Source organism: Halococcus hamelinensis 100A6 (assembly GCF_000336675.1).
GTDB lineage: Archaea > Halobacteriota > Halobacteria > Halobacteriales > Halococcaceae > Halococcus > Halococcus hamelinensis.
Genome location: NZ_AOMB01000010.1, coordinates 1 through 53654, shown reverse-complemented (window position 1 = coordinate 53654; position 53654 = coordinate 1). Strand labels below are relative to the sequence as shown.

Sequence of the window (53654 nt, the reverse complement as noted above, 5' to 3'; positions counted from 1 at the left end):
TCCCAACGCGACGGTGTTGACCCACGAGATCGGCGTCCCGCACCTCGTCGACCCGAGCCGACTGGTCGCGGGGACGAAGGCCGCCGTCGAGAGTCAGTGGCAGTTCTACGCCGAGCCGAAGCCCGTCCCCGAGGACCGCATCGAGGGGCTCGAAGACGGCGACGAGGTCGACCTCGGCGACCACACCCTCGACGTCCACCACGCGCCGGGTCACGCACCCCACCAGGTGATGTTCCACGACCGGACGGACGACGTCCTCTTCACCGCCGACGCGGCGGGGATCTGGATCCCCTCGGTCGAACGGATCCGCCAGACCTCGCCGCCGGCGAACTTCGACCTCGAGACCTGCCTCGACGACGTCGAGACCGTCCAGGATATCGAGCCCGAGACGCTCTGTTTCGGCCACTTCGGTCCTCGCAGATACGAGGAGCCGCTGATGGACGGGTACGCGCGGGTTCTGGAGGAGTGGGTCGCGGCCGTCCGCGAGAAACGCGCCGAACTCGACGACGACGAGGCGGTCATCGACTACTTCGTGGCGGAGACGGGGATGGCGACGGTGTGGTCCGAGCGGAAGGCCCGCGCCGAGGAACGGCTCAACGTCCGCGGCGTCCTCGCCTTTCTCGACGAACAGTGAGGGCTTTAGTGCGCCGGACGTGAGGATTCGGTATGGATTGGCAGGAGGCCGAAGCCGATTTCGAGAGCGAGGTGCTCGGCGAGGGCACGCTCCCGGTCATGTTCGAGGAGAGTGCCGCTCGAAACGCCGAGCGGGTCGCCCAGCGGTACAAGGGCGGGATCTACGACCGTTCGCTCGCCGGAGGGGTGGTCCCGGCCGCCCCCGACGGCGAGTTCGCCGACCTGACGTATGACGAGATGCGGGGGATCGTCCGGAACCTCGCGACGGGCTTTCGCGAACTCGGGGTCGAAGCGGGCGACCGGGTCGGGCTCTTCTCGAACACCCGGATGGAGTGGGCGCAGGCGGACTTCGGGCTGCTCGCGGCCGGCGGGGTCGTGACCACAGTGTACACGAGTTCGTCGCCCCGCCAGGTCGAGTACCTCCTCTCCGACCCGGGCGCGACGGGCGTCGTGGTCGAGAACGGGGAGCTCCTCGACCGAGTGCTGGAAGTCGAAGCGGCGCTCGATCTCGAGTTCATCGTCTCCATCGACGATTTCGAGGGCTACGACGACCGCGACGACGTCCTCACGCTCGCCGAGGTCCACGACCGTGGCGCGGCGGCCTTCGACGCCGAGGCGTACGAGTCGTGGTTCGTCGGACGCGACCCGGAGGCGCTCGCGAGCCTCGTCTACACCTCCGGCACCACCGGCCGGCCGAAGGGGGTCAAGCTCAGCCACCGCAACTTCCGGGCGAACGTCGACCAGGTCTACCGCCGGTTCGGCCCCCGGCCCGACAAGGGCGACACGCCGACGATCGGTCCCGGTTCGACCAGCCTCTCCTTCCTCCCGCTCGCGCACGTCTTCGAGCGCCTCGCGGGCCACTTCATGCAGTTCGCCGCCGGCTCCACGGTCGCCTACGCCGAGAGCCCCGACACCCTCCGCGAGGACTTCTCGCTCGTCACCCCCAGTTCGGCCACCAGCGTGCCGCGGGTCTACGAGAAGCTCTACGACACCATCCGCGAGCAGGCCTCGGGGTCCGCAGTGAGCTCCCGGATCTTCGGGTGGGCTACCGAGGTGGGGCGAGCCTACCACGGGAGCGAGTCGCCGGGCGCGGGGCTGCGAGCGAAACACGCGCTCGCCGACCGGCTGGTGTTCTCCCAGGTCCGTGAGGGCGTCGGCGGCAACATCGACTTCTTCATCAGCGGCGGCGGGAGCCTCTCGCCCGACCTCGCCCGGCTGTTCCACGCCATGGGCCTCCCGATCCTGGAGGGCTACGGCCTCACCGAGACCGCACCCGTGGTCGCGGTCAACCCGCCCGAAGCCCCGGAGATCGGCACCATCGGCTATCCCGTCCACGACGAGGAAGTCCGCGTGGACTCGACGGTGGTCCCGAACGACTTCGACGCCGAGGGCGAGGTCGGCGAACTCCTCGTGAAGGGACCGAACGTCACCGAAGGCTACTGGAACCGCCCCGAGGAGACCGACGACGCGTTCGACGGGAAGTGGTTCCGGACGGGCGACGTCGTCGAGCAGCGCCCCGACGGCTACCTCGCCTTCCGCGAGCGCTCGAAACAGCTCCTCGTGCTCTCCACAGGGAAGAACGTCGCGCCACGGCCGATCGAGGACGCCTTCGCGAGCAACCCGCTCGTCGAGCAGTGTATGGTGGTCGGCGACGGCGAGAAGTTCGTGAGCGCGATCGTCGTGCCGAACCTCGGGCGCGTCCGCGAGTGGGCCACGAAGGAGGGGATCGACCTCCCCGGGGACCCCGAGGACCTCTGTCACGACGACCGGGTACAGGACCGCATCACCGAGGAGATCGAGGTGGTGAACGAACGGTTCGAACCCGACGAGCGGATCAAACGGTTCGTGCTCGCGCCCGAGGAGTTCACCGAGGAGAACGACCTCGTGACGCCGACGATGAAGAAGAAACGCCGCAACATCCTCGACCGGTACGAGGACGACATCGACCGGCTCTACGGCCGGTGATCAGGGTGGTCGTGCGTCGGGCCCGCAGGGCAGTCCCGCCGGTCGGCGACGGCGAGCGCTTATCACGGTCGCGGTGAAAAGTAGGGGGAGCAGTTGCGGGTTGCCGATGAAGGTCTTATATACTGTGATGGTTTACGGATGACCAATGGAGGTTCGTGAGTGGCTACTGGCAGCGCAGGGCTGATCGCACTCATCGCGGGGATCATCGCACTGGGGGTCATCTCCCAGGTCCTCGGCGACCGATTTCAGCTCCCGAGTATCATTTTCCTGTTGAGCGTGGGCCTGGTCCTCGGGCCGTTGTCGGGGCTCGTGCTCTCACATCGCATCATCACCGCGAGCACCTTCGGCGGTGCGCTCCCGATCATCGTGGGGCTCGCGGTGGCGATCATCGTCTTCGAGGGGGCCTTCCACCTCCGGGTCGAGGACCTCAGACGGACCTCGACAACGATGGTGCGGCTTACCACGCTCGGCGCGGTGATATCGCTGGTCGGGACGGCGGTCGTCGTCCACTACGCGATCCCCGCGCCGTGGGACGTCTCCTTCCTCATCGGCGCGCTCCTCGTGGCGACCGGCCCCACCGTTATCTCGCCGATCCTCGACGTGGTGCCGGTTCGCGACAGCGTCGCGACCACGCTCGAAACCGAGGGTATCGTCAACGACGTCACCGCCGCGATCCTCGCGGTGGTGGTGTTCGAGGTGGTCTTCCAAGCTTCGGAGGGCGTCGGCGCGATCCTCGTCGTCTTCGCGCTCAAACTCGGCGTCGGACTCCTCGTCGGGGCCGTCGTCGCCGGGCTGCTGTGGGCGTTCCTCCGCTACGTCCACCTCACGCCGGGCAACGCCCCTCGGAACGCCCGTCTGCTCGTGCTCGCCGGTGCGCTCGTGGCCTACGGCGTGGCGAACGTCGTGACCTCGGAGGCCGGGATCGCTGCCGCCGCAGCCGCCGGGATCATCGTCGGCAACCTCGATATCCCCTACGAATCCGAGATCACCGACTTCAAGGGCGACATCACGCTGATCGTGCTTTCGTTCGTGTTCATCGCGCTCGCCGCGCTCCTCGACTTCGAGGCGCTCCCGCTCGGCCTCGGCGGCCTCGCGGTGGTGCTCGTCGTGATAGTCGTGCTCCGCCCGCTGCTCGTCTTCCTCTCCGCGGTCGGGGGTCGATTCACCCGCGAGGAGAAGGTGTTCATGAGCGCGGTCGGGCCGCGGGGGATCATCCCGGCCTCGGTCGCGACGCTGTTCGCGGTCGAACTCCAGTCGATGGGGCTCGACGCGGCGGCCCAGACCCTCGTCGGCACCGTCTTCCTCGTGATCTTCGCCACCGTCGTGATCGAGGGCGGGTTAGCCAGATACTTCGCGGAGTATCTCGACGTGATCCCCATGCGCGCACTCATCGTCGGCAGCGGCAAGGTCGGTCGCGACCTCGCGGCACGCCTCGAAGCCCGCGGCGAGAACGTCGTGATCATCGAAAGCGACGAGTCGATCGCCGAGACCGCCCGCAACGACGGCTACGCCGTCCGGATCGGCGACGCCACCGACAGCGACGTGCTCCGGACCGCCGGGGCCGAGAACGCCTCGACGGTGGTCGCCACCACCGGCGACGACGACGTCAACCTCCTCGTGGCCCAGCTCGCCGCCACCACGTTCGACACCGAACAGGTGATATCGCGGGTGAACCAGCCCGGGAACGAGGACGCGTTCGCGGAGCTCGACGTCGAGACCATCTCCTCGACCAACGCCACCTCGTGGGCGATCGACAACCGGATCGAACGCCCCGCGCTCTGGAACTGGATGACCGAGCTTGGCCGGTCGGGCGACGTCCAGGAGTTCGAGGTCACCGCCGAGGACGTCGCGGGCAAGACCATCTCCGAACTCGGCTCGGCCATCCCCGACGGCTGTCTGATCGCCCTCGTCGGTCGGGACGGCGAGAACAAGGTCCCCGACGGCGACTTCGAGCTCCAACACGGCGATCGCATCACGCTCGTCGGCCAGAACCAAGCCGTCAAGGACGCGCTCTCGCGGTTCCACCCCGCCGACTGACCGTTCGTGTTCGCCTCCGCCCTCGGCGGGACTACATGTAGCCGAGGTCGCGCAGGCGCTCCATCAACCCCTCCTTGTCCTGGGCGCGGCCCTCGCGCTCGGTGGAGCCCTCCAGGTCCTGGAGCCACGCGGGGCGTTCACTGGACCTCCCCGACCCGGATTCGGTCCCGAGCGAGCGAAAGCCCTCGAAGTACTTCGGGCTGACAGGGATGTCCTCGGCGGTGAGGCCGTCGGGGAGGTCGTCGGTGCTCTCGGGAACGTGTCCCGCCGGGTAGCCCTCGACGGTGTCCGGGACGACGGCGTTCCAGAAGGCGTCCCAGACGTCCACCTCCTCGAACTGGAGGATCGGGTGGACGCGGTCGTGGGGCGGGTACTTCGCCGACTCGTGGCGCGGGCTGAAGAACGTCTCGCCGGCGCGGGCCTCCTGTTCGTCCCAGCGGACGCCCGAGAAGATCCCGTCGAAGCCGGTCGTTTCGAGGACCTCGTTCAGCGCCACGGTCTTGAGGAGGTGGTTGCCCTCGAACGAATCCGCGTCCAAGGTGAGGCTATCGCCCTCGTAGTCGATGCGGTCGAGTTCGCGTCGGTTCGTCTCGCCGAGGTCCGAGAGGGGGATCTCGTCGCCCGGCTCGGCACCGAGCCCGGCGATGGCCTCGTTGCGCGCGAATCGGAGGTCGAGGTCCCACTGCTCGGCCCAGCGCTCGGCGAACGCCATCACCTCGGGGAAGTGCTCGAAGTGGTCGATGAAGACGACCGGCGGGACGTCGATCCCGCGCTCGCGGGCGACCTCCCGGACCACGTAGAGCACGAGCGTCGAGTCCTTCCCGCCGGTCCACATCACCGCGGGGTTCTCGTACTGTTCGAGCGCGGTCGCGGTCACCGTCGCTGCCTTTTCGAGTTTGTCCGAGAGGGTCGGGTACGCGCCCGCGTCGTGGTCGTCGCCGTCGGTGTAGTCCACGTCGAGGTACTCGGGGAACTGGTCGGTCATCGAGGGCTCAAACGGGCACCGGGGTAATGTAGGTTTTCGCCGACGTGTGGCCGATGGGTGTGGGCTGGATCGACGGGGAAACCGAGATTACGGTCTTCGGGCGAGCGGAACAGCTTTTTCGGCAGGTGCCCTCTCGGGTGCATCGTGAGTACCACGACAGGCGGACGGCGTGTGAGCGGCGAAGCGGGCTACGAGTACAAAGTCGTCAAAGCGCCGACCAGTTTCTGGTGGTTCCGCATCAAGCGCGACGAGACCGAACGGCTGTTGAACGACCTCGCGGCGGACGGGTGGGAACTCGACGAGGCCGTCGTCAACTGGTGGGGCGGTGCCGAACTGTTCCTGCGACGGTCACACTGAACGACGGCCGTCGTTTCCCGGTTCGACTCCGTCCCTCAGCGATTCGGCGCGAGCGAAGCGGGACAGTTCCCGGACTTCACATGTAACCGAGGTCGCGCAGGCGCTCCATCAGGTCCTCCTTGTCCTGGGCGCGGCCGGCGCGTTCGGTGGTGTTGTCGAGGTCCTGGAGCCACGCGGGCGTGGACTCGGTCTTGTCGGTCGAGACCTCGCTGCCGAGCGAGCGAAAGCCCTCGAAGTACTTCGGACTCACAGGGATGTCCTCGTGGGTCAGGCCGTTCGGCAGGTCGTCGTAGTCCTGGGGGACGTAGCCCTCGTCGGGGTACTCCTCGACGGTCTCGGGCACGACGAAGTGCCAGAAGGTCTCCCAGACGTCGGCCTCGTCGAACTGGAGGATCGGCTGGACGCGGTCGTGGGGCGGGTAGATCTCGGGGTCGTGACGCGGGCTGAAGAAGGTCTCGTCCGCGCGGGCCTCCTGTTCGTCCCAGCGGATGCCCGAGAGGATCCCGTCGATGTCGTACTCCTCCAGAGCGTCGTTGAGCGCCACGGTCTTGAGGAGGTGGTTGCCCACGTAGGTGTCGAGCAGGAACGGGAAGGTGTCCTCCTCGTATTCGAGGATGTCCCGGATGTGGTGCTGGTTGTGCTCGGAGAGCTCCGAGACCGGGATGTCGTCACCGGGTTCGAGGTCGTTCTCCTCGACGTAGCGACCCGCGTCGTCGTTGCGGGCGTAGACGACTTCGAGGTCCCACTCGTCGGCCCAGTGCTCGACGAAGTCGAACAGCTCGTCGAAGTGCTGGTAGTGGTCGATGAAGATCACGGGGGGGACTTCGAGGTCGAACCGGTCGGCGACCTCCTTCACGAAGTAGAGGGTGAGCGTCGAGTCCTTCCCGCCGGTCCACATCACGGAGGGGTTCTCGTACTGTTCGAGGCCGCGCCGGGTGACCTCGATCGCCTTCTCGAGCTTGTCCTCTATCGTCGGGTAGTCCTCGGGGTCTTCACCTTCACCGTCGGTGTAGTCCACGTCGAGGTAGTCGGGGAACTCGGTTGCCATAGCGTAATGAGATATAATTACGGCCATGAAAGGCGTTGCGGCTTCGCTTCCGAGTGTGGCGTGATACCGTACACGATAGCCCCTCGCGGGCGATCGCGACCGGGTCGACGCTGTTTTCGGGTGGTACTCAACCGTTAAGAGCGGTTGCGTCCGAAGGACGGTATGCGCGAGTACGTCTTCGACCTCGAATACGATCACGGCGTCCACCCGGTTCGGGACGTGTTCATCGATCATCCGGCGGTGGTGGCGACGGCGCTCGACGTCTCGATCACGCTCGAAAGCGGGTGGCGAGTCGAGCGCCTCACCGGACCCGAGGACGCACTCGACGCCGTCGAGACCGTCTACGTCGACGAGCACTGCAACGACTGTACGTACCCCACGTCGGCGTGCGACACCGAACTCGACTATCAGGTCATCGAACGGGAGCCGACGGCACGAACGGTGTATCGGCACGTAACCGACATGAGCTACTGTAGTTCGCTCGGCTATCTCGCGCTCGAAACCCTCGGCAATGGACTCGTCTTCGACGCAACCCAGCGCGGGTCGTCCTACGAATGGCGCGTGCTCGTCCCCGCGGAGCGAACCGTCGACGGGTTCCATCGGGCGCTTCGTGAGGACCTTCCGGCGGGTGTCTCGCTCGCCGTCCAGCGGATCGGGACGCCCGAACGCTGGCCCCACGCGGAGCGCTCACCGCCCGGGACCGACCTCTCCTTCGCACAACGCGAAGCGCTCGAAACGGCGCGGCAACTGGGGTACTACGACCATCCACGCGTGGCGACCATGGAGGATATCGCTGCCGAACTCGACCTCCCGCTGACGACGCTTCGCTATCGCCTGCGCCGTGCCGAGGCGTGGGCGACCGCGACCGCTCTCGGAACGGTACCGACCAGCGAGCCCGACACGCCCGAACGGAGCGGGATGGTTTCGGAACCCGTTTCGACCGTGGACGACGACCGATAGGCCGGTTCGATTTCGACCCTCGCTTTCGCTTCGGAGCCCCCTCACGGTCGCCGGAGTTGGCAATAATACGAACTCGATGCTATCGATGCCGCTCCCCCGTGTTCTCCTATGGTACTGCGACCGAGCTCAGAGGTGGGTGGCCCCGAGGAATGACTGCGTCCGTGACCACACTGGGGCTGTCCGAACCGGAATCGATGAGCCTGTTCGTCCTGCTGTGCATCGTCGTGTACGTCTCCTACCGCTATCCACACCTGCTGCCGGGTGGACGGGGCGTTCCGCCGACCGGGACGACGCGTGAATCAACCCCATCCGGGGAGAGCCGTGGCTCCGACCGCAGTGCGTGTCCGCACTGTGGTGTCGAGAACGACTCCGTCTTCACGTACTGTCGTAACTGTGTGAGGAACGTGTGTACGTGACGGCACGTCGCCCGCACTCGGCCGTTCGGTCGCCGAGTTGGCCTCTCAGCGCCGTGTGGCGCGGTACTCGCCGTGCTGGACGCCGACGAACAGGGTGACGATACCGAAGACCAGCAGGCCGCCGAGCACCATTCCGACCGTCGAGGCCGCCATCGGGCTCATGAACGTGCCGATGGCGATGATCGCGAACAACACCACGAATATCCCGGCCGTCTTCGGGAGGTCGAACTCCATGTCGGGTCTACGGGCCCAGCGAGAATACGTTTTCGTTACTCGGCAACCGGTGGAGCCCTACCAGGGGGAGTCGTCGGGGTCGACCTGGCGCTCGACGGTGTCGATGCCGTCGATGGTCTCGACGTCCTCGTCGTCGAGGTCGAGCGTGAGCGACTCCCAGTTGTCGCGGATGTGTTCTTCGCTCGTAGCCTTCGGGATCACGGTGACGCCCTTCTCGCGGAGCCACGCGAGGCTGACCTGGGCCTCGCTCGCGTCGTGCTTCTCGGCGACCTCGGAGAGTTCGTCGACCTCGAAGACCTTCCCACGGGCGAGCGGGGAGTAGGCCACGAGTTCGATGCCGTGCTCGTCGCAGTACTCCCGGAGTTCCTCCTGGGGGAGGAGGGGGCTCATCTCGACCTGGTTCGCGAACGGCGCTTCACCGAGGACCTCGCGGGCCTCGTCGAGGTGTTCGGGTTCGAAGTTCGAGACGCCGATGTGGTCGATCGCGCCCTCGTCGACGAGTTCCTCGAAGGCGGAGAGGGTCTCCTCGGGCTCGTAGGTGTTCTGCGGCCAGTGGATGTAGAGCAGGTCGACCGAGTCGACGCCGAGCTTTTCGAGGCTCTCGTGGGTCGAGTCGATCACGTCGTCGTGTGCGAGGTTCTTCGTCCAGACCTTCGTGGCGAGGAACATCTCCTCGCGGTCGATCTCGGCCTGTGCGATGCCGTCGCCGACGCTGTCCTCGTTCTCGTAGGCCTGGGCGGTGTCGATGTGGCGATAGCCCATGTCGAGGGCGGTCCGGACGCTCTCGGCGCACGCCTCGGGGTCCTCGTTCTCCCAGGTACCGAGGCCGAAGGTCGGCATTCCGTTGGCTCGTTCGACGCTCTCCGATGTGAGTTCCTCTTGAGACATACACGCAGGACGACGGGCGACAGTTGAAAAGCGGTTGTGAAACCGGCGAATGGAACTGGTTCGTGTGCGTGTCATGCCCTCTCTCGAGCGATCTCGGGCGGCGAGGGGCCACCACGAACGAGCGGACGGTGACGGGGGCGGCGGGCGGGGGCGGTTGCGGTGCGGATGCGGTCGCGGTTGCTGACCTGGCGTCTCGGCGAACGAATGTGAGTCGAGGCCCAGGAGCGCTGTGCGCTCCTGGTGGATGAAGGGCGAGGCCGCGGAGCGAGGCGCGAGCAATGCGAGCGCCTCGATGCGAACGGCGAACGGGGCGTGGCCGACCACCGGGAGGTGGTTCGAAAATCTCCGATTTTCGTCACTGAGCGGAGCGAAGCTCCGCGAGGTCCAAAAGAGTCGGAGACTCTTTTGACGATCACGAGAGAGCTTTGCTCTCTCGAACGACCACGAGGCGACCGGCGACCGTAGGAAGCCGTGAGCGGAGCGGCCGAGGGCTTCGGCGGAGGCGGTGCTGTGCGGTTGCGGGACTGGTAGTGTTTGCACCGCGAACGAACGAGGTGAGTGAGCGGGCGCAAGCGCGACCAGCGGGAGCGCGCAGCGCTTTTGATCCACATTTTGCCAGCGAGCGAACGCAGTGAGCGAGCGCAGCAAAAGGTGGTTGTTAGTCGTCGTCGGCGTTCGGCGACGGCGTGCGGCCGGCGGTGGGCACCCCGACGTCGTCGGCCTCGCCGAATCCCGCGCTCAGTACGCGCGTGAGGGCGTCCTCGACGCGTTCGTCGGTCTCCTCGTACCGGTCGGGGGTGACCTCGATGACGAAACCGGTGGTGATGTTGGGGGCGGTGGGTAAAAAGAGGATATCGCGACCGTCGTCGGTCCGGGTGCCGGTTTTGAACGCCGTCATCCGGAGGCCCTCCCAGGTTTCGAGTTTAACCGGCGCTTGGAGGTCGCCGGTCCCGGTGACGGCGGTTTCGACCCCCATCTTCGAGGCGTTGTAGACCACCCGGAGGCCCGGCACCCGGTTTATCACGCCGTCGATGGCCTCCTCGACGAGGGGGCCGCTCGCGGTGCGCATCAGATAGCCGATGGCGAGCACGAGCGCCGCGAACACCACGAGCGTGAGGGGGACCCGGACCACGGCGGGTTCGATGGTCTCGATCAGCGGGAGCTGCGCGATGGTGCGGTAGATGAACGCGAGAACGTAGAGGGAGACGATGATCGGGACGAGCACGACCAGGCCGCTCGTGGCGTCACGTCGCAGGGAAGTCATTCGGTCGAAGATACGCGGGAGGCGTTATCAGCGCTTCCCCTATCGACCGACCAGCGCGCGGAGGGCGAACGTGAGGTTCTCGCGGCGCTCCATCACCCGGCGCGAGAAGTACGAGAACCACTTGCCGCCGTAGGGAACGTACTGCCAGACGTCGTAGCGGTCGGCGAGGTCGTACTGAACCTCGTTTCTGACCCCCATCAGCATCTGGATCTCGAAGTCGGTTCCCCACTCCTCCCGCAGGTCGACGGCGTGTTTCACCATCGCGGCGTCGTGGCTCGCGACCGCGATGCCGCCGTCGAAGCGCTCGAACATGACGTCGAGACACCCGCGGTAGGCGTCGTTGACCTGCGCCCGTCCCCGGTGAGCGAGGTGCCCGGGTTCGTCGTAGGCCCCCTTCACCAGCCGGACCTTGCCGGGATAGTCGGCGAGCCGGCGGAGGTCCTCGGGGGTGCGCTTGAGGTTGGCCTGGACGCAGACCCCGACCCGCTCGTACTCGTTCGCGTGGTGGGTGTAGGCGTCGAGCGTGGGGTCGGTCGTCGAGTGGTCCTCCATATCGAGCCAGACGAACGTCCCGCTTTCCTCGGCGTGGTCGACGATCTGCTCGAAGTTGTCGCGAAAGCAGTCCTCGGAGACGTCGAGGCCGATCTGTGAGGGCTTGACCGAGATACACGCGCCGACGTCGGCGGCGGCGATCGCATCGAGGAGCGAGCGGTAGGCGTCGCGGTCGGCGGCCGCGGGTTCGGGCGCGGTGTAGTGTTCGCCGAGGCGGTTGCAGATGCTCCGCACCCCACGGGTTTCGAGTTCGCGGGCGTGGTCGACGACCGCTCCGTGGGTCTCGCCGGCGACGAACCGGTTCGCGATCGGTGGTATCATGCCTGCAAATTTTGCCAAAGCGCCAAAGGCGTATCGTTCCCCGGACCGCGGGAATTAAAGTCCCGCGCGGCGACTCGAAGCCGTGAGCCTCGTCGAGACCGTCGTCGTCGCCATCTGGGCCATGGGGCCGGCCTACGTCCCGAACAACGCCGCGGTCCTCGCCGGCGGGGGCCGACCGATCGACGGCGGCCGAACCCGCGGTGGGGCGCGACTCCTCGGCGACGGCAAGACGTGGCGGGGCACCGCCGTCGGCACCCTCGCCGGCGCGGCGGTCGCACTCGTCCTCAACGCCCTCGTACCGACGTTCACGGCCGCGACCGGTCTCCCCGTACCGACGTTTCCACCGGTCGTGGTGGTCGCGCTCCCGTTCGGCGCGATGGTCGGCGACATCGCGGCCTCGGGGCTCAAACGTCGAACGGGCCGCGAGCGCGGGGCGGCGTTTCCCGGCCTCGACCAGTACGACTTCGTCGTCGGCAGCCTCGTGTTCGCCGCGCTCGCCGCGCTCGACTGGTTCGCGGCGACGTTCACCCCGCCGGTGCTCGTGGTCGTGCTCGTTCTCACCCCGCTGCTCCACCTCGGCACCAACTTCATCGCCTACCGTTCCGGGCTGAAGAGCGAACCCTGGTGACGGCGCGCCTCGCGGGGTCACGGAACGCCCTACCGGTGCTATGTACGTTTTTCACACTGTGAAAGAACTATACTATCGTTGAGACGAGTTTAGAAAAATATATGTTTAGTGTATCCGTTCGTACTACTAGCCAGTTAAACCACGTGAGGTTTCTACTGGATCAACATGGCTGTACGAATGAAGCAGCCACTATAGAAGGAAAAAATGAGCGAAGAAGCAGCATTTCAGTTCGATGGCACCGGATCCGACGACGAATCGACCGAACCGACGACGTTCTTCACCCGCCGACGCCTGATGAGGGGGACGGCCGGTGCAGTCGGTGTGGCCGCACTCGGCGGGCTCGGGCTCTGGTACGGGACCCAGCCCTCGCTCGCGGCGAGCACCTTTCAGGAGAACGGCGACGGGACGGTTCCCGTGACGACCAACGCCGGCGAGGTGACGGACGTCACCGTCGCCCCGGTGTTCACCCTCGACTGGGCGAACTTCGGTGGCGGTGTCTCCGGCTTCGACTTCGACCTCGCGGCCGACGTCGACGGCGCGACCCACACCGTCTACTCCGAGACGGGCGTCGCGGACGCGAGCGCAAGCGCCATCGGCGCGTTCGACGCCGACGACATGAGCAGCTACGACGGGCTGGCGACCGTCACGTGTGCGCCGCTCTCGATCATCGACGGCACGAACATCACGACCAGCAGTTTCCCGACGAACGTCGCGCAGGGCGCTTCTCAGAGCCAGGACGTCACGCTGCGGCTCACCTCGTCCGGGACGACGAGCATCGGCGGGACGTCCGTCGACGCGGCCGAGGCCACCATCTCGTTCACCGTCGAGGTCACGAACCCCGACGGCACCGTCACCGCCGAGATCACCTCCTCGAACGCCGAGGCGAGCGCCGCCGGCGACGAGGGAACCACCGCAGCCTAACTTCCTCGACTTCGTCCCGTCTCTATGAGTCGATTTTCGTTCGTTCTCCGTCTGTCCGGATTCACGGGGGTAGCCGTCGGGTTCGTCGTCGAGTCCTACATCGCACTCCTGCGCGACCCGATCCTCTACGGTGGCGCGCAGTCGGTCCCCGGCTGGCTCGGCTCGATCCCGACCGCGCTGTTGGTCGGGTCGCTCGCGGTGCTGTTCTACGGGACGATACTCGACGACGTGTTCGAGGGCTGGGTCGACCTCCTGACGATCTGTGCGGTCGGCGGCCAGTGGGCGGTGCCGTTCGGAACCTATCTGGTCACGACGACCGGCCCGGGGAGTCCCGCCGGGCTGCTCGTCGTGGTGGGGTACGTGTTCCAGGCGCTCGCCGCGCTCGCCGTCGCCATCACCTACCTTCGGCGCGGCCGAACGCGGTCGTCTTGAGCCGAACCGAACAGCACGCGCTCGTCGACGGGTCGTAACGAACGGCAACCGAAGAAGTACTTCGTCGATTCAGGCGTAGCGTTCGAGTTCCGGGCGGTCGAGGTCTTCGAGCACGTCGCCCGCGGTCTCGTCGAGGAGGCTTCGGCCCTCGGCGGTGACGCGTCGACCCTCGCCCTCGGCGGTCTCGACGTAGCCGACCTCTTCGAGCTGCTGGAGGATGGTTCGGACGATCTTGCCGCTCCCCTCGGTCGCCCGGGCGGGCGCGACCTGATACCGATTCGAACCGCCCTTCGAGCCGCCGTAGGCGGTGGTGAGTCGGTCGACGCCGACCTCCCCGTCGACCGCGACCCGCCGGAGGAGGCTCCCCGCGCGGGTCACCCAGAAGTCGTCCTGTTCGGGCGGGAGTTCGCGGCCCGTGCCGGTCTTCGTAAAGCGCGCCCAGTCGGGCTGTTCGACCTCGTCCGCGAGCCGGTCGGCGAGCGCCTCGATCAGCGCGTCCGCCGGAACGTCGTAGAGAGTTGCCATACATACGAAACGCTCGTCCGGCGGTTTAAACGCGTCGTTACCCGCTCGCGAGCGCCTGCGGTCCCGACGCGGCTCACTCGCGCACGCCGTCGGCGGCCGGGTCGTCGCCGTTCGTGGGTCGCGTGTCGCGCCCGTGGACCAGTCGGTCGGTCTCGGGGTCGGCCTTCCACTCGCCGAGCTCCTTCGGGTCGACGTGGACGAAGACGTCGTCGACCGCGTCGAGCGTCCGGATCGACGCCACGACCGCGCTCTCGATGTCGTGGGCCTCCGAGAGGGTGCGGTCGCCCTCGACCTCGATGTGGAGGCTGACGTCGATCTCCGGGCCGACGTAGTGGGCGATGACGTCGTGGGCCCCCTCGACGTCGGGGTGGGCGAGCGCGCGTCGGATGATCGTACTCTGGAGTTCGTCCGAAGGCGCGCCGCCGATGAGGTACGGGACGTTGTCCCGGACGACTTCGACTCCGGTAAAGAGGATCCCGACCGAGACCACGGCGGCGGCGAGCGGGTCGAGGATCGGGAAGCCGAAGCGAGCCCCGAGCACGCCGACGAACGCCGCGCTCGCGGTGAGGATGTCGTTGCGGTTGTCGAGCGCGGTCGCGGTCAGCGCGGGCGAGTCGTGGGTTCGGCCCGCCGCGAGACAGTACCGGTAGAGCCCGAACTTGACGGCGGCGGCGGCGGCGAGCACCACGAGCGCGGCGGGGCTCTCGGTGGCCGTGGCCGCACCCGAGACGATGGCGGTCACCGAATCCCAGAGGATCGTCCCCCCGGTCAGAAAGATCGCGAGCGCGATCGCGAGCGCGACGAACGGCTCGATCCGCTCGTGGCCGTGGGGATGCTGGCTGTCGGGGGGCTGGGTGGTGAGGTAGAGCCCGGCGAGCACGACGGTCGCGTAGGCGGCGTCGATCAGGCTGTTGACGGCCTCGGAGCCGACCGCGAGGCTGCCGGTGTCGAGCCAGACCCAGCCCTTCGCGGCGGCGAGGACGACGTTCGCCCCCAGCACCACCAGCCCGATACGTCTGACCGCCGCCGCGCGCTCCATGCCCGAAACTCGGCGAGCGCGAACCAAAGCCGCTTCGACTGTCCTACGAACGCGTCAGGGCGCGTCGGTGTCCACGACGACCGCCTCGTCGGTTCCCCGACCCGTCGTGCCGTCCTGGTCCGCGAACGCCGTCCGGAGGTGGTCGTAGGTGTCGTCGATCGCCTCGACGATGACCTTCGTGTCGCTCACCACCGGCATGAAGTTGGTGTCGCCCGCCCACCGCGGGACGACGTGGGTGTGACAGTGGTCGCCGATCGAACCCCCGGCGGCGTCCCCGAGGTTCATCCCGGTGTTCAGCCCGTCGGGGTCGAGCCCCGCCTCGACCGCGCGGATCGTGCGCTGGACGAGTCGCGAGTGGTCGTGGAGTTCGGCCTCGTCGAGCGCCGCGTAGTCGCCGGTGTGCCGGTAAGGGATCACCATCGCGTGACCCGGGTTGTAGGGCGCGTTGTTGAGGAGGCAGAACGCGTGCTCGCTCCGGGCGACGACCCGCGCCTCGCGGTCGGCGTCGCGCTCCGGGAGCTCACAGAACGCACAGCCCTCGGACTCCTCGTCGCGTTCGACCCACTCGATACGCCACGGCGCGAACACCTGGTCCATGCGTGCCGTACTCCCCCGCCCCGTTTAGTCGCTCGTGTCCCGCCGGATCGTTTCGTGCATAAATACTTTTTGGCCGTTCACAACCGTTTCATCGTTCTTCCGTGAAACGATACACGACGAAGACCGTTTCAGACGACCGATATCGACCGTCTTCGGCGGTGGAGTCGGATGAACGGTCCGAACGGCGCATAACGGTATCGGGTTTTTATAGCCTTGACTCACCCAGAGGGCATTGATGTCGATCACGAATCAGTCTGCAGACGCCCTCACCGAATCCTGCGACGACTGCGAACGCGACACCCCACATTCAGTCTCGATAGAGCTCCGGACCGAGAGCAAGAAGCGCGAGAACCGGGAGTTCTCCCGCGAGCCCTATCGGATAACCGAGTGTATGGTCTGCGGCGCGGAGACCGCCCTCCGGATGAACAACGCCTGAGTTCGCTTTCTGCGAAACCCCGCCCGCGTCGGCAGCTCGTCATCCCCGTTCCAACTACGACGCTATCCGATAACCCGACCCTCAGAGCCGTTTCGAGACGTACGGGCCGTCCTGTCGGTAGCCCCGGTCGTGGTAGTACTCGCGCGCGCCGATGCCGCTGATCACGGCGAGCTCGTCGTAGCCGGCGTCGGCGGCCATCGCCTCGGCGTGCCGGAGGAGTTTCCCGCCGTAGCCCTTGTGCTGCCAATCCGCACTTTGCTGACCGACCTCCACCATCGGCCCGTAGACGTGGAGTTCACGCACGATGGCCGCGTTCCGAAGCTCCGTTCTGACCGGGTCGTTCGGGAAGCGGAGCCGACAGAACCCCACGAGGAGGTCTCGATCGGGATCCTCGTAGCTGATGAACTGCTCGGTGCCGCCGCCCGACTCGTAGGTCAGCACGTCGCGCTCGACGTTCTCGGGTGGGTCGTCGTTCATCCCGACCTCCCGACACCGGATGCAGTCACAGCTCCAGCCGTGATTTTCCATCCGCTGGCGGGCGAGCTGGCGGAGGTTCGACTTCCAGACGCCCGCGTCGATGAAGTCCGCCGGTATGTCGCGCTGGACGCGTTGCAGGCGGACGTACTTCGGGATCATCGACTTGACCTCGGCGACGAGCTCGGCGGCCGACTCGTTGTCGAGCGGTTCGTACTCGCCCTGTCGCCACATGTCGTAGGTCCGCGTGCCGCGCACCACGAGCATCGGGTAGATCTTGAGGTAGTCGGGCCGCCACTCCGACTCCTCGAACAGCCGTCTGAAGTCCTCGATGCACATCTCCCGGCTCATGCCGGGCTGGCCGGGCATCATGTGGAAGCCGACCTTGAAGCCCGCATCCCGGAGCCGTCGGTTCGCGTCGACGGAGGCCTGGGTGCCGTGGCCCCGGTGCATCGCCCGGTTGATCTCGTCGTACGTCGTCTGGACCCCGACTTCGACCTTCGTGCCGCCCAGCGAGAGCATCCGGTCGATCTGTTCGGGGTCACACCAGTCGGGTTTGGTCTCGAAGGTCGTCCCGATGTTCCGGATCCGGCCGTGTTCGTTCTCGGCGATCACGTCCTCCAGATACTCGAACTCGTACTCGTCCGGATCCTGTGCGAAGCTCTCCGTCTCGGAGGGGGTCGGTTCGGCCGCGGGGTCGAAGTCGTTCATGGCTTCGAGCGCGCGCTTGACGAACCACTCCTGGTAGTCGTGGCTCCGGGCGGTCATCGTCCCGCCCATCAGGATGAGTTCGACTTTATCCACTGGGTGGCCGATCTCGCGGAGCTGGTTCAGCCGGAGAGTGACCTGTCCGTAGGGGTCGTAGTCGTTCTGCACCCCGCGTGCGGCGGCGGGTTCGTGGCCCGTGTAGGACTGGGAACTCGAGAACTCGGAGGCCGGCCCGCCGGGACAGTAGAGACACTTCCCGTGGGGACACATCTGCGGCGAGGTCATGATCGCCACCGGCGAGACGCCCGAGGCGGTTCTGACGGGCTTTCGCTGGAGGACTTTCTCGAGCTCCTCGCGGCGGCCCTCGGGCGCACGGTCGAGGATCTCCGAGTTCTTCGGGACCTTCGGGGCCGAGAACTCCGAACACGCGTCGAGTTTGGCCGACTCGACATCGTCGCGCTCGATCTCTCCGTCCAGAATTCGTTCGACCAGCGTCTCACAGACCCGCTCGAACGCCTCCGTCTCGGTCGCCGGGGTCTCGGTGCTCATCGGTAGTGGTGGGAGAATCGCCGTGGCGTTCGAATAAGCCTGTTGCTCGTCGTAGCGAGCCGTGTACGGTGGCCCCGAGTGGTCGCTACCCTTTTGGGGGGAGGCGCGCAACGCAGGCCATGCTCACCGTCCGGGCTCCCGCGACCAGCGCCAACCTCGGCAGCGGGTTCGACGTCTTCGGCGTCGCGCTGTCGCGCCCGGCGGACATCGTTCGAGTCTCGAAGGCCGACGAGACCACCATCGAGGTCACGGGTACCGGGAGCGAGTACATCCCGGAGGACCCGGAGAAGAACACCGTCGGCGCGGTCGCCGAGGCGCTCGACGCACCCGCCCACATCGAGATCGACAAGGGGATCCGGCCGGCCTCGGGGCTCGGCTCGTCGGCCGCGAGCGCCGCCGCCGCCGCGGTCGGCCTCCGCGACCTCTACGACCGTGACTACACCAGGGAAGAACTCGTGCCGATCGCCGCCGAGGGCGAAGCCGTGGTGTCGGGCGAGGCCCACGCCGACAACGTCGCACCCTCCATCCTGGGCGGGTTCACGGTCGCCACCCCCGACGGTATCACCCAGGTCGACACCTCGATCCCGCTGGTCGCCTGCCTCCCCGAGACCGTAGTCTCGACCCGCGACGCCCGGCGGGTGGTGCCCGACCGGGTGGACATGAACGACGTGGTCGAGACGGTGGGGAACGCCGCGAGCCTCACCGTGGGGATGTGCCGGGGCGACCCCGAACTCGTCGGGCGGGGGATGGCGGACCCGATGGTGACACCCGCGCGGGCCGAGCTGATCGACGGCTACGATGCGGTCTGTCTGGCGGCGCGCGAGGCGGGCGCGACGGGCGTCACGGTGAGCGGCGCGGGACCCACGGTGATAGCGGCGTGTCGGGCGGGCGACCGGCGGGCGATCGGGAGCGCGATGCTCGATGCGTTCGCCGAGGCCGACATCACCGCCCGCGCCTTCCGAACTCGCGTCGGTGAGGGCGCGACGGTGTACTGAGTTCGCTCTATCGAGACCTCACGGACCGGCGCGCGCCCCCGAGGTGGAGGCGGCGTCGAGCGCCTCCGTCAGACGGCGGTTCACCTGCTGGGGGTTCGGCACGTCGCTGAGTGTGATGTCCATGGTGTCGGAGCCGGCGGTGTAGATCGTGATGTCGCCGTAGGAGAACAGCCGTTCGGTCAGCGACTGGCTACAGGTCGTGTTCTGGACCCGGTCGAGCCGGATCTGGGCGACGTTTCGGTTCAGGAGCCCGGTCTTCCGGTAGACCTCCTCCGAGGTCAGCACGTACCGGGTGCTCACGACCGAGATGTACGACCACGCGGCGACCGCGATGCCGGCCGGAACGCCGACGAGGAACAGCCATCGGAGGGTCGGGTCGGTCACGACGATCGCGAGCGCGACCCCGCCGAGCACGAGCACCAGCCCCGCGAGGACCGCGGGTGCGATCAGTCGGAGGCTTGGATGCCCGTCCCAGAGCACCGACTCCCCCTCGGTGAGGGTGACCCACTCGGGAACGTCGCGTTCTGCCATCGGTCGGTATAGCGGGCCGAGCCTGATAGATTTATCCACCTCGCGCCCGAGTCTCGAATCGATACGACGGGCTTCGGCGGTCGGAACAGATAAGTTGTCCCGTACTAAAATATCTGTTAGACATGGCTAATTCACGTTCTGGTCCCCTCCGGAGGCGGGTTCGTCGGTGAGCCGCGGGGGCACGTCCCTGCGACGGCTCCCGTTTCGGGAGCTACTGACGTATCTCGGGCCGGGATTCCTGATCAGCGTCGCGTACATGGACCCGGGGAACTGGGCCACCAACATCTCGGGTGGCGCGCAGTACGGCACCGCGTTGCTGTGGGTGATCGTGCTCGCGAGCTTCATGGCGATGGGGATCCAGATCGTCGCGGCGAAGCTCGGGATCGCGACCGGGAAGGGGATCGCCCAGCTCTGTCGCGAGCGGTTGCCGCGGCCCCTCGTGTACTTCCTGTGGGCCGCCGCGGAGCTCGCGATGATCGCGACCGACATGGCGGAGATCATCGGCGCGGCGATCGGGTTCAGCCTCGTGTTCAACGTCCCCCTGCCAGCGGGAGCGGTGCTCGCGGGCGCGGCGTCGTTCGCCCTTCTTGGGGTCAGAACCGCCCGTAAGCAGGGCTACCGCTGGGTCGAGTTCGTGATCATGGCGCTCGTCGGCGTGATCGCGCTCGGCTTCCTCTTCGAAGTGGCCCTCGCCCGACCCACGGGTGGGGAGATCGCGCGCGGGCTCCTGCCGACGATCCCCGGTCCGGACGCGCTCTACGTCGCGATCGGGATCCTCGGCGCGACCGTGATGCCCCACTCGGTCTACCTCCACCCCTACATCGTCCAGGACCGCCGGAATCGGTTGATGGAGACCGACGGGGACACCGAGGCCGTCCACCGCCGGCACTTCCGGTTCGAGTCGGTGGACACGATACTCGCGCTGTTCGGCGCGATGTTCGTCAACGCCGCGATGCTCGTGGTCGCCGCGGCGGCGCTCCAGGGCACAGGAATAAGCACGCTCAACGAGGCGTACGTCACCCTCCAGAACGTCTTCGGCTCGAACTCGAGCCTCGTGTTCGGGCTCGCGCTGATAGCCGCTGGCCTGTCGTCCTCGCTGGTGGCGACGATGGCCGGACAGACCGTCATGGACGGCTTCCTCGACCTCCAGATCAACGTCTGGCTCCGGCGGTCGGTGACCCTCGTCCCGAGCCTCGCGGTCGTGATCGCGGGCTTCGACCCGACGAGCGTGCTGGTAGCCTCCCAGGTCGCGCTGAGTTTCGAACTCCCGTTCGTGTTGATCCCGTTGCTCTGGTTCACGCGCGAGGAGGGGTTGATGCAGTCGTTCACGAACCGGAAGACCACGACGACGGTGCTCGGGGCGATGATCGCGTTGATCGTGGTGCTCAACGTCTGGCTGATCTACACCGAAGTGTTCGTCTGAGACGTCGGCGGTGCGGCCGCGGTGCGGTTGCGGTGCGGGGCGGCCGCAGTGCGGTTGCGGTGCGGGGCGGCCGCAGTGCGGTTGCGGTGCGGGGCGGCCGCAGTGCGGTGACAGTGCGGGACGGTTGCGGTTCCTGGTGGATGAAGGGCGAGCCGCGCGAGCGACCGCAGGGAGCGAGTAGCGACTGAAAGGAGCGTGCGGCGAGGGCTTCGGCGGTACTGTGCGGAGTGGATTGTGATTGTACCGCGAGCGAGGCGAAGCCGAGCGAGCGGGCGCGAGGGTGACTGAAAGGAACCCGACGCGCTTTTGATCCACCTTTTGCCAGCGAGTGAGGCGCTTCGCGCCGAACGAGCGCAGCAAAAGGTGGGTCGTAAGCATTTAGCTACCTGGGTAGTAACTATCCGTATGGCGGACTGTCCACTCGCCGACGAATGCCCGAGTTTCTCCGAGCGGATCAACGGCATGGGGTGTCAACACTACGGGAATCGCGGCGGTGCGGAGTGGTGTAATCACTACAGCCAGCCCATCAGGGAGCTGAAATCCCAGCCGGTGACGATCGGCGAGGAGCTGGTCGTCACGGTCGAGGATATGCACGAGAGCGGCGCGGGCGTGGGCCGGACCGAGGACGGCTTCATCGTCTTCGTCGACGGCGTGTTGCCCGAGGCGCGCTCGCGGGTGAAGATCACGAAGGTCCGATCGAACCACGCGCGGGCGGACGAACTCGAACGCCTCCCAATGGAAGAGGAGGGCGAGGCGGGCGATGAAGACGAAACCGAGACCGACGAGAGTGAGGGCGAAGACGACGATGACGACGGGCCGAAACGGCCGGGGCGTCGTCAGCGCCTCGGCAGCCGCGAGAACTTCTGGGGCGGGTAGGCCGGCTGGACAGTCCGGCGACGAACCACGGGGAGCTATGAGTTCGGCGCTCGAACGGCGCGTATGGACCTCGAACTCGACGGCAACGCGGCGCTGGTGACGGCGAGCACGAGCGGGCTCGGGCTGGCGAGCGCCGAAGCGCTCGCCGCCGAAGGTGCGAACGTGACTATCTGTGGCCGCGACGCCGACCGGCTGGACTCGGCGCGCGAGACGGTCGACGCGGCGGGGCCGGGTGACGTGCTCGGCGTGCAGGCGGACATCACCGACCCGGCGGATTGTGAGGCGCTGGTCGAGGGGACCGTCGAGGCGTTCGGCGGCCTCGATCACCTCGTGACGTCGGCGGGCGGGCCGCCGAGCGGGCAATTCCTCGACCTCCCCGAGGAGGAGTGGTACACGGCCTACGACCTACTGGTGATGAGCGTCGTCCGGGTGCTCACGGCCGCCCACCCGCACCTCGACGACAGCGACGCCGGGACCTGGGTCGCGATCACCTCGACGAGCGTGGCCGAACCGATCGAGGGGCTGGTGCTCTCGAACGCGGTCCGGCGCGGGGTGCCGGGATTGGTCGAGACCGTCGCACGGGAGTTCGGCCCATCGATCCGGGCGAACTCGGTGTTGCCGGGGAGCTACGAGACGCCACGGATCGAGGAACTCATCGAAGCGGGCGTCGAGCGCGGCGACTACGAGGACTACGAGGCCGGGCTGGCGGACTGGTCCGACGACGTGCCGCTCGACCGCGTGGGCGACCCGCGCGAGCTCGGCGAAGCGGTCGCGTTCCTGTCGAGCGCACGCGCGAGCTACCTCACCGGGGCCGCCGTGCCGGTCGACGGTGGCTCGCTCAAGAGCTGACCTCGACGGTTCGAACCCGAAGTTCCACACCCTCGATTCGGGGAACACGGTCGTGGTAGGAGAACGACTCTCTATCGGAGCTCGATGGAATCGCCGGGACTCGGATGACCGAAGGTCTCCGCCGCCGAACCGCCGCGGTGGACGACTTCGAGGTACGGGTCCTCGCCACCCGACGAGCCCGGTGCCAGCACCAGCGAGCCCTCGTCGGCCTCGAATATCGCCTCCCGCGCGACGACCTCCTCAGTGTGTGAGCCGATCTCGACGGTGACTTCGCCGCTCGCGTCGAGCGCGGAGGCCCGGATCGAGGTCTTGACGTTGCCGTACCCGTCGACGTGGCAGACGGCGGACTCCGGTTTCGCCGGGATGTCCTCGACCGGGAGCTCCTCGCCGACCGACTCGACGTTCCCGTTCGCGACCTCGGCGACCCGCCTCGGGAAGTAATCCCGGGAACGGAACTGCGACCCGCTCTCGGGGGCGTCTACCTCGCGGAACGTCGTGATCCGGTCCTTCACGAACGAGAGGTTGTAGCCGCCGTCGACCGCCAGCACGGGGACGTCGTTCTCGAGTTCGAGATAACAGAGCTGCTCGCCCTCGTTCGACTGCCGCGGGCCGGTCTCGTCCGACCTGGGAGCGGTGTTCGAGTAGATCGCGAGGCCCTCGAAGCCGGGGTTGTGCACCCCCAACTGTTCGATCCAGAAACCCGTGGCGACCGTCGAGAACGGAGCCACAGGGGTTTTGTTCACGGTGATGGACGGGTCCTCGTGTTTCAGTCGCTGGACGACCTCCGAGAACGATGGGTCGCCCGCGCCGTAGTCGGCGATCAGGTGAATGAAGGGATTCATGTCGAAAACGGGTGTGGGTTCGGGAGTCGGTCGCTTCAGGTCTTCGGTGGGACCGTTACTCGTCGATCTGGCCGTAGTCGAACTCCTCGCCGAACGCCGAGAGTTCGTCGAGCGCGTCCTGCTCCTCGCGGAGGGTGGCTTCGAGGGTGTCGGCGACGTCGATCCCGAGCTGGTCGGCCAGCGGGATCAGGTTGCCGTAGGCGGCGATCTCGTAGTGTTCGGACTTCTGGCCGGCGGCGATGTTGAACCGGTCGAGGACGTGGTCGTCGGGGTCCTGGTTCACGAAGTCCTCGTGGTTCTCGATCAGGCCGTCGACCGCGTGGTCCGGTTCGGCCTCCGGGGTGGCGTCGATCTCCTCGAACACCGATTCGAGGCGTTCGACCTGCTCCTTGGTCTCCTCGTGGTGTTCGGCGAACGCCTCGGCGAGCTCGTCGTCGGTGGTGGACTCGGCGAGCTCCTCGGTCGCGTCAACGAGCTGCTGTTCGGCGTAGTAGACGTGTTTCAGTCCGTCCTCGAACAGCTCGTCGAGATTGTTGGCACACATAACGATCGTCCTCACCAACTCGCGGGAGCTCGATAAGGAGCGAGCTTGCTGTTTACAGCCGACCCGGCGATTCGACTGCCGACGAGAGCCGGTGCTTCGGAGTACGAGCACGTCATCGGTCCGAGAGCGCGTCGAAGAACCCATCGACGGCGGCGACGCCGCCGGCGACGACGACCCAGAGCCCGAGCACGCCGACGATCAACACTGCCCAGTGCGGGACCGGCGTTGGACGGCCCGCAGCGTGGGCGACCACGACGGAGAGGGTCAGCAGGTCCGTGGTCGGCGGGATCACGGTCGAGGGGCCTCGGTGGCGTCCTCGGTTTCGCCGATCCCCGTCCGGTAGACGTACGCGCCCGCGCCGATGATGAGGACGCTGACGACGATCCAGTGGGGGTTGTACATCCCGCCCATCGAGAGCGGCTGGTGGAGGCCGAGGATCATGTGGTCGACGACCGCGTCGTAGAGGTCGAACAGCCCGAGACCGACCACCGCCGCGCCCGCGACCGGCCGGAACGCGAGCGGGGTCGCGGTCCGCCGTTCGGCGCGCCAGACGAGGCCCGCGCCGACCCCCGCGATGACGACCATGCCGATGGAGAACAGCCCGTCCGCGAGGACGTTGATCCTGAGGCCGTCGAGGGTGTCCATCGGGTAGATCCCCGAGACGAGGTGGTGCCACTGGAGGACGTGGTGGAGGAGGAGCACGTCGATCAGCCCGCTGAACCCGAACCCGAAGACCCCGGCGGCGAACAGTGCTCGACGGGGAACGGCCCGCTCGGCGGGCTCGTCCGATTGGGACGCCATTACGCCTCCACCTCGACGGTGACTCCGAGCGGGCGATAGGCGTTGTTGCCGTAGCCCTTCACGTTCCAGGGGAACTCGTCGTTCTCGATGCCGCGAAGCTCGTCCTCGGGATCCGAGACCGTGGCCGGTTGCGTTCGGCCGCGTTCGTCGGTCGCCCGCGAGCAGAGCGTGTGCTCGCCCGGTTCGGGCTCCCAGACGTACCGGAATCGATCGAGCGCGTATCGTCCGAGGTCCGGACCCACGAACGTCGCTTCGTCCCACGACTCGCCGCCGTCGGTCGAGACCTCGACGCGCTCGACCGCATCCTCGCCCGACCACGCGACCCCCGAGAGTTCGATTCGTGGACCCGAGAGCGTGGCCCCGTCTTCGGGCGTCGTGAGGAGCGACTTCACGAGCTGGTCGAAGAGGTAGGCGTTCCGAACCCCTTCGTCCTCGGTCATCTGGTCGTAGGTGCTCACGGTGTCGACCGAGCGGTGGCGGTCGGGTTGCTCGTCCTGGTCGGGGACGATCCGATAGGAGGACTGCTGGTACTGGGTGTAGTCCTGCCCGTCGCGGTCGGTCCACGCCTCGCCCTCGACCATGCCGTCCATCACGCGGATCTCCTCGACCCATTTCACGCTGTTGTTGCCGAACCAGCCGGGAACGACCAGTCGAACGGGGTAGCCGTGTTCGGGGGCCATCGGTGCGCCGTTCATCTCGTAGGCCAGCAGACAGTCCTCCCGGACCTTCGCCAGCGGGATCGACCGACAGAAGACGTCCTTGTCGGGCGGTGCCTCGCCACCCATCGCCGAGAGCCAGAGCCCGTCGTCGGTCGCGCCGCCGTACTCGTCGAGGACGGCGCTCATCGGCGTGCCGGTCCAGACCGCGTTGCCGACCGCCCCGAAGCTCCACTGGTCGCCCTCGGCGTCCGGCTCGAAGTAGGTTCGTCCGTTGCCCGAACACTCCATGGTGTGGACCACCGACTCGGTGGGGAACGCACACCTGAGTTCCTCCATCGAGAGCTCGGCTTCGTCCTCGACCAGCCCCGCGAGCGAGACGGTCCACTCGTCGGCGTCGATCTCCGGGGTCCGGTGGTGGACCCGGACGAAGTGTTCGTCGCGCGGCGTGATTGGGGTCGCGAGGTTCGAACGAGCGGCCGTCTGTGCATTCGGCGGCTCGTCGACGAGCACGTCGAGGCCGGGATACCGTTCGGTGAGCGAGCCGCGCCGCCGTGGGTCCGGACCATCGGGTGCCATGTCCGACGAGACACCGGCAGCCCATTCCCGTGTTCTGCTTGCGAGGAGAAGGTCCGCGTGGCTCGGGTCGGCGCTCGTCGAAGCTCTTCCCGCACTCACCAGGTTTCGACGGTCCCCTCGCGGACGTCCTCCAGACAGCCCTCGCAGTCGGGGTGCTCGGGGTCGAAGCAGTCCGGGACGTAGCCGTCGAGGTTCACGGTGCGTTTCTGGGCGTGGCGGCGACAGACGATCCGGACGTGCTCGTCGTAGGGGCCGTCGCCCTCGGCGCGGGTGCGGCCGCTGTCGTAGGACCGTCTCGATTCGGCGTAGCGCCGACCCGCCGCGCGCGCCGTCGTGCTGAGAAGCCGCGCGAGGCGACCCTCGTCGCTCATGGGAGACGAGAGGGGAGGACGCTACAAAGGCCCGTCGCTCACGTTCTCGACCACTTTCACCGTGCTCGCGGAACTTTTTATACCATCGCGCACCTACCCACGACTGTCTCCCACCGAAAACACGCGGAGACAGGACAACCAATGACGGACGTACAACAGCACGCAGCGGAGATACACGAGCAGTTTTCCGATACACTGGATATCAGCGTCGAGGACGTCGAGGAGCGCCTCGACACGCTGGTCAACGACTACCGGGTTCCCCTCGAGGAGGCGCGCCGGAGCGTCACGAGCAGCTACCTCGACGAGGCGGGGATGGACCGGGACGAACTCGGTGGCGAGAGCGAGGAGCGGACGGTCGAGACCATCGACGCGCCCGAGCAGTGGGTCGACCTCACCGTGAAGGTCCTCCAGCTCTGGGAGCCCCGGAGCGAGTCGATCGCCCAGGTGGGCCTGCTCGGCGACGAGACGGGCACCATCAAGTTCACCGCGTGGGCGACCTCCGACCTGCCCGAACTCGACGAGGGCGGAGTCTACCGGCTCGAAAACGTCGTCACCGACGAGTACGAGGGTCGGTTCTCGGTCAAGCTCAACCGAACGACGGACATCGAGGAACTCGACGAGGAGCTCGACGTCCCCGAGTCGGGCGGCGCGAGCGAGGAGCGAACGATAACCGAGGTCGACGCGCCCGAGGAGTGGATCGACCTCACGGCGAAGGTCACCCAGCTCTGGGAGCCCCGGAGCGAGTCGGTGGGGCAGGTGGGCCTGCTCGGCGACCCAACGGGGACGATCAAGTTCACGAAGTGGGCGAAGTCCGACCTCCCCGAACTCGACGAGGGCGGGGTTTACCGCCTCTCGAACCTCGTCACCGACGAGTACGAGGGTCGGTTCTCGGTCAAGCTCAACCGGACGACGGACATCGAGGAGCTCGACGAGGACATCGAGGTCGGCGACGATTCCACGACTGTGGAGGGCGCGCTAGTGGACATCCAGCGCGGGAGCGGTCTGATCAAGCGGTGTCCCGAGGAGGACTGTACCAGGGTGCTCCAGAACGGTCGGTGCTCCGAACACGGCGAGGTCGATGGCGAGTTCGACCTCCGGATCAAGGCCGTCATCGACGACGGCAACGAGGTCCACGAGACGATCTTCGACGAGGAGGCCACCGAGGCCCTCACCGGGATCACCCTCTCCGAGGCGAAGGAGATGGCGATGGACGCGCTCGATACCACCGTCGTGGCCGACGAGATCAGAGGCAAGATCCTCGGGGTGTACTACCGGGTCGAGGGACCGACCTTCGGGCGGTACGTCCTCGCGAACGACTTCGAGCAACTGGGCGGGCCAGCGGATGCCGAAGAGACCCTCATCAAAGCGAGGTCGCTATGAGCGGTGCCCCCATGCGGAAGGTCGCCCGCCGGGTCTTCGCACGCGAGTTCAACGACGCCACGGAGACGTTCAAGGAGAGCGACGAGGAACGCGCGCCGGTCTACGTCCTCCTCCCCACTGGCGAGCGCGCGAACCGCGTGTTCTTCGTCGGCACCCTCACCGAGACCGAGGACGTCGGCTCGGATTCGGAGTACTGGCAGGGTCGCGTGGTCGACCCCACGGGGACGTTCTACGTCTACGCGGGTCAGTACCAGCCCGAGGCCGCGAGCACGCTCCGGGAGATCGAACCCCCGGCCTACGTCGCGGTGGCGGGGAAACCGCGCACCTTCGAGACCGACGACGGCCAGACCAACGTCGCGGTTCGGCCGGAGTCGATCACCGTGGTCGACGCGGAGACCCGCGACCGGTGGGTGGTCGAGACCGCCGCCCGAACGACCGAGCGGATCCAGGCGTTCGAGGCCGACACCAACGAGTACGCCAGAATGGCCGAGGAGCGCTACGACCTCCCGCTGGACGACTACCGACGCGCAGCGGTGTCGTCGCTCGAAAGTCTGGAAGAGGAGGAAGACGAGGTCGCGGTCGACGCCGACTGAGGGGCTCAGCGCGCAGTTCCCTATTTTAGCCACTAAGGTCCGGGCTGACGGTCGAATTCGGCTTCGTGAGCTCGAATCGAACACCGACCCCTCGATCGGTTTCGTTCTCACCCTCCGCGCTCACACCCCAGTAGACGAATCGGTAGTCGCCGGGAACCAACGCTTCGCAGACACGGTATGGTGGATTGGTCTGGCTCGTGTGTTCGAGCCCCTGTCGTGTGAGCGCGAACCGCCAAGTGAATCCTTCACCGGGTTGCTGTCCGTACCCCATGTCGGTGTAGCTGGCGCTATCGCTCATCCAGTAGATGGACCGCCATTCGTCGTCGAGACGCCGCTGAACGTCGAATTTGTGGCGGTTTCCGGTTATCGTCTCGGTATCGGTTTCGTTCCGTAGCCGAAACACGATCGAATCACCGATCGAGAGGGTCGTTCGGTTCGCAGTGAGACTGAAGCCATTCAACGAGCCGTATTCGACCCCGTTCACCTTGCTCGGAAGCCGTTGGAGCGCCTCCTCACAGGCAGTCGAATCGGTTCCCCGTGTGACCGTCGACACTGTCGGACGACGAGCGGTATCGGTTCCCGATACCGATTCGTCATTGGTGGTTGGTTCGGTGGAGCCACGGGTTGTGTCACTGTTTCCCGTCGTGTCGGTACATCCTGCACCAAACGCAGCGAGACCGGCGAGCGCGCCCGCGAGGAACCGACGTCGATCGACTGGGGAGATCATAGCTGCCGTGCGAAGGGTCGACACAAACGTCTTCTGCCAGTGTGCGTGGCTCCATCGAACGCCGTGTCATCGTCTGACGAAGTATTAAGACCACGGAGCCGGTAGGTGGCGTCCAGATGGGCAACAAGAACAAAACGATCTCGTTCCGGGTGAACGAGGACGCCTTCGAGACGCTTCGGGAGATCGCCGAGGAGCGCGACATCTCGCTCTCGGCGGTGTTTCGCAACTACGTCGAGATGCTGGTTGCCCACGACGGTCAGGTCGAGGTCGTCCCCGAGCACGAGGTCGACGAGAGCAGCGAGGACTCCTCGAGCTTCCCGCCGAAGGTCGAGGTGCCAAAGAGCTACGTTCGCGAGCACGAGCGCCTCGAACTCGAAGCCGACCACCTCCGCGAACAGCTCGACGAGCACCGCCGGTACGTCACCCAGCTGAGCCAGCGTTTGGAGAACCAGGAGGGCGAGGACGAGGTGATCCAGCTCGAAGAGCTCGACGACGAGAGCGAGGAAGAGGAGCCGTTCCGGCTGGGTTAGAGCAGCGCGCGTTTTCTGTCGTCGATCGTTCCGGCCGCCTCGCGGTCGTTCTCGACGTTCGCGAGGTCCTCCATCGCTTCGAGCGTGCGGACCGAGTTGTCGAGGAAGGAGAGGACGTCACCGGGGTAGGCGGTCACGAGGTAGTCGTCGCCCATCACGTCGACGATGGCCTCGGGGCCGAACCCCTGGGCGCGCAGGTCGAGGAGGTAGGCCATGAACTTGCGTTCGGGGTGGCCACAGTAGGGGTTCGACTCGCAGTCGCAGTCGAGGAAGTCCTCGGCGAAGTCGAGCACCCGCTCCTGGGTGGCGTCGTCGAGCTTCGCGAGGCCCTCGCCGGAGTAGAGGATGTCGAGGGTCGCGCCGCTGAACGCACTTCTCGGGATGTGGGTCTCGAGCTGGGAGCCGATCCGGCGGTGGTTCTTGACGTAGATCTTGTCGGTGACGGCCACGTTGACGATACGAGGGGCGCGAGCGGCAAAAACACCGCGAAACCCTCGGGCCGAGTCGTAACCTACTTTATCCACGCGAAGATAGGTGCGAACGCGTGTCCGGGTTAGGGTAGTGGTCATCCTTCAGCCTTGTGGAGGCTGAGACGCGGGTTCGATTCTCGCACCCGGACTATGGCAAATTTTTTACATGAAAATCGGACGTTCTCGCTGTTGACGTGAATACGATCGACCGTACCGCCCTCAGTCGTCCACGGTCCGGTAGTAGACCGACGGCCGCCGGTCGCCGGTCTCGACCCGTCTGGCTTCGACGCTCCCGGTCTCGATCAGGATCTCGAGGTTCTGCTCGGCGATGTCCCTGAGCTTCTCGCTCGTGACCGGCGGGGTGTTGGCGAACGCCAGCACCGCGCCCGCGATCTCCTCGGCGGTGTAGGCCTCGGGATGGCCCTCCTCCAGAAAGTTACGAACGGAATCTATCGAAGTGCTCACTTGTTTTCCCGACTCCCAGTTCGGCTCGTCGATGGGCATACGTCGAACTATCCGGCCGCTACCAAAAACCATGGGTTCCGGCGTCGTTCGTCGTGTGGGGGCGAACGAGAGGTCGGCGAGGGGGGCCACCGGATCGACAACGAAGGGCTATCCGTCGCCATCACCCAGATCCGCCGATGGAAATCGCGCTTCTCACCATCGGCGACGAGATCCTCTCGGGGGACACCGAGAACTCCAACGCGACGTGGATCGCCGCCCGACTCACCGAGCGTGGCGCGACCGTCGCGCGGATCCTCGTGGTACCCGACGACCGCGAACTCATCGCCGACCGGGTCGCCGACTACTCGGCGGCGTTCGACGCCGTCATCCTCACCGGCGGGCTGGGGGGAACCCCCGACGACGTCACGATGGACGCGGTGGCGACGGCGTTCGACCGGCCGCTCGCGGTCAACGACCGCGCCCGTGCCGACGTCGAACAGCGCCTCGAAGCCGTTCGCGAGGAGTACCCCGACATCGCGCTCGACGTCGAGGCCGAGGCCTCGATCCCCGAGGGGAGCCAGCCGCTGATCAACGACCCCGGGCTCGCGCCGGGCTGTGTGATCGAGAACGTCTACGTCCTCCCCGGAGTGCCCGCGGAGATGAAGGCGATGTTCGAGACGATCGAGGACGGGTTCGGGGGCGACGTCCGCTCGCAGGTCTTCTACACCCCGACGCCGGAGGCCGACATGATCGACGACCTCAGCGAGGCGGGCGAGCGCTTCGACGTCGCGGTGGGCTGTTATCCCGACCGGGCGGTGCGCCACAACCGGATCAAGCTCGTCGACGAGGACGAGGGCGAACTCGACGCGGCGCGCGAGTGGCTCACCGACCGGCTCGAAACCGTCCCCGCACCGGAGTAACTACAGCGATTCCTCGGGCGAGCGCGGCGAGTCGCGGGAGGTCTCGGCTCCCGAATCCCTCCCGCTCGACCGGAGGATAGTGAGCGCGGTCATCAGGTCGGTCCGCGAGACCAGGCCGACGAACTCGCCCTGGAGGCCGACCACCGGCAATCGACCCACGCCCGCCGACTGCATCGTCGAGAGCGCGGTCATCGCGTCGGCGTCCTCGGGGATCGTCTCCAGTTCGTGGGTCATCACCTCCTCGACCCGGAAGGCGTCGCGCTCGACCTCGCGGACCTTCTGTGCGTCGGTGAGTGTCACCATCCCGACGAGTTCGCCGCTTTCGAGCACGGGATAGCCGGTGTGGCGCTCGGTGAGCATCCGCTCGATCAGGTCGGCGACGCTGGCCTTCGGCGAGAGGGCGTCGATCTCGTCGGCGGGCGTCATGACGCGGCTGATCGCGACGCCTTCGAGCGCCGCCTTCGTGACAGCCTGCTGGGCCTCGCCGCTCGCGCTCATGTAGATGAAGAAGGCGATGGCGATAAAGACGATGCTCCCCGAGAAGAGGCCGACGAGCGCGAGCAGGAACGCGAACCCCTTCCCGACCTCGGCGGCGAGCTGGGTGGCCTCGGCGTGGGTCCGGGTTCGGGCGAGAAGTGCCCGGAGGACCCGTCCGCCGTCCATCGGGAACCCGGGCAGGAGGTTGAACGCCGCGAGACCCACGTTGAGCAGGGCGAGGTAGGCGAGCACGAAACGTACGCCGCCGAGCGACTCCGGGACCACGAGGAAGACCACGAAGGAGAGGAGGCCGAGGACGACGCTCACGGCGGGGCCGGCGACCGCGACGGCGAGCTCCTGTCGCCAGTCCTCGGGCATCTCGGCCATCTGGGCGATACCCCCCAGAAACCAGAGCGTGATGGAATCGATCTCGTAGCCGTAGCGCATCGCGACGAACGAGTGGCCGAGTTCGTGGAGCACGACGCCGACGTAGAGCCCGACGGCGGCGACGATGCCGAGGACGTAGGGCGTGTTGCCGGCCGAGAGCTCCGCCGCCGGCAGGTTCGCGTCGAAGATCCCGTTCAGCAGCGGCAGCAGTTGCCCGATCCCGTTCCCGATGAACCACGCGAACAGCGGGAGGACCAAGAGAAACGAGAGCCCGAGTTTGATCGGAATTCCGGCGATGCTTCCGACCCTGAAGCTTGGCATGCCCAAACTACGGTCGGTGTCCCCTTAAATCGTGTCGTGGCCGCGGGGTTTTAGCCACCGGTGGGCCTACCGGGGAGGATGAGCGAACCCGAACGGCCGGCACCCCTGATCCGACGGGCGGCGGAGATCGACTACGAACCGGTCGACGCGGCGGACGGACTCGAAAAGGGCGTCCTCGTCGACGAAGCACGCGGCGCGCCGAACTTCGCCATTCGGCGGTTCACGCTCGCGCCGGGTGCGGCGGTCCCGAAACACACCAACGAGGTCGAACACGAACAGTACGTCCTCGACGGCGAGTACGTGATCGGGATCGGCGAGGCCCCGGAGACGCCTCGGGAGGGCGGTGAAACCGCCGACGAGGACGACGAACACACCGTGAGTGCCGGCGACTCCCTCCTGATTCCCGCCGGGACGGTCCACTGGTATCGCAACGAGGGCGACGAGCCGGGCGCGTTCATCTGCGCGGTGCCGAACGGCGACGACGCGATCGACCTCGTGGAGTGATCCACAGAAGCGGTTTCGAGCGACTGAAATAGCCCGCGAACGGATCGACGAACAGTGTCACAGCAGGTCGGGCGGGTCGGAACCCTGTTCGTTCACGGGATCGGCGACGACTATCTGGTCGCCGTCACCGACGGCGACGAGCGGACGCTCTCGGCCCGCCTCGACCTCGCCGCCACCGACGCCGGCCCGCGGCCCGCGAAGTTCGGCGTGAAACACTCCTCGGGGGAGGAGCCGCGCTCGCCGGACCAGTTCGTCGAACTCGCCCGCCGGGCCGACCGCATTCGGATCTCAGAACAGACCACCCGAGACCAGCGCGAGGCGTTCCAGGAGATGCTCTCGGGCTACCAGCTAGAGGCCAAACGAGTCAGGACCTGTCGGTACTGTGCGGCGGCGGGGCGGTACTCGCCGATCACCTCGGAGACCGCGGTCGCGGCCGACGGCGAGCGGATCTGCCCCGACTGCGCCCGACGCGAACTCGACCGCGAGATAGCCCACCACGACGTCTCCGGTACGGCCGCCGACCGCCTCCACGAGCTCCTCCAGTCCGTACAGGACCTCGACCGGGTGAAAAACCTCCTCTCGGGCCAACTCGACCCCGACCTCACCAAGTTCGACGAGATGAGCGCCACCACGGAGGCCGTCAATCCCGTTTCTGTGGACTCGCTCGACCTCCACCCCAACTTCCAGTCGCTCATGTCGGACCGGTTCGACGAGCTCCTCCCGGTGCAGAGCCTCGCGGTCGAGAACGGCGCGCTCGATGGCGACGACCAGCTCGTCGTGAGCGCCACTGCCACGGGAAAGACCCTGATCGGCGAACTCGCGGGCGTCGACCGGCTGCTCCGCGGCGAGGGGAAGATGCTCTTCTTGGTGCCGCTCGTCGCGCTCGCGAACCAGAAGTACGAGGACTTCCAGGACGACTACGGCCACCTCGCGAACGTCACCATCCGGGTCGGCGCGAGTCGAGTTCGCGGAGATGGCGAACGGTTCGATCCGAACGCCGACATCGTGGTCGGGACCTACGAGGGCATCGACCACGCGCTCCGGGTCGGCCAGGACCTGGGGGACATCGGAACGGTGGTGATCGACGAGGTCCACACGCTCGAAGACGACGACCGCGGCCACCGCCTCGACGGTCTGATCGCCCGGCTCAAGTGGTACTGCGAGAACCGGCGACAGGAACGCGCGCGGGACGAGTCGAACGACGGGACCCAGTGGCTCTACCTCTCGGCCACCGTCGGCAACCCGAACTGGCTCGCGAACCGGCTCGACGCCCGGCTCGTGGAGTTCGAGGAGCGTCCGGTGCCGATAGAACGCCACGTCACGTTCGCCGACGGCCAGGAGAAAGCCCGGGTGGCGAACAAGTTGGTGAAACGCGAGTTCGACCGGAAGTCCTCGAAGGGCTACCGGGGCCAGACAATCATCTTCACCAACTCGCGGCGGCGGTGTCACGAGCTCTCTCGAAAGTTGGAGTACGACGCCGCGCCGTACCACGCGGGGCTCGATTACTCGCGTCGGAAGACCGTCGAGCGGAAGTTCGCGGATCAGGAGTTGGCGGCGGTCGTCACGACGGCGGCGCTCGCCGCCGGGGTCGACTTCCCGGCCTCGCAGGTGCTCTTCGACTCGCTCGCGATGGGTATCGAGTGGTTGACTGTCCAAGAATTCCATCAGATGCTCGGGCGGGCGGGGCGGCCGGACTACCACGACCGCGGGGTGGTCTACGTCCTCGTCGAACCCGACGGGAGCTACCACGCGAGCATGCCCGGGAGCGAGGACGAGACGGCGTTCAAACTCCTGAAGGGCGAGATGGAGCCGGTGGCGATGCGCTACGACGAGACCGATGCGGTAGAGGAGGTGCTCGCGAACGTCGCGGTGGCGGGCGGCGGCGCGAAGGGGCTCACCGAGCGGATGGTCGGGGAGGTCCCGCTCAAGCACGCGGTCGGCAAACTGCTGGACTACGGCTTCATCGACGGCCTCGAACCCACGCCGCTCGGCCGCGCGGTGACGCGTCACTTCCTCGAACCCGGCGCGGCGTTCACGATGCTCGACGGCATCCGAAAGGGTGCCGACCCCTACGACGTGGTGGCCGACATCGAGCTGCGCGACGAGGAGGACTAGAGGAACGGCGCGGCGAGGTCGACGAGCGCGGGGACGAACGCGAGGCCGAAGGTCGAGAGGAGCACCACCAGCACGGCGGCCGGCAGCCCGCCGATGGCGACGACGAGCACCGTGAGCCAGTTCACCTCGACGGGGAAGCCGAACCAGCCCGCGACCAGGAAGACGAGCAGGCCGACGACCGCGTTGACGATGAACGGCCGGAGCGCCTGGAGTACGCGTATCCCGACGAGCAAGAACAGGACCGCGACGGCGAGGACCGCGAGTTCGAGTCCCGTGACCATGCCCGATGCTTACACGAGATGGATATAGACCTTCCGTCACGTCCGGGCCGCGCGTGCCGACTTCGGAACGCGGGCCCCATCCATCGGACGGCGGCCGAGTGCTGTCGAGGGAACGGAAGGATTATTCGCACGCGCCCGGTAGGAGCGACACGGGACCGTGGGTTAGCCTGGTATACTTCGGGCCTTGGGTGCCCGTGACCGCGGTTCAAATCCGCGCGGTCCCATTTCGTGGTCTCTAATCATCGGACACAGCCGACCGGCACGGTCGAACCATCGGGTGACGAGCGGTGACCCGGATGTGGTGCGTTCCGGTCGGGATCCTCTGCAAGCAGCATCTCGCTGGCGAGCACGCCGAGCACCACCAGCTCGAAGGGACGATCCTGCGCCACCCACACGGCGAAGCGATCGCCGAGGGCCACGCGGAGAGGGGCAACATCGACACGACACGGCTTGAGGAGCGTCACGACGACCTCGCGGCGGAGATGGAACGCCGCGGGATGAACCACGACAGCCCGCTCGACTACGACGGCCCGACGTTCGGGGCCGGCGCGATCGACGTCGAACGCAACCGGGAGGACCTCCTCGAACGCTGTGCGGACTGCGCCGCACGCGCCCGAGAACGGCCCACCGACGCCTGAAGACCGGGCCTCGTTGTCGGTTCGACGCGCCCCTCTCACAGGTTCACTTTCGCTCCACACAGTACGAAACTTCTTAGCGGGGAACGCACTACCCGATCACAAGATGGCCAGCGCGGAGAACGCCGAACTGATCGACGATTTCGAGGAGTTCTACCGCAACTACTACCGGAACGAGATCGGCGAGCTCGCCCAGAAGTACCCCAACGAGAAGCGCTCGCTCTTCATCGACTGGGGCGACCTCTATCGCTTCGATTCGGACCTCGCCGACGACTACCGTTCACAGCCCGGCCAGCTCCAGGAGTACGCCGAGGAGGCCCTCCGGCTCTACGATTTGCCCGTTGACGTCGGCCTCGGCCGCGCGCACGTCCGGATCCACGGGCTCGGCGAGACGACCGAGATCCGGGAGATCCGGGCGCGCCACCGCGGTCAGCTCCTCAGCGTCCAGGGCATCGTCCGGAAGGCCACCGACGTCCGCCCGAAGATCACCGAAGCGGCCTTCGAGTGCCAGCGGTGTGGCACGCTCACCAGAATTCCGCAAACGGGAAGCGACTTTCAGGAACCTCACGAGTGCCAGGGCTGTGAACGACAGGGCCCCTTTACGATCAACTTCGACCAATCGGAGTTCGTCGACGCCCAGAAACTCAGAGTTCAGGAGAGCCCCGAAGGGCTCCGCGGTGGCGAGACCCCACAGAACATCGACGTCCACATCGAGGACGACATCACGGGCGAAGTCACGGCGGGCGACCACGTCCGCGTGACGGGTATCCTCCACCTCGACCAGCAGGAGACCAACCGGGAGGCCTCGCCGATGTTCGAGGTCTTCATGGACGGCATTTCGGTCGACATCGAGGACGAGCAGTTCGAGGACATGGACATCTCGGAGGCCGACAAGCGTGCGATCGTCGAACTCTCCACCGAGGACGACATCTACGAGCAGATGGTCGGCTCGATCGCGCCCTCGATCTACGGCTACGACCAGGCCAAACTCGCGATGATCCTCCAGCTCTTCTCGGGGGTGGCGAAACACCTCCCCGACGGCTCGCGGATCCGGGGCGACCTCCACATGCTCCTGATCGGGGATCCGGGGACGGGGAAGTCCGTGATGCTCCAGTACATCCGGAACATCGCGCCACGGTCGGTCTACACCTCGGGGAAGGGCTCGTCGAGCGCGGGGCTGACGGCGGCCGCCGTTCGCGACGACTTCGGCGAGGGCCAGCAGTGGACCCTCGAAGCCGGCGCGCTGGTGCTCGCCGACCAGGGTATCGCGGCCGTCGACGAACTGGATAAGATGCGCTCGGAAGATCGTTCGGCGATGCACGAAGCGCTCGAACAACAGACCATCTCGGTCTCGAAGGCGGGGATCAACGCCACCCTCAAATCCCGCTGTTCGCTGCTCGGTGCGGCGAACCCCAAGTATGGGCGGTTCGACCAGTACGAGTCCATCGGCGAGCAGATCGACCTCGAACCCGCGCTGATCTCCCGGTTCGACCTGATCTTCACCGTCACGGACACCCCCGACCCGGAGGAGGACAAGAACCTCGCCGAGCACATCTTGCGAACCAACTACGCGGGCGAGCTCAACACCCAGCGCACCGAACAGACCGCGGCGAACGTCTCTCAGGCCGAGGTCGACGCCGTGACCGACACCGTCGCTCCGGCCATCGAACCCGAACTCCTCAGGAAGTACATCGCCTACGCCCAGCGCAACTGTTTCCCGACGATGACCGAGGAGGCCAAGGAGGCGATCAGCGACTTCTACGTCAGCCTTCGCTCCGAAGGGGCCGACGACGACGCGCCCGTGCCCGTCACGGCCAGAAAACTCGAAGCCCTCGTGCGGCTCGGAGAGGCCTCGGCCCGCGTCCGGCTCTCCGATACCGTCGAGCTGGAGGACGCCGAACGCGTCATCGAGATCGTCCGGTCGTGTCTCAAGGACATCGGCGTCGACCCCGAGACCGGCGAGTTCGACGCCGACATCGTGGAGACGGGCCAGTCGAAGACCCAGCGCGACCGCGTAAAGAACGTCAAAGCCCTCATCAGCGAGATCGAGAGCGAGTACGACTCGGGGGCACCGGTCGACGAGGTGCTCGATCGGGCCGAGGAGACCGGGATGGAGCGCTCGCAGGCCGAACACGAGATCGAGAAGCTCCGCCGGCAGGGCGAGGTCTACGAACCACAGACCGACCACCTCCGGACGACGTAGGCCGGGTTCCGCCTCACTCCCGGAGGTCGTGATAGGTCGCCCGGAGCGTGACGGGGGTGACGCCCGCGACGTCGGCGGCGGCCTGCTGGGTGAGCGAGCCGTCGAGCTCGCGCGCCGCGGTGTAGAGACAGGCCGCGGCGACCCCGCTCGGGTTTCGGCCGCTGGTCGCACCGAGCGACTCGGCTTCGTCGACGAGTTCGTGCGCTCTGGCCTCGACGGCGGTCGAGACGTCGAGCAGGCTCGCGAATCGGGGGAGGTACTCGGCGGGGTCTATCGGCCCCGTCGGGAGGCCAAGCTCCCGATTGAGCGCGTCGTAGGCCGCGACGAGTTCGCCGCGACTGGCTTTGGCGGCGTCGCGGACCTCCGCGATGGTTCGCGAGAGCCCCTCGGTTCGACAGACCGCATAGACCGCGGCGGCGGCGAAGCCTTCGAGCGACCGTCCCCGGAGGAGGTCCTCGTTCTGGGCCGACTCGAAGAGCACGCACGCCCGGTCGCGAACCGTCTCCGGGAGCCCGAGCGCACCGACCAGCCGACGGATCTCGGTGAAGGCGTAGACCCGATTCCGTTCGGCCTTCGAGGCGATCCGTGCACGGTTGTGCTGGCGGCGCAGGCGGGCGAACAGCCGACGTTTCCGGCCGGTGAGCCGGATCGAACGGCCGATCTCGGTCGAGAGACCGCGGTCGTGGCGCGAGCGCGTGAGGGGTGCCCCCGTCCGCTTTCGGTCCGGACCGTCGGCGAACGAACGCCACTCCGGGCCCCGGTCGATGTTGTCCGCGGCGACGACCAGCCCACAGCTCGTACAGAACGTCTCGTCGCCGGATCCGCGCAGGGAGCCGTTGCATTCGGGACACGCGTACGTCGTCTCCATCACGGACCCTCCCACACCGGCCCACTACTTAATATTTTCTTGTTTTTCCTATATTGTATTAAAAATATGTCAGTGCTCACCGATACGGTCGGCGATGGCGTCGAGCTCGTCGTCCGAGAGGTCGGGTCGGTCGCCGGCGACGACGTGGATCGGCGCGCCGCCGTCGTCCGAGAACCGGGGGATGACGTGGCCGTGGACGTGCGGGACCTCCTGGCCGGCGGCGGGACCGTTGTTGAACGCGACGGTGGTGGCGTCGGCGTCGACCGCGGCTTCGACGGCGGGCGTCAGCCGGTGGAGGGTGGCGAAGACCTCGCTCGCGAGGTCCTCGCCGAGGTCGTCGAGGCGCTCGTGGTGGTCGTTCGGCACCACGAGGGTGTGGCCGGGTGCGAGCGGGTTGGCGTCGAGGAACGCGGTCGTCCGGTCGGTCTCGGCGACGATACGACCGGGGATCTCGCCGGCGACGATGCCACAGAACGGGCAGTCGGGGTCGTTCGAACTCATGGGTTGGTGGCGTGATGCCGGGAAGGTCTCGGACGCGCCCGACAAAGAGGGTTCGGGATGGGCGTTGCCGGGGCACCGAACCGGGCCGGCAAGCCACAACGGTTTGAATCGGGTGTTCCATGTACGGCCATGTCCGAGACCAGAACCGGTCCACCCACGAGCCGCGCGCGGCTCGGGTGGTGGCTGTTCGTGTTCGTGCTCGCGGTCTTCGTCGCGTTCGTCGTGTCCTCGTTCGCCGGCATGGTCGTGCTCGCGGTCTTCGGCTACTACGCCACCCGCCCGATCTGCCGGTGGCTCGGGAACTACATCGACTCCGACGGTATCGCGGCGGGGCTCACCGTGTTGTTGATCGTGGTGCCGATCATCGCCCTCGTGCTCTATACGGGCCTCAGCATCGTCCAGCAGCTCTCGGGCGTCGTGAGCCTCGGCGACGGAACGAGCGGCGCGCTCGACCTCAGCATGCTGCCGCCGGCACAGGAACAGACGGTACAGACCCTGCTTCAGAACCCACAGCAAGCCATCAGCCAGCCCCGTCAGCTCGCACAGACCGCGTTCACCCTCGGGAGCCAGGTGCTCGGCGGGGTCGCCGGCGGGCTCGTGCTCGTCGGGCTGGCGCTGACGCTCGCGCACTTCCTCTTGACCAACGACGACCAGCTCGCCGAGGGGTTCCGGACGCTCGTGGGCGGGCGCGACACCACCGCCTACGCCTACGCCGCGGCGGTCGACGAGGACCTCGAATCGGTCTTCTTCGGCAACCTGCTGTTCGTGGGCGTAATGGCGGTGCTCGCCGGCGTGGTCTACGTCGCCACCAACCTGATCGCGCCCGCGGGACTCACGGTCCCGCTGGTGTTCGTGCTCGCGGTGCTGACCGGGATCACCAGCCTGATACCGATCGTGGTCGGGAAGGTGGTCTACCTCCCGGTCGTGGCGTATCTGGCCGTACAGGCGTTCGAGAGCGGGGAGAGCGGGGCGTACGTCTTCGTCGCCGGCGCACTCGTCGTCTACTTCCTCGTGCTCGACATCCTCCCCCAGACGTTCATCCAACCCGTGCTCACCGGCCGCCAGCTCGACGCCGTGGTGATCATGTTCGCCTACCTGCTGGGGCCGATCCTGTTCGGCTGGTACGGCTTCTTCTTCCTCCCCATCGCGTTCGTCGCGGTGCTCGAAGCCATCCGGATCGTGCTCCCCGAACTCGTCCGGGGCGAACCCCTCACCCCGACGGTCTCGCTCGGCGGGGGCATCGGGACGGACCCACAGGCCGACCGCGAGGACGTCGCCGACGGCGCGACGCCGAACGTCGACGGGACGACCGACGGAACCGACGACCAAGACGCCACCTGAAGGGTTCAGCGCTGAGAGTCGCGCAGGATGAACGGGCCGATGGCGAGGGTGCGCTTCGCGATGGTCGCGATCCGGGCGATGTAGGAGATCAAGAGGAGGAAGGGCAGGCAGGTGACGACGAACGCGATGGAGGTCACCCAGACGAGCACCGAGACCCCGAGGACGACCCCCGAGAGCGAACTCCCGCCGAGGAAGGTCGTCATGAAGCCCGCGACGATCAGTGCCGGCACCGAGACGTAGAGGATGTTCTGTGAGAGGCTGATCAGCTCCCACTCGAAGTAGAGGGTCTTGACGTGCTCGCGAGCCGGGCCGAACATCGTGAGCACCGTCTTGAGTTCGTCGAGCCGCTCGAAGCTCTCCGCCGAGAGGTCCTCGGTGTAGTCGTCGGCGAGCCGCTCGGTCTGGAAGACCTTCCAGCCGTAGTTGTAATCCAGCGCGCCCGAGAGCACGTCGAACGAGCCGAACGTCTCGCCGTCGAGCCGGCCGGAGACGGTGTCGGCGTTCTCGATCAGGCTGTTGGTGAACTCGTCGACCTCGCCACGGAGGTCGTCGTTGTCGTTGTCGGCGATCGACTCGCGCAGCCCCTCGGCGCGGTCCTTGCTCTCGAGGATGAGCACCCTGAGGAACGCCGACGGGTCGGCAGGGGTGGGCGAGCCGGTCAGCTCCTCGGTGTAGTCCCGAAAGTCCATCGTGTTGCTCATGCGCTCGCGCTGGTCGCCGAGCGGGCCGTTCTCCTGACTGATAACGATCTGGGAGATCGTGAGCACGAGCGTGACGCCGGTGATGATAGCCGAGATCATCGTCGAGAACAGCGTCTCGATCGTGTCGGCGGTCTGGGCGTCGGTGAGGAGGAACTGATAGAAGTAGGTCCCACCGAGCATGAACACCCCGAAGATCAACAGCGCGAGCAACCCGGTGACGACCACCCGGTGGCCCGCGAGGAAGAACCAGACCTTGAGGCGGGTCTCGCCCGAGCGCTCGCGCATCGTGTTCGCGGTCCCGATGTTCTCGATGCTCTCCTGGTCGAGTTGGGTGTCCTCCTCCTGGGTGTCGATGGTGTCCGCCGCGTCGCTCATTGGGTATCAGTGGCCGCGTCGCGCGGACGCTTGAGCACGAGGTACTTGGTGCCGCCGCCGGTGTACTCGACCGTCGTAACCAGCTCCCAGCCCTCCGCGCCGAGTTCGTTGAGTTCGGCGACCGGGTCGCTCGCCTCCTTCTTGGTCGCCTCGCGTGGCGGCCGGAGGGTGTGATACTCCCACGCAGCCGGTTCGTCGGTAGTCATGACCGAACCCAACGCGGCCCGCCGGTTGATAGTTTCGCATTACCGGACTGAGTGGGCCATCACGTAAGCTAGAAGACCGTTCGGGGCCGAGACCGGATAGTGACCTCCAGCCTCCGAACCCGGATGCTCGTCCTCGTGGTCGTCGTCGCGCTCGTCGGCTCCGGCTGTGTAACGGCCCAACCGACGATCACCGTCGAATCCAACAGCCCAGCGGTCTTCCAGGGCTTCTCGACGTCCGATGCCTGGGGTGCCTCCTCCATCCAGGCCTCCGTCTCACTGACCCCGCAGGCGACGACGAGCCTCGGGGTGACCAAACTCTCGGTCGTGACCGAGAACGGGAAGTCGTTCTACACGACGACGGTCGATGCGGGTCAGACCAGCGTCACGCTCCCGCTCCCGCTCGGAGCGACCACGACGGTGGTCGCGGTGAACACGGTCAACGGCACCACCGTCGGCACCGCGAACGTGAGCACCAGCGGTACGACGTACCCGTAACCACCTTTTGCTGCGCTCAGTCGCTCGCGATGCTCGCTCACTCGTCCCAAAATCGCTCCGCGATTTTGTGTGCCAATCAGAACTGCTAGCAGTTCTGATGACGCTGGCAAAATGTGGATCAAAAGCCTCCTCTTTCCCGTTGGTCAGTCGTCGGCCCGCTCACTCACTCCGTTCGCTCGCGGTACGACCACTAACTTCTCCGCCACCGCAACCGCCCACACGCCTCCCCAGCCGATTCGCTCCGCTCGTTCACTTCGTTCACTCACGTCGCTCATCCCTCGCACAGTGTCCGCGCTCAGCACTCACTATCGTTCGCGCTGACCGCGAGCGCGCGCCGACCGCTCCAACCGCAGGAAAAAGCTCGGTTCCGGCCCGCTCGTTATCCCGACCGACCCGCGTCGACGTCGATCGCGTCGACGGGACAGACGTCGACACAGAGCATACAGTCGATACACTGGACCTCGTTTGCGGGCTCGGCCTTGCGCTCGCTCTCGGGGTGGCCGGGGGTCTCGACCCACTCGAAGACGTCGACGGGGCAGTCCTCCAGACACGCGCCGTCGCCGAGACAGATGTCGAAATCCACCGCGACGTGCGTGCCGTGGATGCCCAGCTGCTCGGGTTCGTCGACCGGTCCCCAGACGGTGACGCCGTCGTTCTCGTCAACCGCCTCGCGGTTCCGCTCGAATTCGGGGTCGATGGCCATCGTGTGCAACAGAGACCGGGCGCTCACTTAAGCCTTCGACCGTGGCGGTCCGGATCGCGCCCGGCGACCGAGGACAACAGGTTTACCTCCACCGGGTGAAATCACCCGGTAATGAAGCGACGAGCGTTCATCCGGCGAGCCGGGGGCGGCGCGGTCGGGGCGGCGTTGCTCGCGGGCTGTACGAGCGGCGACGGGTCGACGAACGGCTCCGACTCGAACGGGAGCGCGACCGGCGGAGCGGGACGAGAGGGAAACACCACTGGCAACACGACCGCTACGGTGGGGTCGGCGAAGACGGGCGGAACCCTCACGGTCGCCACCTACGCCTCGTTCACCGGCGAGGACACCGCGGGCGCGTGGCTGAAATCCGCCTTCGAGAAGCGCCACTCGAACGCGACCGTGGAGTTCCAGGTGCCCGAAAACGGGGTCAACCAGTTCGTCCAGCGCGCCCAGCAGGGGGCCCCCATCGACGCGGACCTCTACGTGGGGCTGAACACCAGCGAACTCGTCCGGGTGCGCCGACAGCTCGATAGCCCCCTGTTCCGGTCGAGCGGGACCGTCGACGGGACGGACGCGATCAAGCAAACCCTGGACGTCGATCCGCGGGGACGGGCGATCCCCTACGATACGGGCTACATCACGCTGGTCTACGACGGGACGAAGGTCGACGAGCCGAGGAGCTTCGACGCGCTGACGAAACCCCGGTACGCGAACGAGCTCATCACCGAGAACGCCCAGCAGTCGGACCCCGGACGCGCCTTCCTGCTCTGGACGGTCCTCGCGAAGGGCGAGGACGGCTATCTCGACTACTGGCGGGACCTCCTCGACAACGGGGTCCGGGTGCTCGCCGACTGGGAGCCCGCCTACCAGGCCTTCACCGACGGCGAGGCCCCGATGGTGGTCTCCTACTCGACGGACCAGGTCTACTACCACGACTCGAAGGCCCAGCTCCGACGGCACCAGGTCGGCTTCCTCGACGGCCAGGGTTACGCCAACCCCGAGGCGATGGCGGCCTTCGCCGACGCGGAGAACCCCGACCTCGCCCGTGAGTTCATGTCGTTCGTGCTCACCGACCGGGCCCAATCGGAGATCGCGGTCAGAAACGTCCAGTTCCCCGCCGTGAAGGGCGTCTCGCCGGGTCGGGAGTTCGAGAAGTACGCCAAGGAACCCCCGAACCCCGTCACGATGTCCTACGACGACCTCGCGGGGTCGGTCGGCGGCTGGGTCGAGGACTGGTCGCGGCTCGTGGCGAGCAGCTGATGGCGCGGCGGGCGGAGCGCCTCGCGCTCCCGGTCGGGGTCGTCGCGACGTTCGCGATACTCCTCGTCGTGTTCTACTACCCGGTGGGCAGCGTCCTCGTCGCGGCCGTCGTGCGGGGCGGTCGGCTCACCCTCGGCCCGCTCGCGGACGTCCTCGGCGACCCCTTCTACACGGGGATGTTGGCCGGCACGGTGCGCGACCCGTTCGGGGTGCCCGCGGGTCTCGGTGGCTGGGTTCGGGCCGGTTTTCCATCGGTGGAGTTCGGACTGTTCGGCTTCACGGCCTGGCAGGCCGCGCTCTCGACGGTGGCGAGCGTGCTCGTCGGGCTACCGGGCGCGTACCTCCTCGCGCGGTACGAGTTCGTCGGCCGGCGAACCCTCCGCTCGCTCACGATCGTGCCGTTCGTGCTCCCCTCGATCATGGTCGCGGTCGGGTTCCTCGCGATGTTCGGGCGGAACGGCCTGCTCAACGATCTCCTCTCGATCGTGGGCCTCGGCCCGGTCGGCGGCGTGCTGTTCACTCTCAAGGCGGTCGTGCTCGCCCACGCCTTCTACAACGCGCCGCTCGTGACGCGGCTCGTGACCACGGCCTGGGAGTCGGTCGACGCCCGCCGAGTCGAGAGCGCGCGGTCGCTCGGCGCGTCCCGACTCAGAGCGTTTCGCGACGTGGTGCTGCCCGAACTCGTTCCCGCGGTCCTCACCGCGGCGCTGCTGACGTTCGTCTTCACCTTCCTCTCCTTTCCGATCGTGCTCGCGCTCGGCGGGCTCCAGCTCGCCACCGTCGAGGTCTGGCTCTACGCCCGAGTCCAGGACCTCGCGCTGGGCGAGGCCGCCACCCTCGGCACCATCGAGACGGTGCTCTCGCTCTCGTTGACCTACCTCTACCTCAGATACGAGGCACGACAGGTCCGCTCGCGTGGGACCACGACGCTTTCGCGCCACCGACTCTCGATTGGGTGGCGCACCCTCCGCGACCCGGTTCGAGTCGGGCTGTTCGCCTACGGGATCGTCGTGGTGATCCTGTTCGTCGGCCCGCTCGCGAGCATGGTGGTCGAGAGCCTCACCGGTTCGGGGGGACTCACGACGGCGAACTACGCCTTCCTCGCGCGCCAGCAGGCCGCGACCGCCGTCGGGACGATACGACCGCTGCCCGCGGTCCGGAACTCCCTTCTCTTCGGCCTCGGCACCCTCCTCCTCGCGGTGCCGATGGGGGTGGTGGTCTCGGTGCTCGCGGCGCGGGGCGGTCGCGGGTCCAGGATCGCCGAGACCCTGATGAGCGCGCCGCTCGCGGTCAGCGGCGTCGTGGTCGGTCTCGGGATGCTCCAGACGCTGGTGTTCGGGACGACGGTTGCCGGCCACCGCCTCGTCGCGAGCGGGCCGGTCGCCATCGTGCTCGCCCACGCCGTCGCGGCCTACCCGTTCGTGAGCCGGAACGTCACGCCCGCCCTCTCCGGAATCGATTCCCGGCTGCTCGATTCGGCGCGCTCGCTCGGCGCGAGCCGACTTCGAGTCCTGGTCGACGTCGAACTCCCGCTGGTGGCGGCGGCCGTCCTCGCGGGGGCCGCCTTCGCGTTCGCGATCTCGATCGGGGAGTTCGACTCGACGGTCCTCCTCTCCCAGGGCGTGAACACCTACACGATGCCCGTGGCGCTCGAACGCTACATCGGCAACCGGTCCGTGGGCCCGAGCCTCGGTCCCGCGACCGCGATGGGCACGGTACTACTGCTCGTGACCGCGGCGAGCTTCCTCGTGATCGACCGACTCGGCGGGCGGTGGCAGCCGTGAGCGAGCGCGGGCCCGCCGACACGAACCCGACAGGCGTCGAACTCGACGACGTGACCGTTCGGTTCGGGGACGTCGCCGCGCTCCGCGATGTCTCGCTCGCGGTCGAAGACGGGGAGTTCTTCACCCTCGTCGGGCCGTCGGGCTGTGGCAAGACCACGACCCTGCGGGCGATAGCGGGCTTCGAGACGCCCGCGACGGGGGCGGTTCGGATCGGCGGCCGGGAGATGGGTGGGGTCCCGCCGGAGGACCGGAACGTCGGCGTCGTGTTCCAGAACTACGCGCTCTTTCCCCACCTCTCGGTTCGCGAAAACGTCGGCTACGGCCTGCGATTCCACGACCCACCGGGTGAGGTCACGACCCGCGAGCGCGTCGACGACCTCCTCTCGCTGGTGGACATGGCCGACATGGCCGAGCGCGACCCCGACGCGCTCTCGGGCGGCCAGCAACAGCGCGTCGCGCTCGCCCGCGCGCTCGCGCCGGGACCCGACGTACTGCTGCTCGACGAACCCCTCTCGGCGCTCGACGCGCGCCTCCGCGAGCGGCTCCGAGTCACGCTCAAGGCGATCCAGCGCGACCTCGAGATTACGACGATATACGTCACTCACGACCAGGCCGAGGCGCTCGCGGTCAGCGATCGAGTCGCGGTGGTCAACGACGGCCGGATCGAACAGGTCGACACCCCCGAACGGGTCTACCGCGAACCCGCCTCGCGCTTCGTCGCCGAGTTCGTCGGCGACAACAACCGCTTCGAGGCGGAGATCACGGGTACGGATCCACCCCGAGCGTCGGTCGACGGGCTCGACGTCACGCTCCCGAACGCGTCGGACGTTTCGGCGGGAAGGCCGGTGACGCTCTGCGTTCGTCCCGAGGCTATCCGAGTGACCGATGGGGACGTGGGATCGTCGGGGGCGGCCGCCACGACGATGACCGCGACGGTCGAGAGCCGGGAGTTCCTCGGCGACGCCTATCGGCTCCACTGTCGCTGGAACGACCGATCGGTACTCGTCAAGACCGGCGGGCGACGGCCGCCGGAGGGAACCGTTCGTCTGGCGTTCGACACGGACGACGTTCAGGTACTGACCGACGAGTAGTCGCGGTCAGCGGCTCCGCATCCCGGACGGCGCTATACGACCTTCATCATCCGGCGTTCGAACCGTCCAGTTCGAACCTTCCGCCAGCCCCGAAGGTCGTCGTCGAGGTCGGGGTCGCCGGTATCGACTCTGAGCACGCCGATGCCGTCGAGCTTGCGGCGCGAGGCCACGACTTCGACCTCGGAGCGCCGGAGCACGGCGGGCGCGATCTGCTGGTTGCCGCGGCCGAAGACGAAGCCCTGGCCGCCGATCGGCGAGACCACCACGACGTTGCGCTCGCCGAGGGCTGCTTCGATCTCGTCGGCACTGCCGTCGAGCACGAGCAGTTCGCCGCTCTCGCCCGATTCGCCCGCCCGCCAGACGTCGACGCCGAGCGAGGTGCCCTCGAACCCGAGTTCCTGCTTTATCGCGCCGAGGGTGCTGCCCGGTCCGAGGACGTAGGTCGTACCCGTTTCGACGCTCGCCACCACGCCCGCCGCGAGGGTTTCGACCGTGCCGCCCGCGAGCTGTTTGCTGGATTGGACCTCCTCGGCGACCGGGACCTCGACGAGCGCCTTGAGCTCGGTGTGGACCTCGCCCGCGCGGTACTCGTCCTCGTCGATGTCGTTGACTTCGCGGGACTCCGTTCGCTCGAAGGTCGCCGCGATCCGGCCCGCCGCGCGCGGCGAGACCGCGAAGACGGACGAGTAGATCTTGACCCCGGCGGGCACCCCGAGGACCGGGATCGAGGGGTCGGATTCGGTGAGGGTTTCGGCCACGTCGACCGCGGTGCCGTCGCCCCCGACGAACAGCACGAGGTCCACGTCGCGCTCGGCGAACGTCTCGGTTGCTGTGCGGGTGTCGTCGGCGGCGGTTTCCTCGGGCGGGTCGGTCACGACCTCGGGGTCGAAACCCGCCGCTCGCGCCACCCTCGCGCCCATCCCGCCGCCCGCGGCGAGAAGCTCGACCTCGTCGGCGTGGCTCGCCAGGGAATCGAGCGCCTCGCGGGCGCGGTCGGGGGCGCGTGGTTCGGCTCCGCGCTCGCGGGCTTCCTCGACTTTGCCATCGGTTCCCTTCAGGCCGACTCGGCCGCCCATCCCGGCGACCGGGTTGACCACGAAGCCCACGCGTCGCATGCGTCGGGTAGGGAAGGAATCGGCAAAAGCCGTCCGACTCGAACCACATAAGCCACCGGGGGCGTAACTCCCCCCATGAACGGACTCGTCCTCCAAGAGGGTGTCCAGACCGGGGTCATCAACGGCGCGGGCTTCGTCGTCACCATCGCGGGGATCGCGCTCGTGATCGCGTGGGTGGCGTACCTCTACCGCTGACCGGGCTCACTCCTCGACGAGGTCGACGCGGTCGGCCAGCCAGTCGGCCGCCGACTTCGCCGTCTCCTCGTTCGGGCTCTGGATCTTGACCCGGACGTGATCGCCGGGATAGCTCCCGAGGGTGACGTCGAAGCGGTCGCGAAGCTCCTCGAAGCGGTCGAGCAGCGCGCTCTCGGGCTCGTCGACGTGGACGAACTCCACGGATTGGATCGTTCCCGAAAACTCCTCGGCGACGCCCTCGAACATCGCGTGCATCTCGTCGGGGACCCCCGGGAAGACGTAGGTCGACTCGACGACGCAGCCCGGCGCGACGCCAGCCTCGTTGTGGAGGACGCGCGCGCCGGTCGGGAGTGCCGCGGTGCCTTCTGCGAGGTCGTCGCTGTGGTAGCCACCGTGTTCTTCGAGCCAGTCGACCGCCTCGTCGTTGGTTTCGAGGTCGCGGTCGAAGGCCGCCGCCACCGCGTCCATCGTGAGGTCGTCGTGGGTCGGGCCGAGACCGCCGGTGATGAGGACGGCGTCGGCGCGCTCGTGGAGGTCGCGGATGGTCTCGGCGATGGTGTCGATGTCGTCGGGGACTACGACCGAGCGGACGACCGCGACGCCGCGTGCGGTGAGGTGCTCGCCGAGCCACGCCGCGTTGGTGTTGACGGTGTCGCCCGCGAGGAGTTCGTCGCCGACGGAGAGGAGCGCGACGCGCATAGCTCCCCTTGGGAACGGGTGACTAAAAGCCCGGAGGTCGCCCGCCGGCGGGCGGTGCGGCCCGCGGCCGCGGTGCGGCGGCTGTTGTGGCGCGGTCGCGGGGGCGGTCCCTGGCGGGTGAAGGGCGAACGAGCGGAGCGAGTGAGGGCTTCGGCGGAGGCGGTGCTGTGCGGGGCGGTCGGCGGTTGGTGAGTAATCGTACCGCGAGCGAGGCGGAGCCGAGCGAGCGGGCCAAGGAACCCCCGAGCGAAAGCGAGTGGGGTGACGCGGTCTGCGTGAGTGGAACGAACGCAGGCTCGGCAGAGTTACGCTCTGCCGGTGGCTTTTGATCCACGTTTTGCCAGCGAGTGAGCGGCGCGAGGTTCGACCGAAGGGAGAACCTCGGATGCGAACGGGGAACGGAGTGACCCGTGAGCGAAGCGAACGAGTGCAGCAAAAGGTGGGGCGTGAAAGGTGGAGGTGGGGGCGGTTAATGCTGGACCAGTTCCACCAGCACCCCACCCGTCGACTTCGGGTGGAGAAACGCCACCTCGTGGCCCCACGCGCCGGGTCGCGGGTCGGTGTCGATCGGTTCGACGCCGTGGTCGACGACCCGGTCGAGCGCCGCCCGGATGTCGTCGGTGGCGAGCGCGAGGTGGTGGATGCCCGGACCATCGGAGTCGAGATAACGCGCGATGGTGCCACCGTCCTCGGGTTCGAGGAGTTCGAAATAGCCGTTCCCGCAGTCGAGGAAGACGACGGTCATGCCGTCGAAGGTCTCCTCGTGGACGACTGGGATGTCGAAGAGGGTCGCAAAGCGGTCGGCGAGGCCGCTGGCGTCGTCGGTCGCGATGCCGGCGTGGTCGAAGTTCACAGCGCCGCCCCGCCCTGGTGTTCGCCGAAGACCTCGCGCATCGCGTCGCAGATCTCGCCGGTGGTGGCCTCGGCCTTCACCGCGTCGACGAGGTACGGCATGAGGTTCGCATCGCCTGCGGCGGCGTCGTGGACCGCCGCGAGGGCGTCCTCGGCGGCCTCGTCGTCGCGCTCGTCGCGGACCGTTTGGAGGCGTTCGCGCTGGCGCTCCTGGTCCTCCTCGGTGACCTCCTCGATGTCCACCTCGGGCTCCTCGTCGACCTGGTACTCGTTGACGCCGACGATGGTTCGCTCGCCCTCGTCGATCTCGCGCTGGCGCTCGAAGGCGACGTCTTGAACCTGGCGCTGGACCCACTGGTCCTCGATCGCCCGAAGCATCCCGCCCTTCTCGTCGACCGTATCGAGGATCTCGAAGGCCTCCTCTTCCAACTCGTCGGTCAGGCTCTCGACGTAGTAGCTCCCCGCGAGCGGGTCGACGGTGTCGGCCGCACCCGACTCGTGGGCGAGGATCTGCTGGGTCCGGAGGGCCGTGCGAACGGATTTCTCGGTCGGGAGCGCGAGCGCCTCGTCCTTGCCGTTGGTGTGGAGGCTCTGGGTCCCGCCGAGCACCGCCGCGAGCGCTTGGTAGGCGACTCTGACCACGTTGTTGTCGATCTGCTGGGCGGTGAGGGTCGAGCCGGCAGTTTGCGTGTGGAACTTGAGCTTCTTCGAGTCGGGGTCGTCGGTCCCGAACCGTTCGTCCATGATCTTGGCCCACATCCGGCGGGCGGCCCGGAACTTCGCCACTTCCTCGAAGACGTTGTTGTACGACGCGAAGAAGAAGGAGAGCTGGGGCGCGAACTCCTCGACCGCGAGACCTGCGTCGAGCGCGGCCTCGACGTACTGAATGCCGTCGCCGAGGGTGAAGGCGATCTCCTGGGCGGCCGACGAGCCCGCCTCGCGGATGTGGTAGCCCGAGATCGAGATGGTGTTGAAGTTCGGGACCTCCTCGGCGCAGAACTCGAAGATATCGGTGATGATCCGCATCGAGGGCTCCGGCGGGTAGATGTAGGTGTTGCGCGCGACGTACTCCTTCAGCACGTCGTTCTGGATGGTCCCCCGGAGCTCCTCGCGCGGGACGCCCTTCCGGTCGCCGACGGCGATGTACATCGCCAAGAGTACCGAGGCGGGCGCGTTGATGGTCATGCTCGTGGAGACGTCGTCGAGCGAGATCCCCTCGAAGACGGTCTCCATGTCGTGGATCGAGTCGATCGCCACCCCGCTCTTCCCGACCTCGCCCGCCGCCATCTCGTTGTCCGAGTCGTAGCCCATCTGCGTGGGCAGGTCGAAGGCCATCGACAGTCCCGTCTGGCCCTCGTCGATGAGGTACTGATAGCGCTCGTTGGTCTCCCTCGCCGTCCCCATCCCGGCGTACTGGCGCATGGTCCAGAGCCGCCCGCGGTACATCGTCGGGTAGACCCCGCGCGTGAACGGCTCCTCGCCGGGGAAGCCGAACGCCTCGTCGTATTCGTGGTCAGCGAGGTCGTCGGGGGTGTAGAGCCGGTCGACGGTGTGGCCGTCGGTGTCGGTGGTGAACGCCTCCTTTCGCTCGCCGAAGCGGTCGAGAACGGGGTCGAGGGTGTCGTCCTCCCACTCGTCTTTCGCCGACCGGATCGCGGCGAGGTCGTCGGGGTCGAACATACCCCGGGGTCGGGCCGACGCGACCTTAACGGTTGTTCGCCGAACCGCTCACCCGGTGTCGTACTTGTAGGTCGTGTTCTCGGTCTCGATCCCGAAGTCCTCCGGTGACTCCTCGACCTCGCCCTCCTCGTGTGCGGGGGCGGCGTGCTTGAACCGTTCGCGGAGGCGCTCGGGCAGCGAGAACGACTCGACGGCCAGGCGGAGCGCCACCGCGTCCGGCATGGTCTCGCGTTTGGCCTCGAAGCGGCTCCCGAGCACGGCCGGGAGGTCCGCGGGGTCGACGCGTTCGAACCCGAACTGGTCGAGGTAGTCGGGCTGGTCGGTGAAGGTGTAGACCGTCTCGAAGCCCTCGTCGCTCGCGCGGTCGAGCAACCGCTCGACGACGTGGGCTCCGACACCCTGGCCGCGCCATCCGTCGAGGACGCCGATACCGGTGAGTTCGCAGGCGGGGTCGTCGGCGCGATGGACCCGGATGCGGCCGAAGCCCGCCTTCTCGTCGGACTCCTCGTCGATCGCGACGACGTAATCGCGCGACCGGAACGCCGCGTCGTCGAGCCCCATCGCCTCGATGTGGTCCAGAAGCCAGACTTCCTCGTGGTTTCTCGCGTTCCGGACGTACATACCACCCGTTGGACCGCCGGCGAGTAAAAGCGTTTTCGGCACCGTTCCGGAGTTCGTTTCCGGTGCGGGGGCCGTCGATGTGGACGGGCTCCGGTTGGGCGCTCAGTACGGGATCAGGATGAGCGCCGCGGCGAGGAACGGTATCAGGAGCAGCATCACCGTCGCGGCGTAGCCGAAGACGTCGCGGGCGCGCATCCCGGTGATCCCGAGGAGCGGGAGCGCCCAGAACGGCTGGAAGAGGTTGGTGTGAGCGTCGCCGACCGCGTAGGCGACGACCGCCTGGCCCGGCGGCACCCCGAGCTGGTCGGCGGCCCCCAGGATCGTCTCGCCGATGACGGTCCACTCGCCGCCGCCGGAGGGCACGAAGAAGTTGATGATCCCCGCCGTGATCCACGCGACCGCGGGGAAGGTCGCCGGCGTCGAGACCGAGACCAGGGTCTCCGCGAGCGTCGTCGAGAGACCCGAGGCGTTCATCATCCCGATGATGCCCGCGTAGAAGGGGAACTGGAGGATGATGCCGCTGGTCGCCAGCACCGCCTCGCCGAACTCGTCCTCGTAGGCCTCCGGGCTGGTGAACAGCGCGAGGCCGATGAACAGGAAGAGGAAGTTCATCACGTTGAGGTTGAGCGCGGCCAGCCCGTCGGTCGCGAAGGTCCAGACCGCCACCCCGACCCCGGTGAGCGCGATGACCCCACCGACGATCCGGCTGTTGTTGATCCGGTCGCTGGGGGTGGGGTCGGCGGG

General features: G+C 67.3%; 60 protein-coding genes, 2 tRNA genes and 1 pseudogene (1 of these 63 running past the window's edge). 31 read left to right on the top strand and 32 right to left on the bottom strand.

Annotated elements, in window-relative coordinates:
- From C447_RS03820 to C447_RS03810, 3 genes are all read left to right on the top strand, one after another.
- A protein-coding gene (locus C447_RS03820) for an MBL fold metallo-hydrolase (RefSeq protein WP_007691109.1) crosses the window boundary here: on the top strand, window positions 1-634 show its 3' portion. 269 nt of this gene lie to the left of the window's left edge; the window shows 634 of its 903 coding nt (coding positions 270-903); its start codon lies off the left edge, out of view; the stop codon is at window positions 632-634.
- Between the two features lie 32 nt (window positions 635-666).
- On the top strand, window positions 667-2598 hold the full coding sequence (locus tag C447_RS03815; protein WP_007691106.1) for an AMP-dependent synthetase/ligase: 1932 nt from the start codon (window positions 667-669) through the stop codon (window positions 2596-2598).
- A gap of 159 nt (window positions 2599-2757) precedes the next feature.
- On the top strand, window positions 2758-4635 hold the full coding sequence (locus C447_RS03810; protein ID WP_007691104.1) for a cation:proton antiporter domain-containing protein: 1878 nt from the start codon (window positions 2758-2760) through the stop codon (window positions 4633-4635).
- Window positions 4636-4666: 31 nt separating this feature from the next.
- On the opposite strand, the gene C447_RS03805 is transcribed toward C447_RS03810, so the two are convergent.
- Entirely contained in the window at window positions 4667-5620 is a 954-nt protein-coding gene (locus C447_RS03805; RefSeq protein WP_007691103.1) for a phosphoadenosine phosphosulfate reductase family protein, read from the bottom strand.
- Between the two features lie 144 nt (window positions 5621-5764).
- On the opposite strand from C447_RS03805, the gene C447_RS03800 reads away from it, so the two are divergent.
- Window positions 5765-5977: a DUF4177 domain-containing protein gene (locus tag C447_RS03800; protein WP_237713338.1), complete on the top strand. Its 213-nt coding sequence runs from the start codon at window positions 5765-5767 to the stop codon at window positions 5975-5977.
- A 76-nt stretch (window positions 5978-6053) separates the two neighbouring features.
- Here the strand turns inward: C447_RS03800 and C447_RS03795 are convergent, their stop codons facing one another.
- Complete coding sequence (locus tag C447_RS03795) at window positions 6054-7025, bottom strand: phosphoadenosine phosphosulfate reductase family protein (protein ID WP_007691101.1); 972 nt, start codon at window positions 7023-7025, stop codon at window positions 6054-6056.
- A gap of 162 nt (window positions 7026-7187) precedes the next feature.
- On the opposite strand from C447_RS03795, the gene C447_RS03790 reads away from it, so the two are divergent.
- Together C447_RS03790 and C447_RS19030 are read left to right on the top strand one after the other, a co-directional pair.
- Entirely contained in the window at window positions 7188-7985 is a 798-nt protein-coding gene (locus C447_RS03790; protein WP_007691100.1) for a helix-turn-helix domain-containing protein, read from the top strand.
- A 149-nt stretch (window positions 7986-8134) separates the two neighbouring features.
- Window positions 8135-8401, top strand: coding sequence for a DUF7577 domain-containing protein (locus C447_RS19030; protein ID WP_449404617.1), 267 nt, complete (start codon window positions 8135-8137; stop codon window positions 8399-8401).
- A 45-nt stretch (window positions 8402-8446) separates the two neighbouring features.
- On the opposite strand, the gene C447_RS03785 is transcribed toward C447_RS19030, so the two are convergent.
- From C447_RS03785 to C447_RS03770, 4 genes are all read right to left on the bottom strand, one after another.
- Window positions 8447-8635: a DUF7333 family protein gene (locus C447_RS03785; protein WP_007691099.1), complete on the bottom strand. Its 189-nt coding sequence runs from the start codon at window positions 8633-8635 to the stop codon at window positions 8447-8449.
- Between the two features lie 57 nt (window positions 8636-8692).
- On the bottom strand, window positions 8693-9523 hold the full coding sequence (locus C447_RS03780) for an aldo/keto reductase (RefSeq protein WP_029601786.1): 831 nt from the start codon (window positions 9521-9523) through the stop codon (window positions 8693-8695).
- Window positions 9524-10181: 658 nt separating this feature from the next.
- The gene (locus tag C447_RS03775) at window positions 10182-10787 is read right to left on the bottom strand and encodes a DUF502 domain-containing protein (RefSeq protein WP_007691096.1); all 606 of its coding nucleotides are present in this window, start codon (window positions 10785-10787) and stop codon (window positions 10182-10184) included.
- Window positions 10788-10826: 39 nt separating this feature from the next.
- Window positions 10827-11660 (bottom strand): proline dehydrogenase family protein, encoded by an 834-nt coding sequence (locus C447_RS03770; protein ID WP_007691095.1) that lies wholly within the window; start codon window positions 11658-11660, stop codon window positions 10827-10829.
- A gap of 121 nt (window positions 11661-11781) precedes the next feature.
- Between C447_RS03770 and C447_RS03765 the strand changes: the two genes are divergently transcribed.
- The 3 genes from C447_RS03765 (at window position 11782) to C447_RS03755 (ending at window position 13641) form a co-directional block, all read left to right on the top strand.
- Window positions 11782-12288 (top strand): CDP-2,3-bis-(O-geranylgeranyl)-sn-glycerol synthase, encoded by a 507-nt coding sequence (locus C447_RS03765; RefSeq protein WP_049904359.1) that lies wholly within the window; start codon window positions 11782-11784, stop codon window positions 12286-12288.
- 204 nt (window positions 12289-12492) lie between these two features.
- Window positions 12493-13209 carry a hypothetical protein gene (locus C447_RS03760; protein WP_007691093.1) on the top strand — a complete coding sequence of 239 codons (717 nt, stop codon included), beginning with the start codon at window positions 12493-12495 and terminating at the stop codon, window positions 13207-13209.
- 24 nt (window positions 13210-13233) lie between these two features.
- Window positions 13234-13641: a hypothetical protein gene (locus tag C447_RS03755; protein WP_007691092.1), complete on the top strand. Its 408-nt coding sequence runs from the start codon at window positions 13234-13236 to the stop codon at window positions 13639-13641.
- Between the two features lie 69 nt (window positions 13642-13710).
- Here C447_RS03755 and C447_RS03750 read toward each other — a convergent pair whose 3' ends face one another.
- From C447_RS03750 to C447_RS03740, 3 genes are all read right to left on the bottom strand, one after another.
- Entirely contained in the window at window positions 13711-14166 is a 456-nt protein-coding gene (locus C447_RS03750; RefSeq protein ID WP_007691090.1) for a 30S ribosomal protein S19e, read from the bottom strand.
- Window positions 14167-14239: 73 nt separating this feature from the next.
- A complete protein-coding gene (locus tag C447_RS03745) occupies window positions 14240-15205 on the bottom strand; it encodes a cation diffusion facilitator family transporter (protein ID WP_007691088.1) in 966 nt (321 codons plus the stop codon).
- Window positions 15206-15259: 54 nt separating this feature from the next.
- Complete coding sequence (locus C447_RS03740; protein ID WP_007691086.1) at window positions 15260-15802, bottom strand: HIT family protein; 543 nt, start codon at window positions 15800-15802, stop codon at window positions 15260-15262.
- A 235-nt stretch (window positions 15803-16037) separates the two neighbouring features.
- Between C447_RS03740 and C447_RS03735 the strand changes: the two genes are divergently transcribed.
- Window positions 16038-16238, top strand: a complete 201-nt coding sequence (locus tag C447_RS03735) for a DUF7835 family putative zinc beta-ribbon protein (RefSeq protein ID WP_007691084.1) — start codon at window positions 16038-16040, stop codon at window positions 16236-16238.
- 81 nt (window positions 16239-16319) lie between these two features.
- On the opposite strand, the gene C447_RS03730 is transcribed toward C447_RS03735, so the two are convergent.
- Window positions 16320-17969: a tRNA uridine(34) 5-carboxymethylaminomethyl modification radical SAM/GNAT enzyme Elp3 gene (locus C447_RS03730; RefSeq protein WP_007691080.1), complete on the bottom strand. Its 1650-nt coding sequence runs from the start codon at window positions 17967-17969 to the stop codon at window positions 16320-16322.
- 119 nt (window positions 17970-18088) lie between these two features.
- Here C447_RS03730 and C447_RS03725 point away from each other — a divergent pair, with 119 nt between their 5' ends.
- Window positions 18089-18964, top strand: a complete 876-nt coding sequence (locus tag C447_RS03725; RefSeq protein ID WP_007691078.1) for a homoserine kinase — start codon at window positions 18089-18091, stop codon at window positions 18962-18964.
- Window positions 18965-18982: 18 nt separating this feature from the next.
- Here C447_RS03725 and C447_RS03720 read toward each other — a convergent pair whose 3' ends face one another.
- A complete protein-coding gene (locus C447_RS03720) occupies window positions 18983-19495 on the bottom strand; it encodes a PH domain-containing protein (protein WP_007691076.1) in 513 nt (170 codons plus the stop codon).
- Window positions 19496-19661: 166 nt separating this feature from the next.
- On the opposite strand from C447_RS03720, the gene C447_RS03715 reads away from it, so the two are divergent.
- The 3 genes from C447_RS03715 (at window position 19662) to C447_RS03705 (ending at window position 22643) form a co-directional block, all read left to right on the top strand.
- Window positions 19662-20918: an Nramp family divalent metal transporter gene (locus C447_RS03715; RefSeq protein ID WP_237713321.1), complete on the top strand. Its 1257-nt coding sequence runs from the start codon at window positions 19662-19664 to the stop codon at window positions 20916-20918.
- Window positions 20919-21323: 405 nt separating this feature from the next.
- A complete protein-coding gene (locus C447_RS03710) occupies window positions 21324-21794 on the top strand; it encodes a TRAM domain-containing protein (protein ID WP_007691072.1) in 471 nt (156 codons plus the stop codon).
- 63 nt (window positions 21795-21857) lie between these two features.
- The gene (locus C447_RS03705; RefSeq protein WP_007691070.1) at window positions 21858-22643 is read left to right on the top strand and encodes an SDR family oxidoreductase; all 786 of its coding nucleotides are present in this window, start codon (window positions 21858-21860) and stop codon (window positions 22641-22643) included.
- Window positions 22644-22714: 71 nt separating this feature from the next.
- Here the strand turns inward: C447_RS03705 and C447_RS03700 are convergent, their stop codons facing one another.
- The 6 genes from C447_RS03700 to C447_RS03675 all read right to left on the bottom strand — a co-directional run bounded on the left by C447_RS03700 (window position 22715) and on the right by C447_RS03675 (window position 26436).
- A complete protein-coding gene (locus C447_RS03700) occupies window positions 22715-23485 on the bottom strand; it encodes an SAM hydroxide adenosyltransferase (protein ID WP_007691069.1) in 771 nt (256 codons plus the stop codon).
- A gap of 55 nt (window positions 23486-23540) precedes the next feature.
- Window positions 23541-24029, bottom strand: a complete 489-nt coding sequence (locus C447_RS03695) for a YciE/YciF ferroxidase family protein (RefSeq protein WP_007691067.1) — start codon at window positions 24027-24029, stop codon at window positions 23541-23543.
- Between the two features lie 112 nt (window positions 24030-24141).
- Entirely contained in the window at window positions 24142-24321 is a 180-nt protein-coding gene (locus tag C447_RS03690; RefSeq protein ID WP_044955665.1) for a hypothetical protein, read from the bottom strand.
- Complete coding sequence (locus C447_RS03685) at window positions 24318-24830, bottom strand: DUF2243 domain-containing protein (protein WP_007691066.1); 513 nt, start codon at window positions 24828-24830, stop codon at window positions 24318-24320. Before C447_RS03685 ends, C447_RS03690 begins: the two co-directional genes overlap by 4 nt.
- Window positions 24830-26065: a sulfite oxidase gene (locus C447_RS03680; RefSeq protein WP_007691065.1), complete on the bottom strand. Its 1236-nt coding sequence runs from the start codon at window positions 26063-26065 to the stop codon at window positions 24830-24832. The genes C447_RS03685 and C447_RS03680 overlap by 1 nt, the downstream gene beginning before the upstream one ends.
- Window positions 26066-26160: 95 nt before the next feature.
- Window positions 26161-26436 (bottom strand): DUF7091 family protein, encoded by a 276-nt coding sequence (locus C447_RS03675; RefSeq protein WP_007691064.1) that lies wholly within the window; start codon window positions 26434-26436, stop codon window positions 26161-26163.
- Between the two features lie 141 nt (window positions 26437-26577).
- Between C447_RS03675 and C447_RS18925 the strand changes: the two are divergent.
- From C447_RS18925 to C447_RS03655, 4 genes and pseudogenes are all read left to right on the top strand, one after another.
- A pseudogene (locus C447_RS18925) lies at window positions 26578-26760 on the top strand (replication protein A); the annotation flags it as partial.
- Between the two features lie 150 nt (window positions 26761-26910).
- Window positions 26911-27816: a replication protein A gene (locus C447_RS03670; protein ID WP_193363177.1), complete on the top strand. Its 906-nt coding sequence runs from the start codon at window positions 26911-26913 to the stop codon at window positions 27814-27816.
- Entirely contained in the window at window positions 27813-28409 is a 597-nt protein-coding gene (locus tag C447_RS03665) for an RPA family protein (RefSeq protein ID WP_029601698.1), read from the top strand. Before C447_RS03670 ends, C447_RS03665 begins: the two co-directional genes overlap by 4 nt.
- Before the next feature lie 843 nt (window positions 28410-29252).
- Window positions 29253-29666, top strand: a complete 414-nt coding sequence (locus C447_RS03655; protein ID WP_007691058.1) for a ribbon-helix-helix protein, CopG family — start codon at window positions 29253-29255, stop codon at window positions 29664-29666.
- Here the strand turns inward: C447_RS03655 and C447_RS03650 are convergent.
- Window positions 29663-30115: a DUF5814 domain-containing protein gene (locus C447_RS03650; RefSeq protein WP_007691056.1), complete on the bottom strand. Its 453-nt coding sequence runs from the start codon at window positions 30113-30115 to the stop codon at window positions 29663-29665. The two genes, C447_RS03655 and C447_RS03650, sit on opposite strands and share 4 nt — an antisense overlap.
- A 98-nt stretch (window positions 30116-30213) precedes the next feature.
- On the opposite strand from C447_RS03650, the gene C447_RS03645 reads away from it, so the two are divergent.
- Window positions 30214-30285 (top strand) — tRNA-His (locus C447_RS03645).
- A gap of 70 nt (window positions 30286-30355) precedes the next feature.
- On the opposite strand, the gene C447_RS03640 is transcribed toward C447_RS03645, so the two are convergent.
- Window positions 30356-30640 carry a hypothetical protein gene (locus C447_RS03640; protein WP_007691050.1) on the bottom strand — a complete coding sequence of 95 codons (285 nt, stop codon included), beginning with the start codon at window positions 30638-30640 and terminating at the stop codon, window positions 30356-30358.
- A gap of 137 nt (window positions 30641-30777) precedes the next feature.
- Between C447_RS03640 and C447_RS03635 the strand changes: the two genes are divergently transcribed.
- On the top strand, window positions 30778-31500 hold the full coding sequence (locus tag C447_RS03635) for a competence/damage-inducible protein A (RefSeq protein WP_007691049.1): 723 nt from the start codon (window positions 30778-30780) through the stop codon (window positions 31498-31500).
- Here C447_RS03635 and C447_RS03630 read toward each other — a convergent pair whose 3' ends face one another.
- Window positions 31501-32685, bottom strand: coding sequence for a site-2 protease family protein (locus C447_RS03630; protein ID WP_007691047.1), 1185 nt, complete (start codon window positions 32683-32685; stop codon window positions 31501-31503).
- Between the two features lie 78 nt (window positions 32686-32763).
- Between C447_RS03630 and C447_RS03625 the strand changes: the two genes are divergently transcribed.
- The gene (locus tag C447_RS03625; RefSeq protein ID WP_007691046.1) at window positions 32764-33189 is read left to right on the top strand and encodes a cupin domain-containing protein; all 426 of its coding nucleotides are present in this window, start codon (window positions 32764-32766) and stop codon (window positions 33187-33189) included.
- A 54-nt stretch (window positions 33190-33243) separates the two neighbouring features.
- Window positions 33244-35304 (top strand): DEAD/DEAH box helicase, encoded by a 2061-nt coding sequence (locus tag C447_RS03620; RefSeq protein WP_007691045.1) that lies wholly within the window; start codon window positions 33244-33246, stop codon window positions 35302-35304.
- Here C447_RS03620 and C447_RS03615 read toward each other — a convergent pair.
- Complete coding sequence (locus C447_RS03615) at window positions 35301-35585, bottom strand: pro-sigmaK processing inhibitor BofA family protein (RefSeq protein ID WP_007691044.1); 285 nt, start codon at window positions 35583-35585, stop codon at window positions 35301-35303. The genes C447_RS03620 and C447_RS03615 overlap by 4 nt on opposite strands.
- 151 nt (window positions 35586-35736) lie before the next feature.
- On the opposite strand from C447_RS03615, the gene C447_RS03610 reads away from it, so the two are divergent.
- From C447_RS03610 to C447_RS03600, 3 genes are all read left to right on the top strand, one after another.
- Window positions 35737-35809 (top strand) — tRNA-Pro (locus tag C447_RS03610).
- 72 nt (window positions 35810-35881) lie between these two features.
- A complete protein-coding gene (locus C447_RS03605) occupies window positions 35882-36223 on the top strand; it encodes a pyrimidine dimer DNA glycosylase/endonuclease V (protein ID WP_007691043.1) in 342 nt (113 codons plus the stop codon).
- Between the two features lie 103 nt (window positions 36224-36326).
- Window positions 36327-38423 (top strand): minichromosome maintenance protein MCM, encoded by a 2097-nt coding sequence (locus tag C447_RS03600; protein WP_007691041.1) that lies wholly within the window; start codon window positions 36327-36329, stop codon window positions 38421-38423.
- 13 nt (window positions 38424-38436) lie between these two features.
- Here the strand turns inward: C447_RS03600 and C447_RS03595 are convergent, their stop codons facing one another.
- Window positions 38437-39291, bottom strand: a complete 855-nt coding sequence (locus tag C447_RS03595; RefSeq protein WP_007691039.1) for a transcription initiation factor IIB — start codon at window positions 39289-39291, stop codon at window positions 38437-38439.
- A 69-nt stretch (window positions 39292-39360) separates the two neighbouring features.
- Complete coding sequence (locus C447_RS03590; RefSeq protein ID WP_007691038.1) at window positions 39361-39792, bottom strand: HIT family protein; 432 nt, start codon at window positions 39790-39792, stop codon at window positions 39361-39363.
- A gap of 129 nt (window positions 39793-39921) precedes the next feature.
- Between C447_RS03590 and C447_RS03585 the strand changes: the two genes are divergently transcribed.
- Window positions 39922-41133 carry an AI-2E family transporter gene (locus C447_RS03585; protein ID WP_007691037.1) on the top strand — a complete coding sequence of 404 codons (1212 nt, stop codon included), beginning with the start codon at window positions 39922-39924 and terminating at the stop codon, window positions 41131-41133.
- Between the two features lie 5 nt (window positions 41134-41138).
- Here the strand turns inward: C447_RS03585 and C447_RS03580 are convergent, their stop codons facing one another.
- On the bottom strand, window positions 41139-42209 hold the full coding sequence (locus C447_RS03580; RefSeq protein WP_007691036.1) for a hypothetical protein: 1071 nt from the start codon (window positions 42207-42209) through the stop codon (window positions 41139-41141).
- Window positions 42206-42415, bottom strand: coding sequence for a DUF4177 domain-containing protein (locus C447_RS03575; RefSeq protein WP_007691035.1), 210 nt, complete (start codon window positions 42413-42415; stop codon window positions 42206-42208). The genes C447_RS03580 and C447_RS03575 overlap by 4 nt, the downstream gene beginning before the upstream one ends.
- A 99-nt stretch (window positions 42416-42514) precedes the next feature.
- On the opposite strand from C447_RS03575, the gene C447_RS03570 reads away from it, so the two are divergent.
- Window positions 42515-42910 (top strand): hypothetical protein, encoded by a 396-nt coding sequence (locus C447_RS03570; RefSeq protein ID WP_237713320.1) that lies wholly within the window; start codon window positions 42515-42517, stop codon window positions 42908-42910.
- 379 nt (window positions 42911-43289) lie between these two features.
- Here C447_RS03570 and C447_RS03565 read toward each other — a convergent pair whose 3' ends face one another.
- Entirely contained in the window at window positions 43290-43613 is a 324-nt protein-coding gene (locus C447_RS03565) for a 4Fe-4S dicluster domain-containing protein (RefSeq protein WP_007691032.1), read from the bottom strand.
- 111 nt (window positions 43614-43724) lie between these two features.
- Between C447_RS03565 and C447_RS03560 the strand changes: the two genes are divergently transcribed.
- Genes C447_RS03560 through C447_RS03550 form a run of 3 tightly spaced genes read left to right on the top strand, consistent with a single transcriptional unit; the run spans window position 43725 to window position 47748 of the window.
- Window positions 43725-44873 (top strand): thiamine ABC transporter substrate-binding protein, encoded by a 1149-nt coding sequence (locus tag C447_RS03560; protein WP_007691030.1) that lies wholly within the window; start codon window positions 43725-43727, stop codon window positions 44871-44873.
- Window positions 44873-46657: an ABC transporter permease gene (locus tag C447_RS03555; RefSeq protein ID WP_007691029.1), complete on the top strand. Its 1785-nt coding sequence runs from the start codon at window positions 44873-44875 to the stop codon at window positions 46655-46657. Before C447_RS03560 ends, C447_RS03555 begins: the two co-directional genes overlap by 1 nt.
- Window positions 46645-47748 carry an ABC transporter ATP-binding protein gene (locus tag C447_RS03550; protein WP_007691018.1) on the top strand — a complete coding sequence of 368 codons (1104 nt, stop codon included), beginning with the start codon at window positions 46645-46647 and terminating at the stop codon, window positions 47746-47748. The genes C447_RS03555 and C447_RS03550 overlap by 13 nt, the downstream gene beginning before the upstream one ends.
- Window positions 47749-47780: 32 nt before the next feature.
- Here the strand turns inward: C447_RS03550 and C447_RS03545 are convergent, their stop codons facing one another.
- Together C447_RS03545 and C447_RS03540 are read right to left on the bottom strand one after the other, a co-directional pair.
- Window positions 47781-48863, bottom strand: a complete 1083-nt coding sequence (locus C447_RS03545) for an ATP-NAD kinase family protein (RefSeq protein WP_007691016.1) — start codon at window positions 48861-48863, stop codon at window positions 47781-47783.
- Between the two features lie 201 nt (window positions 48864-49064).
- Window positions 49065-49757: a competence/damage-inducible protein A gene (locus C447_RS03540; RefSeq protein ID WP_007691014.1), complete on the bottom strand. Its 693-nt coding sequence runs from the start codon at window positions 49755-49757 to the stop codon at window positions 49065-49067.
- An 18-nt stretch (window positions 49758-49775) separates the two neighbouring features.
- On the opposite strand from C447_RS03540, the gene C447_RS17870 reads away from it, so the two are divergent.
- Complete coding sequence (locus C447_RS17870) at window positions 49776-49949, top strand: hypothetical protein (protein ID WP_160162921.1); 174 nt, start codon at window positions 49776-49778, stop codon at window positions 49947-49949.
- 277 nt (window positions 49950-50226) lie between these two features.
- Here C447_RS17870 and mce read toward each other — a convergent pair whose 3' ends face one another.
- The 4 genes from mce to C447_RS03520 form a co-directional block, all read right to left on the bottom strand.
- Window positions 50227-50610, bottom strand: a complete 384-nt coding sequence (gene mce / locus C447_RS03535) for a methylmalonyl-CoA epimerase (protein ID WP_007691009.1) — start codon at window positions 50608-50610, stop codon at window positions 50227-50229.
- Window positions 50607-52289: an acyl-CoA mutase large subunit family protein gene (locus C447_RS03530; protein WP_007691007.1), complete on the bottom strand. Its 1683-nt coding sequence runs from the start codon at window positions 52287-52289 to the stop codon at window positions 50607-50609. The genes mce and C447_RS03530 overlap by 4 nt, the downstream gene beginning before the upstream one ends.
- Window positions 52290-52337: 48 nt before the next feature.
- Window positions 52338-52910 carry a GNAT family N-acetyltransferase gene (locus tag C447_RS03525; RefSeq protein ID WP_007691005.1) on the bottom strand — a complete coding sequence of 191 codons (573 nt, stop codon included), beginning with the start codon at window positions 52908-52910 and terminating at the stop codon, window positions 52338-52340.
- A 102-nt stretch (window positions 52911-53012) separates the two neighbouring features.
- A partial coding sequence (locus C447_RS03520) for a TIGR00366 family protein (RefSeq protein ID WP_007691003.1) occupies window positions 53013-53654 on the bottom strand: 642 nt, incomplete at its 5' end.

What these genes read in the sequence shown, in the direction of transcription:
- C447_RS03815 (WP_007691106.1), top strand. Translation starts at nt 667, where the DNA reads ATGGATTGGCAGGAGGCCGAAGCCGATTTCGAGAGCGAGGTGCTCGGC.
- C447_RS03805 (WP_007691103.1), bottom strand. Translation starts at nt 5,620, where the DNA reads ATGACCGACCAGTTCCCCGAGTACCTCGACGTGGACTACACCGACGGC.
- C447_RS03795 (WP_007691101.1), bottom strand. Translation starts at nt 7,025, where the DNA reads ATGGCAACCGAGTTCCCCGACTACCTCGACGTGGACTACACCGACGGT.
- C447_RS03790 (WP_007691100.1), top strand. Translation starts at nt 7,188, where the DNA reads ATGCGCGAGTACGTCTTCGACCTCGAATACGATCACGGCGTCCACCCG.
- C447_RS19030 (WP_449404617.1), top strand. Translation starts at nt 8,135, where the DNA reads ATGACTGCGTCCGTGACCACACTGGGGCTGTCCGAACCGGAATCGATG.
- C447_RS03785 (WP_007691099.1), bottom strand. Translation starts at nt 8,635, where the DNA reads ATGGAGTTCGACCTCCCGAAGACGGCCGGGATATTCGTGGTGTTGTTC.
- C447_RS03780 (WP_029601786.1), bottom strand. Translation starts at nt 9,523, where the DNA reads ATGTCTCAAGAGGAACTCACATCGGAGAGCGTCGAACGAGCCAACGGA.
- C447_RS03775 (WP_007691096.1), bottom strand. Translation starts at nt 10,787, where the DNA reads ATGACTTCCCTGCGACGTGACGCCACGAGCGGCCTGGTCGTGCTCGTC.
- C447_RS03770 (WP_007691095.1), bottom strand. Translation starts at nt 11,660, where the DNA reads ATGATACCACCGATCGCGAACCGGTTCGTCGCCGGCGAGACCCACGGA.
- C447_RS03765 (WP_049904359.1), top strand. Translation starts at nt 11,782, where the DNA reads ATGGGGCCGGCCTACGTCCCGAACAACGCCGCGGTCCTCGCCGGCGGG.
- C447_RS03760 (WP_007691093.1), top strand. Translation starts at nt 12,493, where the DNA reads ATGAGCGAAGAAGCAGCATTTCAGTTCGATGGCACCGGATCCGACGAC.
- C447_RS03755 (WP_007691092.1), top strand. Translation starts at nt 13,234, where the DNA reads ATGAGTCGATTTTCGTTCGTTCTCCGTCTGTCCGGATTCACGGGGGTA.
- C447_RS03750 (WP_007691090.1), bottom strand. Translation starts at nt 14,166, where the DNA reads ATGGCAACTCTCTACGACGTTCCGGCGGACGCGCTGATCGAGGCGCTC.
- C447_RS03745 (WP_007691088.1), bottom strand. Translation starts at nt 15,205, where the DNA reads ATGGAGCGCGCGGCGGCGGTCAGACGTATCGGGCTGGTGGTGCTGGGG.
- C447_RS03740 (WP_007691086.1), bottom strand. Translation starts at nt 15,802, where the DNA reads ATGGACCAGGTGTTCGCGCCGTGGCGTATCGAGTGGGTCGAACGCGAC.
- C447_RS03735 (WP_007691084.1), top strand. Translation starts at nt 16,038, where the DNA reads ATGTCGATCACGAATCAGTCTGCAGACGCCCTCACCGAATCCTGCGAC.
- C447_RS03730 (WP_007691080.1), bottom strand. Translation starts at nt 17,969, where the DNA reads ATGAGCACCGAGACCCCGGCGACCGAGACGGAGGCGTTCGAGCGGGTC.
- C447_RS03725 (WP_007691078.1), top strand. Translation starts at nt 18,089, where the DNA reads ATGCTCACCGTCCGGGCTCCCGCGACCAGCGCCAACCTCGGCAGCGGG.
- C447_RS03720 (WP_007691076.1), bottom strand. Translation starts at nt 19,495, where the DNA reads ATGGCAGAACGCGACGTTCCCGAGTGGGTCACCCTCACCGAGGGGGAG.
- C447_RS03710 (WP_007691072.1), top strand. Translation starts at nt 21,324, where the DNA reads ATGGCGGACTGTCCACTCGCCGACGAATGCCCGAGTTTCTCCGAGCGG.
- C447_RS03705 (WP_007691070.1), top strand. Translation starts at nt 21,858, where the DNA reads ATGGACCTCGAACTCGACGGCAACGCGGCGCTGGTGACGGCGAGCACG.
- C447_RS03700 (WP_007691069.1), bottom strand. Translation starts at nt 23,485, where the DNA reads ATGAATCCCTTCATTCACCTGATCGCCGACTACGGCGCGGGCGACCCA.
- C447_RS03695 (WP_007691067.1), bottom strand. Translation starts at nt 24,029, where the DNA reads ATGTGTGCCAACAATCTCGACGAGCTGTTCGAGGACGGACTGAAACAC.
- C447_RS03685 (WP_007691066.1), bottom strand. Translation starts at nt 24,830, where the DNA reads ATGGCGTCCCAATCGGACGAGCCCGCCGAGCGGGCCGTTCCCCGTCGA.
- C447_RS03680 (WP_007691065.1), bottom strand. Translation starts at nt 26,065, where the DNA reads ATGGCACCCGATGGTCCGGACCCACGGCGGCGCGGCTCGCTCACCGAA.
- C447_RS03675 (WP_007691064.1), bottom strand. Translation starts at nt 26,436, where the DNA reads ATGAGCGACGAGGGTCGCCTCGCGCGGCTTCTCAGCACGACGGCGCGC.
- C447_RS03665 (WP_029601698.1), top strand. Translation starts at nt 27,813, where the DNA reads ATGAGCGGTGCCCCCATGCGGAAGGTCGCCCGCCGGGTCTTCGCACGC.
- C447_RS03655 (WP_007691058.1), top strand. Translation starts at nt 29,253, where the DNA reads ATGGGCAACAAGAACAAAACGATCTCGTTCCGGGTGAACGAGGACGCC.
- C447_RS03640 (WP_007691050.1), bottom strand. Translation starts at nt 30,640, where the DNA reads ATGCCCATCGACGAGCCGAACTGGGAGTCGGGAAAACAAGTGAGCACT.
- C447_RS03635 (WP_007691049.1), top strand. Translation starts at nt 30,778, where the DNA reads ATGGAAATCGCGCTTCTCACCATCGGCGACGAGATCCTCTCGGGGGAC.
- C447_RS03630 (WP_007691047.1), bottom strand. Translation starts at nt 32,685, where the DNA reads ATGCCAAGCTTCAGGGTCGGAAGCATCGCCGGAATTCCGATCAAACTC.
- C447_RS03625 (WP_007691046.1), top strand. Translation starts at nt 32,764, where the DNA reads ATGAGCGAACCCGAACGGCCGGCACCCCTGATCCGACGGGCGGCGGAG.
- C447_RS03615 (WP_007691044.1), bottom strand. Translation starts at nt 35,585, where the DNA reads ATGGTCACGGGACTCGAACTCGCGGTCCTCGCCGTCGCGGTCCTGTTC.
- C447_RS03605 (WP_007691043.1), top strand. Translation starts at nt 35,882, where the DNA reads ATGTGGTGCGTTCCGGTCGGGATCCTCTGCAAGCAGCATCTCGCTGGC.
- C447_RS03600 (WP_007691041.1), top strand. Translation starts at nt 36,327, where the DNA reads ATGGCCAGCGCGGAGAACGCCGAACTGATCGACGATTTCGAGGAGTTC.
- C447_RS03595 (WP_007691039.1), bottom strand. Translation starts at nt 39,291, where the DNA reads ATGGAGACGACGTACGCGTGTCCCGAATGCAACGGCTCCCTGCGCGGA.
- C447_RS03590 (WP_007691038.1), bottom strand. Translation starts at nt 39,792, where the DNA reads ATGAGTTCGAACGACCCCGACTGCCCGTTCTGTGGCATCGTCGCCGGC.
- C447_RS03585 (WP_007691037.1), top strand. Translation starts at nt 39,922, where the DNA reads ATGTCCGAGACCAGAACCGGTCCACCCACGAGCCGCGCGCGGCTCGGG.
- C447_RS03580 (WP_007691036.1), bottom strand. Translation starts at nt 42,209, where the DNA reads ATGAGCGACGCGGCGGACACCATCGACACCCAGGAGGAGGACACCCAA.
- C447_RS03575 (WP_007691035.1), bottom strand. Translation starts at nt 42,415, where the DNA reads ATGACTACCGACGAACCGGCTGCGTGGGAGTATCACACCCTCCGGCCG.
- C447_RS03565 (WP_007691032.1), bottom strand. Translation starts at nt 43,613, where the DNA reads ATGGCCATCGACCCCGAATTCGAGCGGAACCGCGAGGCGGTTGACGAG.
- C447_RS03560 (WP_007691030.1), top strand. Translation starts at nt 43,725, where the DNA reads ATGAAGCGACGAGCGTTCATCCGGCGAGCCGGGGGCGGCGCGGTCGGG.
- C447_RS03555 (WP_007691029.1), top strand. Translation starts at nt 44,873, where the DNA reads ATGGCGCGGCGGGCGGAGCGCCTCGCGCTCCCGGTCGGGGTCGTCGCG.
- C447_RS03545 (WP_007691016.1), bottom strand. Translation starts at nt 48,863, where the DNA reads ATGCGACGCGTGGGCTTCGTGGTCAACCCGGTCGCCGGGATGGGCGGC.
- C447_RS03540 (WP_007691014.1), bottom strand. Translation starts at nt 49,757, where the DNA reads ATGCGCGTCGCGCTCCTCTCCGTCGGCGACGAACTCCTCGCGGGCGAC.
- C447_RS03530 (WP_007691007.1), bottom strand. Translation starts at nt 52,289, where the DNA reads ATGTTCGACCCCGACGACCTCGCCGCGATCCGGTCGGCGAAAGACGAG.
- C447_RS03525 (WP_007691005.1), bottom strand. Translation starts at nt 52,910, where the DNA reads ATGTACGTCCGGAACGCGAGAAACCACGAGGAAGTCTGGCTTCTGGAC.